At 65.1% G+C, this 54272-nt stretch carries 54 protein-coding genes; 38 read left to right on the top strand and 16 right to left on the bottom strand.

What is annotated here, in order from left to right:
- Positions 1-40 precede the first annotated feature (40 nt).
- Positions 41-895: an adenosylcobinamide-GDP ribazoletransferase gene (locus tag VW23_RS05135; RefSeq protein WP_176730329.1), complete on the bottom strand. Its 855-nt coding sequence runs from the start codon at positions 893-895 to the stop codon at positions 41-43.
- A 61-nt stretch (positions 896-956) separates the two neighbouring features.
- Here VW23_RS05135 and VW23_RS05130 point away from each other — a divergent pair, with 61 nt between their 5' ends.
- The 3 genes from VW23_RS05130 to VW23_RS05120 all read left to right on the top strand — a co-directional run bounded on the left by VW23_RS05130 (position 957) and on the right by VW23_RS05120 (position 3454).
- The gene (locus tag VW23_RS05130) at positions 957-1421 is read left to right on the top strand and encodes an SRPBCC family protein (protein ID WP_069908507.1); all 465 of its coding nucleotides are present in this window, start codon (positions 957-959) and stop codon (positions 1419-1421) included.
- A 158-nt stretch (positions 1422-1579) separates the two neighbouring features.
- The gene (gene cobT, locus VW23_RS05125; RefSeq protein ID WP_069908506.1) at positions 1580-2590 is read left to right on the top strand and encodes a nicotinate-nucleotide--dimethylbenzimidazole phosphoribosyltransferase; all 1011 of its coding nucleotides are present in this window, start codon (positions 1580-1582) and stop codon (positions 2588-2590) included.
- A gap of 81 nt (positions 2591-2671) precedes the next feature.
- Complete coding sequence (locus VW23_RS05120) at positions 2672-3454, top strand: aminoglycoside adenylyltransferase domain-containing protein (RefSeq protein ID WP_084645575.1); 783 nt, start codon at positions 2672-2674, stop codon at positions 3452-3454.
- Positions 3455-3509: 55 nt separating this feature from the next.
- Here VW23_RS05120 and VW23_RS05115 read toward each other — a convergent pair whose 3' ends face one another.
- Entirely contained in the window at positions 3510-5024 is a 1515-nt protein-coding gene (locus VW23_RS05115) for a sensor histidine kinase (RefSeq protein ID WP_244513390.1), read from the bottom strand.
- 127 nt (positions 5025-5151) lie between these two features.
- On the opposite strand from VW23_RS05115, the gene VW23_RS05110 reads away from it, so the two are divergent.
- The 3 genes from VW23_RS05110 (at position 5152) to VW23_RS05100 (ending at position 7298) form a co-directional block, all read left to right on the top strand.
- On the top strand, positions 5152-5826 hold the full coding sequence (locus VW23_RS05110) for a thermonuclease family protein (RefSeq protein WP_084645572.1): 675 nt from the start codon (positions 5152-5154) through the stop codon (positions 5824-5826).
- A 109-nt stretch (positions 5827-5935) separates the two neighbouring features.
- A complete protein-coding gene (locus VW23_RS05105; RefSeq protein WP_055048427.1) occupies positions 5936-6415 on the top strand; it encodes an Lrp/AsnC family transcriptional regulator in 480 nt (159 codons plus the stop codon).
- 1 nt (position 6416) lies between these two features.
- On the top strand, positions 6417-7298 hold the full coding sequence (locus VW23_RS05100) for an alpha/beta hydrolase family protein (protein WP_069908505.1): 882 nt from the start codon (positions 6417-6419) through the stop codon (positions 7296-7298).
- Here the strand turns inward: VW23_RS05100 and VW23_RS05095 are convergent.
- Positions 7295-7576: a helix-turn-helix domain-containing protein gene (locus VW23_RS05095; protein ID WP_084645570.1), complete on the bottom strand. Its 282-nt coding sequence runs from the start codon at positions 7574-7576 to the stop codon at positions 7295-7297. The genes VW23_RS05100 and VW23_RS05095 overlap by 4 nt on opposite strands.
- Before the next feature lie 548 nt (positions 7577-8124).
- Here VW23_RS05095 and VW23_RS05090 point away from each other — a divergent pair.
- Positions 8125-9771, top strand: a complete 1647-nt coding sequence (locus tag VW23_RS05090; protein ID WP_069908504.1) for a GMC family oxidoreductase — start codon at positions 8125-8127, stop codon at positions 9769-9771.
- Positions 9772-9781: 10 nt separating this feature from the next.
- Entirely contained in the window at positions 9782-10549 is a 768-nt protein-coding gene (locus tag VW23_RS05085; protein WP_069908503.1) for an SDR family NAD(P)-dependent oxidoreductase, read from the top strand.
- A 182-nt stretch (positions 10550-10731) separates the two neighbouring features.
- On the opposite strand, the gene moaA is transcribed toward VW23_RS05085, so the two are convergent.
- Positions 10732-11814: a GTP 3',8-cyclase MoaA gene (moaA, locus tag VW23_RS05080; RefSeq protein ID WP_084645568.1), complete on the bottom strand. Its 1083-nt coding sequence runs from the start codon at positions 11812-11814 to the stop codon at positions 10732-10734.
- A 92-nt stretch (positions 11815-11906) separates the two neighbouring features.
- A complete protein-coding gene (locus VW23_RS05075) occupies positions 11907-12503 on the bottom strand; it encodes a L,D-transpeptidase (protein WP_425285194.1) in 597 nt (198 codons plus the stop codon).
- 238 nt (positions 12504-12741) lie between these two features.
- Between VW23_RS05075 and rpiA the strand changes: the two genes are divergently transcribed.
- The 4 genes from rpiA to VW23_RS05055 all read left to right on the top strand — a co-directional run bounded on the left by rpiA (position 12742) and on the right by VW23_RS05055 (position 16904).
- Positions 12742-13434, top strand: a complete 693-nt coding sequence (gene rpiA / locus VW23_RS05070) for a ribose-5-phosphate isomerase RpiA (protein ID WP_069908502.1) — start codon at positions 12742-12744, stop codon at positions 13432-13434.
- Between the two features lie 41 nt (positions 13435-13475).
- On the top strand, positions 13476-14015 hold the full coding sequence (locus VW23_RS05065; protein ID WP_069908501.1) for a DUF2059 domain-containing protein: 540 nt from the start codon (positions 13476-13478) through the stop codon (positions 14013-14015).
- A gap of 67 nt (positions 14016-14082) precedes the next feature.
- A complete protein-coding gene (gene gorA, locus VW23_RS05060) occupies positions 14083-15456 on the top strand; it encodes a glutathione-disulfide reductase (RefSeq protein ID WP_069908500.1) in 1374 nt (457 codons plus the stop codon).
- Between the two features lie 65 nt (positions 15457-15521).
- On the top strand, positions 15522-16904 hold the full coding sequence (locus tag VW23_RS05055) for a class II 3-deoxy-7-phosphoheptulonate synthase (protein ID WP_069908499.1): 1383 nt from the start codon (positions 15522-15524) through the stop codon (positions 16902-16904).
- Positions 16905-16906: 2 nt separating this feature from the next.
- Here the strand turns inward: VW23_RS05055 and VW23_RS05050 are convergent, their stop codons facing one another.
- Positions 16907-17335 carry a response regulator gene (locus VW23_RS05050; protein ID WP_069908498.1) on the bottom strand — a complete coding sequence of 143 codons (429 nt, stop codon included), beginning with the start codon at positions 17333-17335 and terminating at the stop codon, positions 16907-16909.
- A 236-nt stretch (positions 17336-17571) separates the two neighbouring features.
- Here VW23_RS05050 and VW23_RS05045 point away from each other — a divergent pair, with 236 nt between their 5' ends.
- From VW23_RS05045 to gltX, 3 genes are all read left to right on the top strand, one after another.
- Complete coding sequence (locus VW23_RS05045; protein WP_069908497.1) at positions 17572-18711, top strand: hypothetical protein; 1140 nt, start codon at positions 17572-17574, stop codon at positions 18709-18711.
- A 91-nt stretch (positions 18712-18802) separates the two neighbouring features.
- On the top strand, positions 18803-20518 hold the full coding sequence (locus VW23_RS05040; RefSeq protein WP_069908496.1) for an NAD+ synthase: 1716 nt from the start codon (positions 18803-18805) through the stop codon (positions 20516-20518).
- A 109-nt stretch (positions 20519-20627) separates the two neighbouring features.
- A complete protein-coding gene (gene gltX / locus VW23_RS05035; RefSeq protein WP_069908495.1) occupies positions 20628-21953 on the top strand; it encodes a glutamate--tRNA ligase in 1326 nt (441 codons plus the stop codon).
- Here the strand turns inward: gltX and VW23_RS05030 are convergent.
- Positions 21898-23058, bottom strand: coding sequence for a DUF2865 domain-containing protein (locus VW23_RS05030; protein WP_069908494.1), 1161 nt, complete (start codon positions 23056-23058; stop codon positions 21898-21900). The genes gltX and VW23_RS05030 overlap by 56 nt on opposite strands.
- 408 nt (positions 23059-23466) lie before the next feature.
- Here VW23_RS05030 and VW23_RS05025 point away from each other — a divergent pair, with 408 nt between their 5' ends.
- From VW23_RS05025 to VW23_RS04950, 16 genes are all read left to right on the top strand, one after another.
- Positions 23467-23940, top strand: coding sequence for a c-type cytochrome (locus VW23_RS05025; protein ID WP_084645564.1), 474 nt, complete (start codon positions 23467-23469; stop codon positions 23938-23940).
- Positions 23941-24061: 121 nt separating this feature from the next.
- Positions 24062-24508, top strand: a complete 447-nt coding sequence (locus VW23_RS05020) for a hypothetical protein (RefSeq protein ID WP_069908493.1) — start codon at positions 24062-24064, stop codon at positions 24506-24508.
- A 293-nt stretch (positions 24509-24801) separates the two neighbouring features.
- The gene (gene cysS, locus VW23_RS05015) at positions 24802-26202 is read left to right on the top strand and encodes a cysteine--tRNA ligase (RefSeq protein WP_069908492.1); all 1401 of its coding nucleotides are present in this window, start codon (positions 24802-24804) and stop codon (positions 26200-26202) included.
- A 182-nt stretch (positions 26203-26384) separates the two neighbouring features.
- Complete coding sequence (locus VW23_RS05010) at positions 26385-26804, top strand: endonuclease domain-containing protein (protein WP_244513388.1); 420 nt, start codon at positions 26385-26387, stop codon at positions 26802-26804.
- 5 nt (positions 26805-26809) lie between these two features.
- A complete protein-coding gene (locus VW23_RS05005; RefSeq protein WP_069908509.1) occupies positions 26810-27199 on the top strand; it encodes a VOC family protein in 390 nt (129 codons plus the stop codon).
- Entirely contained in the window at positions 27196-27579 is a 384-nt protein-coding gene (locus tag VW23_RS05000; protein ID WP_069908490.1) for a VOC family protein, read from the top strand. Before VW23_RS05005 ends, VW23_RS05000 begins: the two co-directional genes overlap by 4 nt.
- The gene (locus tag VW23_RS04995; RefSeq protein ID WP_069908489.1) at positions 27566-28063 is read left to right on the top strand and encodes a GFA family protein; all 498 of its coding nucleotides are present in this window, start codon (positions 27566-27568) and stop codon (positions 28061-28063) included. Before VW23_RS05000 ends, VW23_RS04995 begins: the two co-directional genes overlap by 14 nt.
- Positions 28060-29016, top strand: coding sequence for a prolyl aminopeptidase (pip, locus tag VW23_RS04990; protein ID WP_069908488.1), 957 nt, complete (start codon positions 28060-28062; stop codon positions 29014-29016). The genes VW23_RS04995 and pip overlap by 4 nt, the downstream gene beginning before the upstream one ends.
- Entirely contained in the window at positions 29013-29525 is a 513-nt protein-coding gene (locus tag VW23_RS04985) for a GFA family protein (RefSeq protein WP_069908487.1), read from the top strand. Before pip ends, VW23_RS04985 begins: the two co-directional genes overlap by 4 nt.
- Positions 29518-30006, top strand: coding sequence for a GFA family protein (locus VW23_RS04980; protein ID WP_069908486.1), 489 nt, complete (start codon positions 29518-29520; stop codon positions 30004-30006). The genes VW23_RS04985 and VW23_RS04980 overlap by 8 nt, the downstream gene beginning before the upstream one ends.
- Entirely contained in the window at positions 29999-30487 is a 489-nt protein-coding gene (locus VW23_RS04975; RefSeq protein WP_069908485.1) for a GFA family protein, read from the top strand. Before VW23_RS04980 ends, VW23_RS04975 begins: the two co-directional genes overlap by 8 nt.
- Before the next feature lie 11 nt (positions 30488-30498).
- Entirely contained in the window at positions 30499-32112 is a 1614-nt protein-coding gene (gene cimA / locus VW23_RS04970) for a citramalate synthase (RefSeq protein WP_069908484.1), read from the top strand.
- A gap of 14 nt (positions 32113-32126) precedes the next feature.
- Positions 32127-33974, top strand: a complete 1848-nt coding sequence (locus VW23_RS04965; protein WP_069908483.1) for a LysM peptidoglycan-binding domain-containing protein — start codon at positions 32127-32129, stop codon at positions 33972-33974.
- 112 nt (positions 33975-34086) lie between these two features.
- A complete protein-coding gene (locus tag VW23_RS04960) occupies positions 34087-34398 on the top strand; it encodes an ArsR/SmtB family transcription factor (RefSeq protein WP_244488434.1) in 312 nt (103 codons plus the stop codon).
- The gene (locus tag VW23_RS04955) at positions 34398-36296 is read left to right on the top strand and encodes an ABCB family ABC transporter ATP-binding protein/permease (protein WP_069908481.1); all 1899 of its coding nucleotides are present in this window, start codon (positions 34398-34400) and stop codon (positions 36294-36296) included. The genes VW23_RS04960 and VW23_RS04955 overlap by 1 nt, the downstream gene beginning before the upstream one ends.
- A gap of 4 nt (positions 36297-36300) precedes the next feature.
- Entirely contained in the window at positions 36301-36771 is a 471-nt protein-coding gene (locus VW23_RS04950) for a GNAT family N-acetyltransferase (RefSeq protein ID WP_069908480.1), read from the top strand.
- A 119-nt stretch (positions 36772-36890) separates the two neighbouring features.
- On the opposite strand, the gene VW23_RS04945 is transcribed toward VW23_RS04950, so the two are convergent.
- Positions 36891-37292 (bottom strand): hypothetical protein, encoded by a 402-nt coding sequence (locus VW23_RS04945; protein ID WP_141728227.1) that lies wholly within the window; start codon positions 37290-37292, stop codon positions 36891-36893.
- Between the two features lie 227 nt (positions 37293-37519).
- On the opposite strand from VW23_RS04945, the gene VW23_RS04940 reads away from it, so the two are divergent.
- Positions 37520-38506, top strand: a complete 987-nt coding sequence (locus VW23_RS04940; RefSeq protein ID WP_069908478.1) for an acyltransferase family protein — start codon at positions 37520-37522, stop codon at positions 38504-38506.
- Here the strand turns inward: VW23_RS04940 and VW23_RS04935 are convergent.
- From VW23_RS04935 to nadC, 7 genes are all read right to left on the bottom strand, one after another.
- The gene (locus VW23_RS04935) at positions 38503-38889 is read right to left on the bottom strand and encodes a type II toxin-antitoxin system death-on-curing family toxin (protein ID WP_069908477.1); all 387 of its coding nucleotides are present in this window, start codon (positions 38887-38889) and stop codon (positions 38503-38505) included. The genes VW23_RS04940 and VW23_RS04935 overlap by 4 nt on opposite strands.
- Positions 38890-38895: 6 nt before the next feature.
- Positions 38896-39135, bottom strand: a complete 240-nt coding sequence (locus VW23_RS04930; protein WP_069908476.1) for a type II toxin-antitoxin system prevent-host-death family antitoxin — start codon at positions 39133-39135, stop codon at positions 38896-38898.
- 122 nt (positions 39136-39257) lie between these two features.
- Positions 39258-42611: an efflux RND transporter permease subunit gene (locus VW23_RS04925; protein ID WP_084645562.1), complete on the bottom strand. Its 3354-nt coding sequence runs from the start codon at positions 42609-42611 to the stop codon at positions 39258-39260.
- A complete protein-coding gene (locus VW23_RS04920; RefSeq protein WP_069908474.1) occupies positions 42608-43834 on the bottom strand; it encodes an efflux RND transporter periplasmic adaptor subunit in 1227 nt (408 codons plus the stop codon). The genes VW23_RS04925 and VW23_RS04920 overlap by 4 nt, the downstream gene beginning before the upstream one ends.
- 11 nt (positions 43835-43845) lie before the next feature.
- Positions 43846-44394 (bottom strand): PadR family transcriptional regulator, encoded by a 549-nt coding sequence (locus tag VW23_RS04915; protein ID WP_069908473.1) that lies wholly within the window; start codon positions 44392-44394, stop codon positions 43846-43848.
- A 142-nt stretch (positions 44395-44536) separates the two neighbouring features.
- Positions 44537-45349, bottom strand: a complete 813-nt coding sequence (gene cysQ, locus VW23_RS04910) for a 3'(2'),5'-bisphosphate nucleotidase CysQ (RefSeq protein ID WP_084645560.1) — start codon at positions 45347-45349, stop codon at positions 44537-44539.
- Positions 45346-46209, bottom strand: a complete 864-nt coding sequence (gene nadC / locus VW23_RS04905) for a carboxylating nicotinate-nucleotide diphosphorylase (RefSeq protein ID WP_069908472.1) — start codon at positions 46207-46209, stop codon at positions 45346-45348. The genes cysQ and nadC overlap by 4 nt, the downstream gene beginning before the upstream one ends.
- Positions 46210-46385: 176 nt before the next feature.
- Here nadC and VW23_RS04900 point away from each other — a divergent pair, with 176 nt between their 5' ends.
- The 4 genes from VW23_RS04900 (at position 46386) to VW23_RS04885 (ending at position 50609) form a co-directional block, all read left to right on the top strand.
- Positions 46386-48245: an OmpA family protein gene (locus tag VW23_RS04900; protein WP_069908471.1), complete on the top strand. Its 1860-nt coding sequence runs from the start codon at positions 46386-46388 to the stop codon at positions 48243-48245.
- Between the two features lie 257 nt (positions 48246-48502).
- A complete protein-coding gene (locus tag VW23_RS04895; protein WP_069908470.1) occupies positions 48503-49108 on the top strand; it encodes a TetR/AcrR family transcriptional regulator in 606 nt (201 codons plus the stop codon).
- A gap of 517 nt (positions 49109-49625) precedes the next feature.
- Complete coding sequence (locus VW23_RS04890; RefSeq protein WP_069908469.1) at positions 49626-50306, top strand: PspA/IM30 family protein; 681 nt, start codon at positions 49626-49628, stop codon at positions 50304-50306.
- Positions 50307-50342: 36 nt separating this feature from the next.
- Positions 50343-50609 (top strand): YiaA/YiaB family inner membrane protein, encoded by a 267-nt coding sequence (locus tag VW23_RS04885; protein WP_069908468.1) that lies wholly within the window; start codon positions 50343-50345, stop codon positions 50607-50609.
- A 160-nt stretch (positions 50610-50769) separates the two neighbouring features.
- On the opposite strand, the gene VW23_RS04880 is transcribed toward VW23_RS04885, so the two are convergent.
- Entirely contained in the window at positions 50770-52176 is a 1407-nt protein-coding gene (locus tag VW23_RS04880; protein ID WP_069908467.1) for a helix-turn-helix domain-containing protein, read from the bottom strand.
- A gap of 119 nt (positions 52177-52295) precedes the next feature.
- Between VW23_RS04880 and VW23_RS04875 the strand changes: the two genes are divergently transcribed.
- Both VW23_RS04875 and VW23_RS04870 read left to right on the top strand, forming a co-directional pair.
- Positions 52296-53828 carry an acyl-CoA carboxylase subunit beta gene (locus tag VW23_RS04875; protein ID WP_069908466.1) on the top strand — a complete coding sequence of 511 codons (1533 nt, stop codon included), beginning with the start codon at positions 52296-52298 and terminating at the stop codon, positions 53826-53828.
- A 109-nt stretch (positions 53829-53937) separates the two neighbouring features.
- Positions 53938-54272, top strand: a 335-nt coding sequence (locus VW23_RS04870; protein ID WP_069908465.1) for an endonuclease domain-containing protein, incomplete at its 3' end; no start/stop codon positions are given.

The raw sequence follows: 54272 nt of genomic DNA, 5'->3' as shown, positions 1-54272 counted from the left end.
GGTGTTCGTCTAGCTCCCCTCCCCTCAAGGGGGAGGGGAGCTAGACGACCACCAGCAGCCCGGTCAGCCCGGCGACCTCGATCAGCGCCTGCAGCGCTCCGATCAGGTCGCCGGTCTGTCCGCCGATCAGCTTGCGGCAGGTCCACACCCACACCGCCGCGACGCCCGCCGCCGCGGCGAGCGACAGGATCACTGCCACCACACTGGTGAACGGCGCCGCCAGCACGAATGCCAGCAGCACGGCAAAACCCATGCCGCCGAAGAACGCCCGCCGCGACACCCGTCCGACCGAGGCCGAGGCGCCGCCTTCACGGGCATTGGGCAGCGCGACGCTGACCCAGAGCGAAGCCGAGCGGCCGATCACCGTCGAGGCCAGCCAGATCGCCGCGGCGGCCAGCGGGTTGTACGCCGCCACTGCGCCGATCGCCGTCACCCGCAGCAGCAAATAGAGCCCGATCGCTGCCACCCCATAGGTGCCGTGACGGCTGTCCTTCATGATCTCGAGCCGCCGCTCGATCGTCGCTCCGCCAATCAACCCATCGGCGCTGTCGGCCAATGCATCATCCGCCATGGCGCCGGTGGCCACCAGCATCGCGGCGACACCCAGCGCTGCCGCGAAATAGCTCGGCACGCCGAGCCAGGCGGCAAGCATCATCAGCAGGGCCGGCAGGAAGCCGATGGCGACGCTGGTAAAGCTCAGGCCCACGGCGATCCGGTTGAGGTTCGGCTGCTCGAACGGGCTATCGCCGGTGGGCAGCCGCGAGAAGAACCTGAGCCCCATGATCAGGTCGTCCGCCAGGCGCCAGCCAAACGCCTCGGGCTGCGGCGGTTGAGGCTCCGCCCCGGGGCGGAAGTTATCCTGCCGCGGAGGCGTGCGGGGCGTGTCGTCGCTCACTTGCGGTTCCCGTGCCATGGGTCGATGCTCGCTTGTCCTTCAGCCGAGGGGGCATTGCAAGATGAGTGTCACGCAGTTCGAACTGGTGTCGCATTGGCGGATCGCCGCACCGCTGGATCGCGTCTGGCCTGAGATCGTCGACGTCGACGCCTGGCCCTCCTGGTGGCGTGCCGTGCGCAACGTCGAGCGGATTCGCGACGGCGATGCGGGTGGGGTCGGGGCGCTCCGCCGTCTCACCTGGGCCACGGCGCTGCCCTACACCATTACCTTCGAGGTGGTTTCGACCCGGATCGAGCCGATGCAGCTGATCGAGGGGCACGCCAGTGGCGAGCTCAGCGGCGTGGGGCTCTGGACCCTCGAGCCAGACGGCAGCGGAACTTCAGTGCGATACGACTGGCGGGTCGATCTCGGTAAGCCCTGGATGCGAACCCTGGTGCCGTTGCTCCGCCCGGCCTTCGCCTGGAACCACAACGTCCTGATGGGCTGGGGCGAGGCCGATCTCAAGGCCCGGCTGGGCATCGGCTGATCCCCGGGTCTGCCTTTGCTGATCCCCGGGTCAGCCTTTGCTGATCCCCCGGGTCAGCCTTTGCTGATCCCCGGGTCAGCCTTTGCTGATCCCCGATCGCGCTGGACTCTTGGGGCCGGACTCGCCCATGAGTGGCGACCCCTGAGCCGGAGCCGAAATTGCCGTCCCCCTTCGCCGATATCATCGACCTGTTGCACATCGCGCCCTCCGGAGATGAAAGCGCCGTCGCTGCCATCCGCCAGCGCGATCGCCAGCTCACCAAGCCGCCCGGCTCGCTCGGCGAACTTGAGCACCTGGTCGAGTTTCTCGGCCGCTGGCAGGGGAAGGCCAAGCCCACCCTCGATAACCCGATGGTCGCGATCTTCGCCGCCAATCACGGCGTCACCGACCAGGGCGTCTCCGCTTTCCCGCGCGAAGTGACGGCGCAGATGGTCGCCAACTTCACCGCCGGCGGCGCCGCCGTCAGCCAGATCTGCGCACTGCACGAGCTGAACCTGCGCGTCTTCGAACTGGCGCTGGAGCTACCCACCGGCGATATCACCCGCACCGCCGCGATGGACGATCGCATGTGCGCCGCCACTGTCGCCTATGGCATGGAAGCAGTGGCCGGTAAGCCCGATCTGCTCGCCATCGGCGAGATGGGCATCGGCAACACCACCGTCGCCGCCGCCATCTACGCTGCGCTGTTTGGCGGCAGCGGCGCCGACTGGGTCGGCCGCGGCACCGGGGTCGACGACGCCGGGCTCGCCCGAAAGGCCGATGCCGTCGATCGTGCGCTGGCGCTGCATAGGGATGCACTGGGCGACCCGCTCGCCATCCTCGCCCGCCTCGGCGGCCGCGAGATCGCCGCCATGCTCGGCGCCATCATCTCGACGCGCCAGCAGAAGATCCCGGTGATCGTCGATGGTTTTGTCGCCACCGCCGCTGCGGCCATCGCGCAGGCGGTGAACCCCGACGCGATCGACCATTGCATCTTCGGCCACCTCTCGGGCGAGCATGCCCATGCCCGGGCCCTCGAGGCGATGGGCAAGCGCCCGTTGCTCAACCTCGGCATGCGGCTGGGGGAGGGGAGCGGCGCCGCGCTCGCTGCCGTGCTTGCCAAGACGGCGCTCCACCTCCACAACAACATGGCCACCTTCGGCAGCGCCGGGGTCAGCGACAAAAACTGACCCCGCGGGTCAGCGGCAAAAACTGACCCGGGGGTCAGCGGCAATAGCTGACCCGGGGTCAGCGACAGGGAGGCCCAGGCGATGATCGCGGCCGGTGCAGAGGCAACCATTGACCTCGCCACTGGCCATCGCGTCAGCCTGCTGCAGCGCAATACCGGCGACCTGATCACCGGCCTCCACCTCATCGGCTCTGTCGCCGACGGCGATTTCCGCCCGGCCATGAGCGATCTCGATTTCGTCGCCGTGCTGTCCCGCCCGCTCGACGACGAGGACGCCGAGGCACTGGTGCTGGTGCACCGCAGCTACCGCACCGATCCGACCCTGCCGCGTCTCGACGGCATCTGGCTTACCGAGGCCGAGCTACGCGCCGGCCCTGACGCCATCGCCGACGGCCCCACCTCGCAGCAGGGGGATTTCGTTATTGAGGCGCGCGGCAACCGCAACCCGGTCACCTGGCACGCGTTGCCGGACGCCGTGTCGCTGATCGGCGCACTTGATCGCGCAGCGCTGTGGCAGGATGCCGAGCGCCTCACCGGGTGGGTCGGTGACAATGCGGCCACCTACTGGCGCAACTGGCTATCCCGCTCCTCAGGCATCTCGCCCGGCATGCTTGGCCGCGCCGCTCCGATGTGGGGTGTCCTCGGCATCAGTCGGCTGGCCTACACCAAGGCCACCTGCGCGATCGCGTCGAAGTCGGCGGCAGGCCAGTGGGCGCTGACGGCGTTCAACCCACGTTGGCGGCCGATCCTTGAGGAGGCGCTGGCCTATCGGCGCGGCGAACCATCGAAATACGGCAATCCGCTCGCGCGGCGGCGGGATGCGCTGGCCTTTGTCGAGATGGCGATAGCTGAGGTCGTCGGCTGACGGGCAAGCTCGCAAAAGGGGGGCGTGGGATGACACCGCGGCCGCAATCAGCGCCTCAGCTCGCCTCGGAGTAGATCTGCAGCCGCGGCTTCTTTTCCACCACCGGGGCCAGCGCATCCATGACGCGGGCTCGCGGGAAGGTGGCGATCACCTCGGTGCCGAAGCGGAGTTTCGAGAACAGATCGAACCGGCCCTGGTGCAGCTCCATGATCTTCTGCACGATCGGCAGGCCAAGGCCCGCGCCCTGTTCCGCGGTTTTCTGCGCCAGCGAGCCCTGGCCGAACGAGCTCAGCACCGTCTCGATTTCGTTCTCCGGGATGCCCGGGCCGTTGTCGCGCACGCTGAGCAACTGGCCGCCATCGCCAGAGCGGGTCACCATCAGGTGCACCTTGCCCGATTGCGGGGTGAACTTGATGGCGTTGGAGAGCAGGTTCAATACCACCTGGCGGATCGCCCGCTCGTCGCCCCAGAGCTTGGGCAGGTTGTGCGCATAGCTGACGCTGAGCTCGATCCCCTTGCCCTTGGCGCGGATTTCCACCATGCGGCGGCAATCCTCGGCGATATCGATCAGCGATATGGCTTCCTCGTTGAGGTCGTATTTGCCCGCCTCGATGCGGCTGAGATCCAGGAGTTCGTTGATCAGGTTGAGCAGGTGCTGGCCGGATGAGTGGATGTCCCCGGCATACTCCTTGTATTGCGGCACGTTGTGCGCCCCGAGCAGCTCGGACTGCAGCACTTCGGAAAAGCCGATAATGGCGTTGAGCGGGGTACGCAGCTCATGGCTCATCGTGGCGAGGAACTGCGATTTAGCGATATTCGCCTGCTCGGCGTGCCGCCGCGCCTCGTCGCTCATCTCGCGCGCTTCCTCGAGCTCGTTGATCAGCGCGTCCTTTTCCGCCTGATGCTCGATGGTTTCGAGTTCCGAGGCGTAGAGTTGCTTGGCGAGGTAGACGAAGAACATCTCGCCGCCCACCACCACCGCGGCCAGCGCCCAGTTGAGCGTGTCGCCGGCCAGCAGCAGCGTGATGGTGACGGTGGCGGCCGCGGGCAGGGTGCTCATCAGCGTGGCCGCAGGCAAAGTACGCGTCGACACCGCGTTGGCGGCAATCCCCACCAGCGTGATGGCGAACATCGCCACCAGCAGCGCCATGCTGTCCTCGGCTACCAGCGTGAACAGCGCCAGCAGGGCCCAGGCGATGCCGTTGACCAATTCGGCGCCGATGAACGTTGCGGTCCAGCGCCCGGCGTTAAACTTGGACGGGTCCTCGGTCTTCAAGCGGCGGCACAGCCAGGCCACCACCAGGTTGGCGACGATCACCAGCGCCGCCCATCCGGCGGCCGCCAGCGGAGAGACCCAGAGGCTCGAGAACAGCGCCAGGATCAGCACCAGCGCCGGTACGGCCAGCAGCCCGCCGAGCCGCGAGCTGGCATACTCGTCGAGCAGTTCGAAATCGAAGGAAGCGCGGGTGCCGGAGCTGGAGGTGAGGCGCTGGCGCGCGTCGAACACCGTCCGCTGCGAGTTGCGGCGAAGCTCGCGGCCCATCTGGGCGCGCACGTCCTGATCGTGCATCGCAGGCTTCAACGACATTTTACGCAGTACTCGACTAAACACTACGAACAGGAAACGCGTTCGTTACGCTTGTGCAAAAACCCTTAGCCTCGCATGGTTAAGTTTGGGTGAAAGGCGAGGCCTCGGAATGGGAAAAGCCCGTGGCGAGAAGCAGTTGCAGCCGACCCTGCACCGGGCCATGCCGGCCTGGGCCAATGGCCGTCGCAACCCGCTGCCGCGCCGCCACAAGTTCCGCTGGCGCAGCTGGCTGGTTATCCTCGTGGGGTTGGGGATCATCGCCTATCTATGGCTCCCCGACGCGCCATTTTCGCTCGACGGCCCACCGCTCACCGGGAGTGTCGAACGCGTCAGCGACGGCGACACCATCGACGTCGCCGGCCAGCGCATCCGCCTGCCGGGGATCGACGCGCCTGAGTGGAACCAGACCTGCCGGACGGCCGCTGGCGGCTCGTGGGATTGCGGCAAGGCCGCGGCCACCCGCATGCGCGAGCTGACTCGCAACCGCACCCTGTCCTGTCGTCCGGAAGGCCACGACCGCTATGGCCGGCTCCTGGCCGTCTGCCGCGACGGCAAGCTCGATATCGCCGAAGCCCTGGTCGCCGACGGGCTCGCCGTTGCGACGGACGGCTATCTGGGAGCCGAGAGTCAGGCGAGACGAGCCAAACGCGGGGTGTGGCAGGGGCAATTCGAGATGCCGGCCGACTGGCGCCGGCGTGAGGCCGAGGGAGGCGTCGCCGAGGCCGGGAATCCCAGCCGCTTCGAGCGTTTTGTCGCCTGGCTCTGGAGCCTTCTGCCCAGTTGACAGGCGCAAGATATTTGCGTTGTATGGCCACCTTATCCGACCATCTTTGCGTTATCGCGTTGATTTCCTCACAGTCACGCAATCTGATTTCTAGGGGGCTGCCATAGCTTTGGACAAGATCGACCGCAAGATTCTGGCGCTCCTGCAGAAGGACGCGACGACTCCGGTTGCCGAAATCGGCCGCAAGGTAGGGTTGTCTACGACGCCGTGCTGGCGGCGCATCCAGAAGATGGAAGAGGACGGGATCATCAAGGGCCGCGTCGCGGTGCTCGACCCCGCCAAGATCAATGCCGGCGTCACGGTGTTCGTGTCGATCCGCACCAACGAGCACAATGACGCGTGGATGCGGAAGTTCGCCGGCGTGGTCGAGGACTTCACCGAGGTGGTCGAGTTCTACCGCATGAGCGGCGAGGTGGATTACCTGCTGCGCGTCGTCGTACCCGATATCGCGGCCTATGACTCGTTCTACAAGAAGCTGATTTCGAAGATCAATCTGACCGACGTCAGCTCGTCCTTCGCCATGGGGCAGATCAAGTACACCACGGCCCTGCCGCTTGAGTTCGCCATCGTCTCCGACGACGACAAGTAACATGGCCATTACCCGTGAGAGACTGCGCCAGCTGGTCGGGCTGGTGGAACCGGCTGTGTCGCTCAGTGCTGCCCGCATCGAACAGCGCGACGGCTACGAAGTCGAGCACCTGACCTTGACGCTCGGTGACACCGAGGTGCGGGGCATTCTCACCCGGCCGCTGCAGGTCGAGGGCAGGCTGCCCGCCATCCTCTACGGTCACTCGCATGGCGGTCGTTACGATATCGGCGCCGACGAGCTGCTCGATGGCCGCGAATACCTGCTCGATCCGCTTGGCCCGGTCTTCGCCCGCGCCGGTTACGTGACGCTCTCGATCGACATGCCGGTGTTCGGCAAGCGCTCCACCGTCACCGAGAGCGCGGCGGCCAAGGCGTTGCTCTGGTACGGCAAGGGCCTGTTCGGCCAGATGCTCGGCGATCACTCGGCGGCGCTCACCTATCTCGCCTCGCGCCCGGACGTCGATCCGGCCCGCATTGGCGCCTTCGGCATCTCCATGGGTTGCACGCTGAGCTACTGGCTCGCCGCCATGGACGAGCGCATCAAGGCGGTCGCCCACCTCTGCTGCTTCGCCGACCTGCGCAAGATGATCGAGCTCGGCAACCATGACGGCCACGGCGTCTATCTGATCGTCCCCGGCTTGCTCAACGAGGCCGATGCCGGCGCCATCGGCGCACTGGTGGCACCCAGGCCGCAGCTCATCTGCATCGGCGAGGCCGATTCCCTGACCCCGCCCGCCGCCGTGGCGCTGGCGTGGGGGGAAACCAGCGCCGCCTATGCCAACCACCCCGGTCGGTTGCAGCTGGTGTCGGAACCTCATGTGAAGCACCAGGAGACGCCGCGCATGCGCGAAGCCGCCCTCAGCTTCTTTGCCGCAAATCTTTAGCCGCGTCCGGCGATCCCCAGGCTCCCATCGGCATAGCTGACGAAGCGGACGCCGTGGCGGGTGAAGGCCGCACGGATCGCCGTGACATTCTCGTCGCGCACGGCGCGGGGGCCCGGCATTTCGACGCGGCGCACGGTGGAGAACGACACGCCGGACTCCTCGGCGAGTTCGAGCGCCGTCCAGCCCAGATAGGCGCGTGCGGCGCGAATCTGCGCGTGGGACAGCGTATCTGTCGGGGTTTCCGTCAGCCCCTGCTGCACATGCGAATGCTGGTTCACGAGCGGGGTGCCTCCCGCCGTAGATTCGTCCGGTCCTTCGTGTCGCAGTCGCTATGCCCAGTAATGCCTGGTTGTGTATCTATTATTGTCATTTCCCCCACATCAGAACGCTGGTTTGTTGCCCCCCAACGTCTGAAGTCACGCCAATGCCTTCGTCTCGCACCTTATGCGGCAAAATTTGGCTGGGACAGTACCGACCGCAATCACATTTTGCCGCCGAGCAAAAACCGCTCAGTCGATGCAGTATGTTGGTCCAAAAAGAACAAAAACTGCTCTGGATGTATAGTTGCAGTAACTGGACACAATCGGCAGTCCAGTGCGCGGCGACAGAAAATGTAACTTGAGCCCGACTGTCAATGATCAATCGATCACATGCGCGCCAGGGCCGACGGTTTCCGTGTATCGACGCGCCGGAAGCTGGCGGCGGGCGCAGACAGTTCAGCGCATGATGGTTCGACTTTTCCGGCGCGCCGTCTATTGTGCGCTTCGGAGAGGGCGAAAACGTCCATCCGGTGCCGGTTGGCGCGAGGTCCTGGAGGGGGCGTGAGATGCGGGAGGAATTCGATCACATCGTGATCGGAGGCGGAGCGTCGGGCTGCGTTGCGGCGGCTCGGCTGGTGACCGATGGCGGCCGGCGGGTGCTGCTGCTCGAGGCCGGCTATTCGCATCATCACCCGCTGCTCGACATGCCGCCCGGCATCTTCAAGCTGATCAACGGCTCGAAATACATGACCTACCACCACACGGTGCCGCAGCAGCACCTGAATGGTCGGGTCCACGATATCCCGCAGGGTAACGTACTGGGCGGCGGCACCTCGGTGAATGCCCAGGTCTACATGCGCGGCCGCCCCTCGGACTATGACGAGTGGGACCAGATCCTGCGCACCAGCAATGATGGCGCCGCCTGGGACTGGTCGACCGTGCTGCAGCATTTCCGGCGCATCGAGGGCAACAACCGGCTGAGCAACGACTTCCACGGTAATGACGGCCCGCTGCTGGTCTCCGACCCCGGTCATGTCGACGACGTGTCGCGCTGGTTCGTGCAGAGCGTGCAGCAGAAAGGAGAGCCGTTCACCAGTGATTTCAATGGCGTGACCCAGCGCGGCGTCGGCTTCTACCAGTTCATGAACCGGAAGGGGAAACGCTCCAGCGCCGCCTATGCCTATGTCGAGCCGCTGAAGAACGACCCGCGCCTGACCGTCCGGCTGCGGGCCGCGGTGCAGAAGATCAACATCGAGAACGGCCGCGCCGTCAGCGTCACCTATCGCGATGGCAGAGGGGTGGAGCACACCGTCCATTCATCGGGCGACATCGTGCTGAGCTCCGGCGCTTTGGTGACGCCCAAGCTGCTGATGCTCTCCGGCCTCGGTCCCGCCGAGCAACTCGACAGCCACGGCATCAAAACGGTCGTCGATCTGCCCGGCGTCGGCCGCAACCTGATCGACCACCCGGAAGTCCCGGTGATCTCCGTCGCCAACGGCCCTTACGGCTATTTCAGGCAGGGCGTCGGCTGGCGCATGCTGAAGAACGGCCTCAACTTCAAGCTGTTCGGCAACGGCCCGATCCTCTCGGCTGGCTTCGAGGCAGGGGCCTTCATCAACCCGGTCGACCGCGACGCGCCGCCCTCTATTCAGGCCTTCTGCGTGCCGATCGTTTATCTTGATCGCGACCTGCTGAAAGTCTTCGACGACACCTATGGGGTGACCATCACCACCGTCCTGGTGAAGCCCAAGTCGCGGGGCTTCGTCGAGCTCCGCTCCGCCAACCCGGCCGATATGCCGCTGGTTTCGCCGCACCTGCTGCAGCACCCCGACGACATGCAGATGATGGTCGAGGGGCAGCGCTTCTTCCGCGACGTGCTGCTGACAGGAGCGCTCGGTAAGCGCATCGACAAGGTCATCGCGCCGCCCGGTCCAGATCTCAGCGACGAGGCCATGGCCGAGCATTGCCGCCGCTTCGTCAAGACCAACTATCACCCGGCCAGCACCGCCAGAATGGGGGCCGACGGCGATCCGATGGCGGTGCTTGACGCGCGCCTGCGCGTCCGCGGCGTCGATAACCTCAGGGTCTCCGACATGTCGGCGGTGCCCAACATCAATGCCGGCAATACCACGGCGCCCGCCATGATGCTGGGCGACCGCTGTGCCGATTTCATCCTCGGCCTCGATCGGCCGGCCGCTGCCAAAGTGAACTGAGGGAAATACGATGATCTTCGATCTGTTTCGTCTGGACGGCAAAGTCGCGCTGGTCACCGGCGCCACCCGCGGCATCGGCCTCGGCATCGTCGAAGCGCTCAGCGATGCCGGCGCCCATGTCATTCTCTCCTCCAGGGTGCCTAAACCAGAGGTGGTGCAGCACTTCAAGGACCTGGGCCGCCAGGTCGACTACCTGCAGGGCGACGTGCAGGATCCGGCCGTGCCGGCGCGCCTGGTCGCCGAAGCAGTGAAGCTCGGCGGCGGCAAGCTCGATATCCTCGTCAACAACGCCGGCGTGGCGCAGCACGGCGACACCCACAGCTTCCCTGAAGCGCAGTATCGGCGGCTGATGGATATCAACGTCGACAGCGTCTTCCGCGCCTGCCAGGCGGCGCTCGGCCCGATGCGGGCCCAGAAGAGCGGGGTGATGCTGAATATCGGCTCGATCTCGGGCCTGATCTCTAACATCCCGCAGCCACAGGCCGCCTACAACGCCTCGAAGGCCGCAGTGCACATGCTGACCAAGAGCCTCGCCTCCGACTATGCCGAGGACGGCATCCGCGTGAACGCCATCGCCCCCGGCTACATCACCACTGACATGACCAATGGCGGTCTCGCCGACCCGGTCTGGGGTCCGGTCTGGCGCGACATGACCCCGATGAAGCGCCCCGGCTCGGCCATCGATATCGGCGCCGCGGCGCTCTACCTGTGCTCGCCGGCATCAGGGTATGTGACGGGGGAAGTGCTGGTGGTGGATGGCGGGTATACGGTTCGGTAGGGCAGGGCTGACTGACTGAAGCAGACGACCCCCTCCCATCCTCCCCCATGAAGGGGGAGGTGCCTGCCGGTGTGCTTGGCACGATCGAAGACAGGACCTCGACTCTTCACCTCCCCCTTCATGGGGGAGGCCGGGAGGGGGCCGTCTCTATCAGTAGGGCACTACTTCCGAGAGCGGAGGCGTCAGCCCCCCGTCACACTCATGTGCCGGCTCAAGGCTGGCGCCGTGTGATCGCGATCCAGCACGAAATCGTGGCCCTTGGGCTTGAGCAGCATCGCCCGGTCCAGCGCCACATCCAGCGCGTCCGGGCCGCCCTCGCGGATCGCCGCCCGCAGGTCGACCATGTCGTCCTGCCCCAGGCACATGTAGAGCTGCCCGGTCGCTGTGAGCCGGACTCGGTTGCAGCTCTCGCAGAAATTGTGGCTCATCGGCGTGATGAAGCCGACCAGCCCGTTGGTCTCGGCCACGTAATCGTAGCGCGCCGGCCCGCCGGTGCGGTGCCCGCTCGGCTCCAAGGTATATTTCGCCTTGAGCCGCTCGCGCATCTCCTTGAGCGGCAGGTAGGTGTCGACCCGGTCGATGCCGACCTCGCCCAGCGGCATGCCCTCGATCAGCGTCAGCCCGAAACCGCGGCCATGCGCCCAATGCAGCATCGGCTCGATCTCGTCCTCGTTGACGCCGCGCATTGCCACCATGTTGATCTTGATCTTCAGCCCGGCATCAGCTGCCGCGTCGATCCCATCGAGCACATCGGCGATCCGGCCGCGCCGGGTGATCTCCGCGAAGCGTTGCTCGTCGAGCGTATCGAGCGACACGTTGAGCCGCTTCACTCCTGATTGGACGAGGCCCTCGGCGTAGCGTCGCAACTGGCTGCCATTGGTGGTGAGCGTCAGCTCCTCGAGCCCGTGCCCGATGTGACCCCCGATCTTCTCCACCAGCTCCATGATGTCACGGCGTACCAGCGGCTCGCCGCCGGTCAGCCGTACCTTCCTGACCCCGCGGGCGACGAAGGCGTTCACGATGGTGTCGATCTCTTCGAAGCTCAGCACGTCCTTCTTGGGCAGGAAGGTCATGTGCTCCGACATGCAATAGACGCAGCGGAAGTCGCAGCGATCGGTCACCGATACCCTGAGGTAGCTGATGCGCCGGCCGTAGCGATCGATGAGCGGGCGCGCCGCACCAGAGAGCACTGGGTTCGCGCCCGAGGGCACTGGATTCGCGCCCGTGGGAGCGAGGTTCGGCTGTTCGAGAAGCGTCAGGGACATTCCCCTTTTTACCGCACACTGGCGCGGACCGCAAAACAAGAAAGGGCCGGCTCGGTGGAGCCAGCCCTTCCCAATTCTGGAGTGCTCAGGCGCTACTGGTGGACGACCACCAGGGCGCCGACCCGCACGCGTTCGTAGAGATCGGTGACGTCTTCGTTGGTCAGCCGGATGCAACCCGAAGAAACCGCCTGGCCGATCGTCCACGGCTCAGAGGTCCCGTGGATACGATAGAGCGTCGAACCGATATAGAGCGCACGAGCCCCGAGCGGATTGTCCGGACCGCCGGGCATGTAAGCCGGCAGATCGGGAACGCGCTTGCGCATCTGTGCCGGCGGCGTCCAACCCGGCCACTCGGCCACTCGGGTGATGCGGTGCTGGCCCGACCAGCGGAAGCCGTCACGGCCAACGCCGATGCCGTACTTCATCGCCTTGCCGTCATCGAGCACCAGGTAGAGGCGCCGCTCCGACGTCTCGACGATGATCGTGCCCGGCTTGTACTTGCTGTCGTAGTCGACGATCTGCTTGGCAATGGCGCTGCCACGCCTGGAGCCGGCCTTGACCGCGCCCGCTTCCGACCAGGTGTCGGTGGCAGGATCGTAGACTCGCTTGGCTGCCGCGGCCGGAGCGGCCAGTGACAGCGACAGGATCGCCGACAAAAAAGCGGCGACCACTATCTTGGTCTTGGAGATTTTCTTCAAACTGCGCCTCTTGACGTAATCGACCCGGATTCTGAGCCAGTTTCGGATGGTTGATAAACTGTTCCTAGCAAGCAGTGAACCGGCCATGCCACGATTCGGACAAACTCAGAACACCACAGCCACAATGTGTTGCCTCGATGTGACATTTCCATTCACCTCTGCGTGAAAAGGCGAGGTTGACAGGTCTCTTCACCTCTCCTAGGTCCGCCGGACGGGGAGAACTTGCACCATGACCGACGATCAGAAGTACCGGGCTGCCGAGGCGGCGATGGCCGAAGTCACCAGCGGCATGCGGTTGGGACTGGGGACCGGTTCAACCGCGAAGCACTTTGTCGACATTGTCGGCCGGGCGGTCCAGAACGGGCTCGATGTGATCTGTATTCCGACTTCGGAAGTCACCGCGGCGCAGGCGCGCGGCCTCGGCATCCCGCTCACCGATCTTGAAACGACACCCGAACTCGACCTCACCGTAGATGGTGCCGATGAACTCGGCCCCGGCCTGGCGCTGATCAAAGGCGGCGGCGGCGCGCTGCTGCGCGAAAAGATCGTCGCAGCGGCCTCGAAGCGGATGATCGTCATCGCCGACCAGAGCAAGCGGGTCGAGGTGCTCGGCCGCTACCCCCTGCCGATCGAGGTCAATCATTTTGGGCTCGGCGCCACCACCGCGGCCATCGGCGCCGTGATGGCCGACTTCAACGCCGAGGGCGAGCTGCGTCGCCGCCTGAAGGCCGATGGAACCCCCTTCGTCACCGATGGCGGGCACGCCATCCTCGACGCTTTTTTTGGCCGTATTCCTCAGCCAGAAGCGCTGGCGAAAGCCTTGGTCGACATCCCGGGCGTGGTCGAGCACGGCCTGTTCATCGGGCTCTGCCAGCGGGCCTATGTGGCCGGACCTGCCGGTGTCGACGTTCTGGACGGCTAGGAGCCGCTCGGATAGAGGCTAATAGGGGAAACAAGAACCAGATGGGCACCAAGCTGATGACGTCCACCTTCAAACGCGCACCAATGCTTGTCGCTGCATTGCTGTCGCTAGTCCTGTCGAGCTTCGTGGCGCTGCCCGCGATGAGCCAGCAGGCCTCGGAAATTGCGCCCGAGCACCTGGCGCTGGCGCGTAAATATGTCGACCTGACCGACACCGGCGGCCTCTACGAGGCCACCATCGTGCAGGCGGGCATCAACACCTACAAGCAGTTGCTGCCGCAGAACCCCGAGATCGCCGAGCCGCTGAACACGGCGATCGAAACGGTGATCGCCACCTACAAGGGACGCAAGGGCGAGCTGTTCGACCAGTTCGCCCGCGTCTATGCGCTCTCCTTTACCCAGGAAGAGCTGCAGCAGATCGTCGATTTCTATTCGACCCCGACCGGCATCAAGCTGGCCAAGTCGAACGCGGCGATGAGCGGCACCATCAACCGCATCATGGACGTTTTCTCCGGCAACCTGAACACCGAGTTCTTCACCGCCGTACGCGCCCAGCTGAAGGCCAAGGGTATCGACACCTGAGCTTTCGCACCCTATCTGATTTGAGGCCCCGCCACCGCGCGGGGCCTTTTTACGTTCGGGGTAGGAAATGAGCGACAGTTACGATCTCGTGGTGATCGGTGCCGGTTCGGGCGGCGTCAGGGCGGCGCGGATCGCCGCGACCTATGGCGCCAAGGTCGCCATCATCGAGGAATATCGGGTTGGCGGCACCTGCGTGATCCGCGGTTGCGTGCCCAAGAAGCTGTTCGTCTACGCCTCGCGCTACAAGGACCTGTTCGAGATCGCGCCGAGCTTCGGCTGGGATGTCGGCACCCCGAGCTTCGACTGGGCCACCCTCGTTGCCAATAAGGACAAGGAAATCGCCCGGCTCGAGGCGGCCTATGTGGCGGGGCTCGAAAAGCCCGGCGCCGAGATCATCCGCGACCGCGCCACGGTGACCGGTCCGAACAGCGTGAAGCTGAGGTCGGGTCGTGAACTGACCGCCAAGACTATCCTGATCGCCACCGGCGCCCACCCCTTCATCCCGGATATCCCGGGCAAGGAACTCGCCATCACCTCAAACGAGGCCTTCCACCTCGCGCAACTGCCGCATTCCATCCTCATCGAGGGCGGCGGTTTCATCTCGGTCGAGTTCGCGACGATCTTTTCGGGTCTCGGCGTTCACACCACCATCGTCTATCGCGGCGATCGGTTGCTGCGCGGCTTCGACGAGGATCTGCGGGTCGGGCTGGAGGCCGGGTTGGTGGCGCGCGGCGTCAAGATCATCCACCAGACCAACGTGCTCGGCCTGCGCCAGACCGGCAAGGACATCACCGTCAGCTTCTCCGATGGGGTCGATGCGCCGTTCGGCGCGGTGATGTTCGCCACCGGCCGTTCGCCCAACACCGCCGGTCTCGGGCTCGATGCTGCCGGGGTCGAACTCGCCTGGGATGGCGCGGTGGTGGTCGACCCCTATTCGCGCTCCAGTGTGCCTTCGATCTACGCCGTCGGCGATGTCACCAACCGCGCCCAGCTCACCCCGGTTGCCATCCGCGAAGGCCACGCCTTCGCCGATACGGTTTTCGGCGACAAGCCGACCGCCGTCGATCACTCGCTCATTGGCGAAGCGGTGTTCGCCGAGCCCGAAGTCGGCACCGTCGGGCTCCCTGAGCACGAGGCCGCCACGCATGGCGACATCGACGTTTACGTCACTCGCTTCCGGCCGATGATCAACACGCTGTCGCTGAAATCCGACCGCATGATGATGAAGCTGATCACCAGGCCCGGTGGCGGCGAGGTGCTGGGTGTACACATCCTTGGCCCGGGTGCCGCCGAGATCATCCAGATGGCGGCGATCCCGCTCGGCATGAAGGCGACGAAGGCCGATTTCGATCGCGCCATGGCCATGCACCCGACCGCCGCCGAAGAGCTCGTGACCTTCAAGAAGCCGAGCTACGTCTACCGCGGCGGCCAAAAGCAGTAGAGGGCGGCGGCTTCACAGCGCCGCAATCCCCTGCTATTCCGCCCGCCGACTGGGAGATACGCGTGATGCCGACGACTTGGACGCCGCAGAGCTGGAGACAGAAGCCGATTTCGCAGGTGCCGGTCTATCCGGATCAGGCGAAGCTGGAAGCGGCCGAAGCGCAACTGCGCAAGTTCCCGCCGCTGGTCTTCGCCGGCGAGGCTCGTGACCTGAAGCATCAACTGGCCGAAGTCGCCGAGGGCAGGGCCTTCCTGCTGCAGGGCGGCGATTGTGCCGAGAGCTTTGCCGAGCATGGCGCCGACCACATCCGCGATTTCTTCCGCGTCTTCCTGCAGATGGCGGTGGTGCTGACCCACGGCGCTTCGAAGCCCGTCGTGAAGGTCGGCCGCATCGCCGGCCAGTTCGCCAAGCCCCGCTCGTCCGATACCGAGACCATCGATGGGGTGACGCTGCCGAGCTACCGCGGCGATATCATCAACGATATCGGCTTTACCGAGGTCGCCCGCATCCCCGATCCGGAACGCCTGCTGCTGGCCTACCGTCAGTCGGCGGCGACGCTCAACCTGCTGCGCGCCTTCGCCTCGGGCGGCTATGCCGACCTGACCCGCGTGCATGAATGGACTATGGGCTTCATGAAGGACTCGAACGCCTATCCGCGTTTCGAGGAGCTGGCCCAGAAGATCGACGACGCCATCGACTTCATGCGCGCCCTCGGCCTCACCCCGGACAATACCCCGTCGCTGCGCGAGACCAAGTTCTACACCTCGCATGAGGCATTGCTGCTCGGCTTCGAGGAAGCGCTGACCCGTCGGGACTCGATCACCGGCGACTATTACGCCACCTCCGGGCACATGCTGTGGATCGGCGACCGCACCCGCCAGGCCGATGCGGCGCATGTCGAGTATTTCTCAGGCATCCGCAACCCGGTTGGCGTCAAGTGTGGCCCCAGCCTCGTCGCCGATGACCTGCTGCGCATCATCGACAAGCTGAACCCCTCCAACGAGGCCGGCCGCATCACCCTGATCGGCCGCTTCGGTTCGGACAAGATCGCCGATCACCTGCCGCGCCTCGTCGAAGCGGTGAAGGCCGAGGGCAAGGTGGTGGTCTGGTGCTCCGATCCGATGCACGGCAACACCGTCAAGGCGTCCAATGGCTACAAGACCCGGCCGTTCGAGCGCGTGCTGAGCGAAGTGAAGAGCTTCTTCGAGATCCACCGCTCCATCGGCACCTATGCCGGCGGCATCCATATCGAGATGACCGGCGACGACGTGACCGAGTGCACGGGCGGCGGCGTCGCCGCGATCACTGAAGCGGGGCTGCAGGATCGCTATCACACCTATTGCGACCCGCGGCTCAACGCCAGCCAGGCGCTGGAGCTTGCCTTCCTCGTCGCCGAGGAGCTGCGCCTGCAGCGTCCGGCGCGCGAGCGGATCGTCGCCGCCGAGTAGGGTCAGGCGACGGCCGGGTTCCTGCCCAGCGCGCTGAACAGCTTCAGCCGGCGCGGCGGCTGCGCCGTGGCTTCGGCGTTGCGACGCACGGCGATTGCATAGTCGACCGCCTGGCGTAGCTCGGTGTTGTCCGCCGGCTTGGCAATTACCCCGATGGTTCCAGCGACGCCCTTGCCGAGCTGCTCCGGATTGGCCGTCATGTAGACCACCGTAACCCCGCGGCCGGCCAGGGCCCGCCCGAGTTCCACCCCCGTCGGCCCGTCAACCAGGTTGAGATCGACGAACGCCACTTCTGCCTCATTGGCGAGCGCCAGCGCCTGCCGGCTGTCCGCCGCGATGCCGACCGGCTGGTGGCCCAGGTCGTACAGCAGGTTCTCGAACTCGATGGCGACGAGAATCTCGTCTTCCACCACGAGGATTTTGCAGCTCATGGGTAATGCCCCGAAAGTGGCTATTCTGGCCAGCGGAACTGATCTGCCGCCGCAATGGTTGCAGTCTCGCCGCGCATGGCCGCCCTGTAGCAGGCGAAAGGCTCGCCATGCTTACTAAACCGTGCAGGTCCAACAGCTTGTGTTGCGCTCGCTTGCATTCTGCCAGTTCATTTAGCGGAACATTAACCCTAACCGGGCATGAATAGCTCACGTACGCGTTTGTTGCGGAGCATCCGATGTCCATCCGTCTGGCAACCAGTCTCGCCGTTCTTGCTGCCGCTATCGGCAGCTCGGCCTTGGCCGCCGATTGGGGGGAGGACTGGTCGCCTGAGGAGGTCTATCGCGGCGCCTACTCGACCGAGCCCAAGGACTGGACCGAGATGGGCGACGAGAGCGACGGCATCCATATCGAGACCGGCCTACGCTACTGGTATTCGTGGGGCAGCCAGAATTTCGAACTGGGCGGCGAGACGTTCTCGGAGTCCGACAATGCACATTCGGTCGAAGCCCATATCCGGGTCGAGGAAGATTCCACCAGTACCTACGCCAAGGGCTGGGTCGGTTATTCCGCGGCCATCAACGGCGAGTTCACCGATCCCTATTCCAGCGCTCCGGTGACCGATGGCCAGCTCGGCTATGGCGGTGCGGATTTCGGCTGGAACGCCTTCAGCGATGGTCAGGGGACCGGCGCCGGCGTCTTCGTCGGCTACAACTACTGGAACAACTCGCCTCGCACTTCGCGTGCCAACTACACCACGGCGACGAGTGCAGGCGACATCGCCTATAGCGAGGACACCGGCGTCTGGTCGCTCCCCGGTGACAGCGTCGACGACAAGCTCGAGTTGCACATGTTGCGCCTGGGTCTGAGCGGCAAGGCGGAAGTCAGCGACTTCTTCGACATCAGCGCCGAAGTCGCTGCTGTGCCGTTTGCCACGATCAACGGCGTCCTGGGTGGCCACGCCGGAAGCAGTGACGGCACGCTTGGACCGTACACCGGATGTCCGGTGCTCGCGCCGGACGCCTGCGCTCCACTGTTCTTCAAGGCCTCGGCAACCGAAATCACCGGCTGGGGCTACGGCGGCATGGCAGAGCTCATGGCTGGCTTCCATCCGACCGAGAACATCACGCTGAGGCTTGGCGGCCGTGCCTGGTATGTGCAGGGCACCTACGACGCAACCTATACCGGCGCTCTGGTGACGGCACCGCAAATCCAGCCCGAAGTCGACGACCCCGATTCCGACGATCCAGCGGACACGATCCCGGCTGATCCGCTTTATTCGGCGCCCACCCTGGAGCTGGACGACTACATCCAGACCGAAAACCCCTTCCAGCTGTTCCGCTATGGCCTGCTCGCCGAGCTGACCTACCGGTTCTGATCTCAGATTCTCCATGACCGGCTGTCCGCTTGCCCCGACCGGGGTGAGCGGATAAGTCTTGCCGCGTTTTCAAACGGCTCGGATTTTCCACGTGACCGATCGTCTCCGTATCGCCCTCGCGCAACTCAATCCGACGGTCGGCGCCATCGCGCAGAATCTGGCGCTGGCCAAAGCGACGCTGGCCGACGCGGCCGGGCAGGGCGCCGACATCCTGCTGTTCTCCGAACTGTTCCTCACCGGCTACTTCCCCGACGACCTGCTGTTCAAGCCGCGTTTCATCGCCGACGCGATGGCTGCCGCCGAGGATTTTGCCCGCGCCACCGCGGGCACCAGCGTCACCGCCATCATGCCAACGATCTGGCGCGAGGGCGGCAAGCTGTTCAACGCCGTGGTGGTCTGCGAAGCCGGCGCCATCACCGCCCGGCGCTACAAGCGCGAGCTGCCCAACGACGACATCTTCTACGAGAAGCGTTATTTCGAGCGCGCCGACCTGCAGGAGCCGGTGACCATCAAGGGGGTCTCGATCGGCATTCCGATCTGCGAGGATATCTGGCATCCGGAAGTCTGTGCTCACCTCGTCGATCACGGGGCACGCATCCTGCTCTGCCCCAACGGCTCGCCCTATTGGCGCAACAAGCAGGCCACCCGCTACAAGCTGGTCACCGATCGCGTCGCCGAAGACAACGTGCCGCTGCTCTATCTCAACCAGGTCGGCGGTCAGGACGAGCTGGTCTATGACGGCGCCAGCTTCGGCATCGAGCCGGGCGGCCGCCTCGTCGTCCAGGCCAAGAGCTTCGAGCCCGAAATCCTGATGTCGAACTGGGCCCGCACCGAGGATGGCTGGCGCTGCACCGACCCGCACGTCACTCCGCTGTCGAGCGTCGACGAAGCGCCCTGGCGCGCCTGCGTGCTCGGCCTGCGTGACTACGTCAAGAAGAACGGCTTCAAGTCCGTCGTGCTCGGCCTTTCCGGCGGCATCGACAGCGCCATTGTCGCCGCCATGGCGGTCGATGCCATCGGCGCCGACAACGTTCACTGCCTGATGCTGCCCTATCGCTATACCTCCGAGGAGAGCCTCGCCGACGCGCGCGACTGCGCCGAGCGGCTTGGCGTGCGCTACGACGTCGTGTCGATCGGCGATCCGGTCGAAGCCGCGCTCAGCGAGCTGCAGCCAGTCTTCGGCAACCGCCCTGAGGACCTCACCGAGGAAAACATCCAGTCGCGCATGCGCGGCGTCTACCTGATGGCGGTCTCCAACAAGCTCGGCTCGCTCCTGCTCACCACCGGCAACAAGTCCGAGATGGCGGTTGGTTACGCCACCATCTATGGCGACATGAACGGCGGCTTCAATCCGATCAAGGACATGCTGAAGATGCGTGTCTATGAGCTGGCCGACTGGCGCAACAAGCACCGGCCGGCCGATTGCCTCGGCCCGGATGGGTTGGTGATCACCCAGAACATCATCGACAAGGCGCCTTCGGCGGAACTCCGTCCCAACCAGACCGACCAGGACTCGCTGCCGCCATACCCGATCCTCGACGAAATCCTCGTCGGCCTGGTCGAGCTCGAGCTCAGCGTCGCCGAAGTGGTGCAGCGCGGCGAAGGCCGCTTCGACCGCGCCCTGGTCAAGCGCATCGAGAAACTGCTGAACATCGCCGAATACAAGCGTCGTCAGTCCGCTCCCGGCGTGAAGATCTCCCGCAAGGCTTTTGGCTTGGGCCGCCGCTACCCGATCACCAACGGTTATCGCGACGAGAACCTGATCGCCGAACCGATCGGCCGGCTGGACAGCAAGGGTCTGGAATGAGCCGTCGAGCACACGCTCGGGCAGTCGGCAATCGGCAGTCGGCAGTCGAACTTGCTGCTGTTGCGACTGCCGATTGCCGACTGCCGATTGCCGAAAGTGTTGCCACCCCATGACCACCGTCCGCTACGCCCCGTCCCCTACCGGCCGCCTGCACCTCGGCAATGCCCGCCCGGCGCTGATGAACTGGCTGTTCGCCAAATCGACCGGCGGCCGCTACATCCTGCGTCTCGACGACACCGACGCCGCCCGCTCCACGGAAGCCTTCGCCGAGGGCATTCACACTGACCTGAGCTGGCTGGGCATCGTTCCTGACCTGAAAGTCCGCCAGTCCGACCGCACTGCGCTCTATGGCGCGGCGCGCGACAAGCTGATCGCCGCCGGCCGCCTCTACCCGGCCTACGAGACCGAGGAGGAGCTGGACAGCAAGCGCGCCCGCGCCCGCCTGCTCGGCCGTCCGCCGGTCTATGACCGCGCTGCGTTGCAGCTCACGCCCGAGCAGCGGGCGAAGTACGAGGCAGAGGGCAGAAAGCCCCACTGGCGCTTCAAGCTCGATGGTCGCCCGGTCGCCTTCAACGACCTGATCAAGGGCCCGCAGATCGTCAATACCGCCTCGATGTCCGATCCGGTGCTGGTGCGCGCCGATGGCTCCTATCTCTACACGCTGCCCTCGGTGGTCGACGACATTGAGCTCAGCATCACCCACGTGATCCGTGGCGAAGACCACGTCAGCAACACCGGCACGCAGATCGAGATCTTCGAGGCCCTGGGTGGCCAGGTCCCGAACTTCGCTCACCATAACCTGCTGACCGGGGCTGATGGCGAGGGGCTCTCCAAGCGCCTCGGTTCGCTGTCACTTCAGGAGTTGCGCGAGGCCGGTTACGAGCCGATGGCCGTCGCCATGGCCGCCGTGCTCACCGGCACCAGCCTGCCGCTCGAGCCCTATCCGGATTTGTCGGCACTCGGCCAGGTGTTCACGCTCGAAGCCGTGTCGCACGGCTCCGCCCGCTTCGATCCGGCGGAGCTCTCGAGCCTCAACGCCCGCATCCTGCACCAGATGCCCTACGACGCGGCGAGACCGCGCCTCGAAGCGCTCGGCTTCGCCTCCGAGCCGCTGTGGCTGGCGCTGCGCGGCAACCTCGCGGTGTTCGCCGATATCGTCGATCTCGCGACGCTGGTTTCCGGCCCGGTCACGCCGGTGGTCGCCGACGAGGATCGCGACTTCCTGCGCGCGGCGCGCGAACTGTTGCCGGCCGAGCCGTGGGACGAAACCACCTGGTCGAAATGGACCGAAGCCGTGAAGACCGCCACCGGCCGCAAGGGCAGGGCGCTGTTCCACCCGCTGCGCCTGGCCGTCACCGGCCGGGAGCAGGGGCCCGAACTCAAGTCCCTGCTGCCACTTGTGGGGCGTACGGAGTGTCTGGCCCGACTACCCTGACCCGCTTGTCGCCGAACTGAACGATCCGCCCGGGCTGGTCGGGCGCCGCCGGCGCCACCACGGCGACCACCGGCTTGGGGGTTTCGCCCGGCGCGGCCGGACGCGGGCGCGGCAGCGGCACGTCGACGAACTGCGTCAGCTCGGCCACCTGGGTCACCGTCGCGACAGTAGGAGAAATCCGGCGCCCGTCCCGTAGTGGTAGCGGGAAGGTCGCGCCACGGAACGTCACCATGGCGCGTGTCCCGCCACCGGCAAGCTCCGCCAGCGTGATGGCGCCCTGGTCCTGCGTCGAGGTGCATTTGTTGGTGGTGTCGAACTCGGTACGGAACTTGAAGGCGTTGGGCAGCGACGAATAGGGCTCGCCCCACTCGTTGATCATCTGCTCCGGTTCCTGCCCGGGGTTGTCGTAATAATAGAGATCGACATCCAGTCCCGGACACATCGCCCGGCATTGCTGCGCGTCGTTGGCGACATAATCCACCAGCGTCGAATAGCTGATCGGCCACCAGAACCCGTCGGTCTTGCGCACGCACAGCGTCCGTACCGTGTGATAATCGCCATACGGGTTGAACTCTTCGCCCCGGATGCCGCCGGCGCCGTCATCGCCATCGGTGAACACGCCGAACAGCCGCTCGAACAGGTTGCCGCGGTCGCCGCGCTGCACCTGCACACGGGATCGGCCATCGCAATCGAAGCGCGCCATCTCCTGCAGGATCGCTTCGCGCTGCTGTGCCACTGCCTCACCGGTGCTGACGCTCTGCGACAGCTGCTGCACTTCCTCGCGGCCGCGCAGCACGTCGCGCGCCAACGACCGGCATTCGGGCGTGAGTCTCCTGCCGGCCTTGGCATCGTCGTTGCAGCCCTGGCGCACATAGGCGCTTTCGGAACGCTGCACTTCGCGCTGCAGCCGCTTCAGCGCGCCGCCTTGCGAATTCTGGAAGTCCGAGTTCCGGTCGAGTGAGCGCAGCGTCGCCTGCAGGCGCGCGCAGCTGTCGGCCTGCGCGTAGGCAGTCGACACATCGATCACGAGGCCCGCCCATGCCACGAACAACAGCAGGGCAAAGCGGACCAGAAGGGCGGAGGCGCGTAAGTGGGCGCGGGTCATCAGTTCGAACCGGATCGTGTGGCCCTCCGCCAGAGCGCTTTCAGGAAAAGTTGCAGGCTTTTCCGGTTCGAAAGCGCGAAAACCCAAAGACTTGGAGCATTTCGGCGCTTCATAGAAGCGGCAAATGCTCTACTCGGCCAATACGCCTAAAGCGAGACAGCGCCGCGAGATTCGTAGCTAGCAATAGCACAGCACGAGCGCCGGTTAACGTCTCGTGACCGCCCTCGCAACGTTGCTTTGCGACGGTAACGCAGCCGTGACCAGGGTCGCCGGAGTTTGTGAAAATCGGCGGGCTGTCAATGGCGAAATTCGCAGCTAGGCTCCTCTGTGGATTCTGCCAAGCAGCCGTGACTGCTTCACAATCCAGCGTCACCAGGCCCGTTCCCAGGACCTCCAGGAGTTGCCGATATGCCGTCGAATAGGCTCACAGCGTTCGCGCTGACGATTGTCGTGGCTGCCGTCACTACCCTTTCATTCGCCCAGGACATCACCATCACCACCGATCCGGCGCTTGCAGCGCTGAGCCCCGAAGAGATGGTGGCCAAGCGCCAGGCTATCATGAAGGAGGATGGGGGCATCCTGAAGGGCGCTGGCGCCCTCAGCGGCGCCGAGGCGGTCACCGCCGCCGATCACCTGATCGCCAACCTCTCCAACCTGACCGTGCTGTTCCCGGAAGGGTCGGCGGTAGGGGATACCGGGGCGCTGCCGGTCATCTGGGAGAAGAACGCCGACTTCCAGGCCATCCTCGTCACCGCTGTTACCGCCGCCACTGCCATGAAGACTGCGGCCACTGCGGGCGATGCCACTGCCTATGCCGACGCCATCAAGGCGGTCGGGGCCACCTGCGGCCAGTGTCACCAGACGTTCCGCCAGAAGAGCTGAGTCTCGGCGAATTGGGCGACAGAAGGGCCGTTCGCGGCCCTTTCTCTGCTTTTCTGGAGTGGCCGGGCAGAGGTTCTGTGCTTAGGTGCAGAGCATCGCGCCTTGTCGCTGGAGTACCACTTTGCAAGTTCGCATCGCTTTCGCCGCTCTCGCCGGCCTGATCGCTGTTTCCCTCACCCCTGCCGTGCAGGCGCAGACCCCCGCCGACTTCACCGGGTTCAACCAGACCTGCCTTGCGGCAGAAGCCTTCCTGCTTGGCGAAGTGCCTGAGGGGGTCGATTCATCGCTGATCCTCACGCCGCTCTGCGGTTGCCTGACCGGCGCCTTCAAGGACATGCCGCAGAAGGATGTCGATATTCTCGCCGCCGACCTCCGGGGCGAAGGCACCGACGAAGCTCATACCGCCCATGGCAGCTACGAACAGGTCACTGAGCTCGCCCGCGAGGGCCTGACCACCTGCTTCGCCAGCCCCGAGGTCACCGCCGCCATGCAGGCCGTTACCCCGCCTGCCGCCGATCCGGCAGCACCGGCGCCGGCCGATCCCGCGGCTCCGGCAACGCCGCAATAACCCATCGATCAAGGGGCGCTGCGGCGCCCCTTGCTTTTTGGCGGCGCTGCGGTCACATTGCGCGCCATGAAAACCGGCACCGCGAACTGCATTACCGGCTGCATTATTATCCGCTAAGCATTGCTGGCGGCGCGGTTTTCTTCATCCTCTGATCTCTAGTCCGAAGAACCCGTCCGCGAGCGCGTGGAGCGTTGTCAGGAACAAGCCTGTCCCCGCGAAGGCGGGGATCGCAGGCCTTTCCACCTCGACAGCGCGACCATTCAAGAACCGATCGTGCGCGAGGAACTGTAACTTTGGGCCAAACCACACTGAAGCTCCACAACACGCTGACCCGGGCGAAGGAGGACTTTGTCCCCATCGATCCCAACAATGTCCGCATGTATGTGTGCGGGCCGACGGTCTACGACTACGCCCATATCGGCAACGCCCGCCCGGTGATCGTCTTCGATCTGCTGTACCGGCTGCTGCGCCATGTCTACGGCGCCGATCACGTCACCTATGCCCGCAACATCACGGACGTCGATGACAAGATCAACGCCCGCGCTGTCCGCGATTACCCCGGTCTGCCGCTCAACGAGGCGATCCGCAAGGTCACCGAGAAGACCGCCGACCAGTACTTCAAGGATGTCGCGGCGCTCGGCACGCTCGAGCCCGACCATCAGCCGCGCGCCACCGACTTCATCCCCGAGATGCAGTCGCTGATCTCAACCCTGATCGGCAGCCGTCACGCCTATGAGGCCGCCGGCGAAGTCTTGTTCGACGTCGGCTCCATGCCCGACTACGGCAAGCTCAGTGGCCGCAACCTCGAGGACAATCTCGCCGGCGCCCGCATCGCGGTCGACGCGCACAAGAAGAACCCCGCCGATTTCGTGCTGTGGAAGCAGTCCAGCGCCGAGGAACCCGGTTGGGATAGTCCGTGGGGCAGGGGGCGCCCTGGCTGGCATATCGAGTGCTCGGCGATGAGCGAGCGCTATCTTGGCCAGGTCTTCGACATCCACGCCGGCGGTCTCGACCTGATCTTCCCGCACCACGAGAACGAGATCGCCCAGTCGCGCTGCGCCCACGGCACGCCGGTCATGGCCAACTACTGGCTGCATAACGGCTTCCTGCAGGTCGAAGGCCAGAAGATGTCGAAATCGCTCGGCAACTTCATCACCATGCATGAGCTGTTGGAGACCGACACGTTCGGCGGCCGTAAGTGGCCGGGCGAAGTGCTGCGCCTCGCCATGCTGATGACCCATTACCGCGAGCCGATCGACTTCTCAGTCAAGCGCCTGGAGGAAGCCGAGCAAAAGCTGCGCGACTGGCAGCGCGCTGCCAAGCCCAGGCCCGGCACCCCGCCCGAGCCCTCGGTTGTCGCCGAACTCACCGATGACCTCAACTTCCACCGCGCCTCGGTGGCGCTGGACGTCGTCGCCCGCAAGGCCAATCGCGGCACCGAAACCGCCGCCAATTGCCTCGCCGCCACGCTGGAATTCCTCGGCTTCACCACTGACGGTCTGCTGACCGCTGCTGCCGCCGACGCCCCCGAAGGCGTCGAACAAGCCGTCGCCGCTCGTCTCGCCGCCCTCAACGCCAAGGATTTCGCAAAGGCTGACACCATCCGGGCTGAATTGCTGACACAGGGTGTCCAACTGATGGACTACAAAGACGAAGCCGGCCAACGCCAGACCAAGTGGGAGGTGGTGAGGTGAGTGCAGATCGTGACACACGCCCCAACCTTCCCTCTCCCCTTGAGGGAGAGGGTGCCTCGCGCAGCGAGGCGGGTGAGGGGCAGTACCATCGCCGTCACGACGAATGGCGCACCAGCTTGACACCCACGTTGCGCCTCCGCGCCAAGTCGATGCGAACCAATGCCACTGAGGCAGAAGCGCAGATGTGGAAGCTGCTTCGCGATCGGCGCTTTCTTGGCTTCAAGTTTCGCAGGCAGTTACCGATCGGGCGGTTCATCGTGGATTTCGTCTGCCCGTCCGCCATGCTCATCGTCGAGCTCGACGGTAGTCAGCACGCCGAGGACAAGCGTGACTTGATACGTGACGCATGGCTGACGTCACGCGGGTATCGCGTGCTCCGCGTGTGGAACAACGAGCTCGTCACCGATCGTACTAGCGTGCTTGACGCGATCTGGCATGCCTTGCATCCGGCCCCTCACCCGCCCTTCGGGCACCCTCTCCCTCAAGGGGAGAGGGGCGATGTGGCGCGATCTCGCCCCAGCCCTCCCTCTCCCCTTGAGGGAGAAGGTGCCTCGCGCAGCGAGGCGGGTGAGGGGCAGTTCAGCCGGGAGAACCACCCATGACCGTCATCATCGACCATGTCGGCCTCAAGGTCACCGACTTCGTCCTGTCGCGGGACTTTTACACTGCCACGCTCGGCGCCCTCGGCATCAAGCTGCTTGCCGAGTTCGAGTATGACGGCGTGAAGTCGGCCGGTTACGGCATCGATCGTCCGACTTTCTGGCTCGGCACCGGCAAGACGCTGCGCGGTGGCGACACCCATGTCGCCTTCGTCGCTTCGAGCCGTTCTGCGGTCGAGGCTTTCTACACCGTGGCGCTTGCTGCGGGCGGCCGCGACAACGGCCCGCCGGGCCTTCGCCTGCATTATTCGCCTGATTACTACGCCGCCTTTGTACTCGACCCGGATGGAAACAATATCGAGGCCGTCTATGTCGGCCCACAGGGAGGACGCCCATGAGCGCTTTGGATCACGTAGCCATTTCGACTGCCGATTACCCCACCTCGCTGGCCTTCTACGAGAAGGCGCTGGCGCCGCTCGGTATCAAGACGCACATGAAGTTCGAGGGCGAGGAAGGGAACGTCGCCGGTCTCGGCTCCGAGCAGCCGTTCCTGTGGATCGGCGACGGCGGCAAGCTCACAGGTGGCCGGGTGCATCTCGCCTTCAGCGCTCCAAATCGGGCCGCTGTCGATGCGTTTTACGCCGCAGCGATCGCCGCTGGCGGCAAGGATAACGGCCCGCCGGGCCTCCGCCCGCACTATCACGCCACCTACTACGCCGCCTTCGTCTACGATCCGGACGGGCACAATATCGAAGCCGTCTGTCATGCCCCCGAGTGAGGCCCCGTTCACCGGCGGCTGCCAATGCGGCGCGGTGCGCTTTGCCGTCGGCCGGCTCGGCCGCGGCTCGATCTGCCATTGCCGCATGTGCCAGAAGGCCTTTGGCGCCTTCTTCGGGCCGCTGGTCACCTCGTTCGACGTCACCTGGACCCGCGGCGGGCCGAGATACTTCGAGAGCTCGGACAAGATCAAACGCGGTTTCTGCGCCGAGTGCGGCACGCCATTGACCTATGAGGAGATCGGCCGACCGCCCGACCAGCAGGTCGAGATCGCCATCGGCGCCTTCGATGATCCGACCGTCGCCGCGCCGGTGATCCAGGTCAATCTGGCCGACAAGCTGCCGTTCTTCGATGGCCTTGCTGCCCTGCCGGTGCGCACCGAGTATTCGGCCGGGTGGCACGAGTTCATGGCGAGCCTCGTCAGCCATCAGCATCCCGACCACGACACGGCCGAGTGGCCGCCGAAACAAGGTTTCCCGGCGTGACCCTGCGCACCTACTATCCAGAGATCGAGCCCTACGCCTCCGGCCATCTCGAGGTCGGCAACGGCCATCAGGTTTACTGGGAGCGCGTCGGCACGCCCGGCGCCAAGCCTGCCGTGTTCCTGCATGGCGGCCCTGGCGGCGGCCTCAGCCCCAATCAGCGCCGCGTCTTTGACCCCGCCCGCTACGACGTGCTGCTGTTCGATCAGCGGGGCTGCGGCAAATCGCAACCCTTCGCCGAACTCGAACACAACACCACCTGGGATCTCGTCGCCGATATCGAACGGCTCCGCGAGATGGTCGGTGCCGACCAGTGGCTGGTCTTTGGCGGTTCCTGGGGCTCCTCGCTGGCGCTGGCCTACGCGCAAAAGCATCCCGAGCGCGTCACCGAACTGGTACTGCGCGGCATCTTCACCCTGCGCCGCTGGGAGCTGCTCTGGTACTACCAGCACGGCGCCTCGCTGCTCTTCCCCGACAAATGGCAGCGCTTCATCGCACCGATCCCGCCAGCCGAGCGCGGCGACATGATCGCTGCCTATCGCCGGCGCCTCACCAGCGCCGACCGCGACATCCGGCTCGGCGCAGCGCGCGAATGGGCGCGCTGGGAAGGCGAAACCATCACCCTGCTGCCTGATCCGCAGGTCAGCGACGCGTTCTATGGCGAGGAATATGCGCTCGCCTTCGCTCGCATCGAGAACCACTATTTCGTCCATGCCGGCTGGATGGACGAGGGCCAGCTGATCCGCGATGCCGGCAAGCTTCGCGATATCCCTGGCGTCATCGTCCAGGGCCGCTACGACATCGCCTGTCCGCCACAGACCGCCTGGGACCTGCATCAGGCGTGGCCAGAGGCGGAGTTCATCATGGTCGAAGGGCAGGGGCACGCGCTGAGCCAGCCCGGCATCCTCAATCATCTGATCGAAGCGACGGATCGCTTCGCAGGAGGTGGAATGTGAGTGACGACAGCTATCGCTTTCGCGAGTACTCCGGCGGCTGCCAGTGTGGCGCAGTGCGCTTCCACGCCACCGAACTGCGCGACAACCCGCATTTCTGTCACTGCCGCATGTGCCAGAAGGCCAGCGGCAACGTCTTCGTCGACCTCGTCGGCATCCGCCACGAGCACCTGACCTGGACCCGCGGCAAGCCCAGCGAGTTCAACAGCTCCGATGTGGCGGCCCGCGGCTTCTGCAGCAATTGCGGCACGCCGCTCTACTACCGCTCGCTGGGCGGGCCGCATGTCTCGATGACCATCGGTTCGTTCGACCAGCCGCACCTGATCCCCATCCTTTACGAGATGGGCCTCGAGGGCCGCCATCCGAGCCTGCTCCCCCTACCCGGTGCCGAGCAGATCGGCACCACCGAGGAAGGCGACGGGGTCGAGGCAGTGGCCCGCGTCCGCGCCTCCAACCACCAGCACCCCGATCACGACACCGAGGTGTGGGTCCCGGGGGGCTCGCATGGATAACACAGTCGCAAGCGGCGGCTGCCAGTGCGGCGCCATCCGCTACCGATTCACTGCACCATTCAACGATGTGAGCCTTTGCCATTGCCGCATGTGCCAGAAGGCGACCGGTGGGCTGTTTGGCGCCTTCGCCGGCGCGCCGGCTCAAAACTTCGAGCTCACCCGGGGGAGCCTCGGCATTTTCCGTTCGTCCGATACGGTCGAACGCGGCTTCTGCGCCGCCTGCGGGACGCCGCTGACGTTCCGTCGCCCCGGCGGCAGCTATGTCAGCGTCACCATCGGCTCGCTCGATCACCCTGAGGCGGTGACCCCCACCGAGCAGACTTGCACGAACGGTCGTCTCGACTATGTGGGCGCCCTCGCCGACGTGCCCGATCTCCCGCCGATCGAGGAGGTCGCCCCCGATCTGGCGCGCCGCATCCGCGCGACCAACCATCAGCACCCCGACCACGACACCACCGACTGGGTTCCGCGCTATGTCTGAAGTCCACCTCTCCGGCGGTTGCCAGTGCGGCGCAGTCCGTTTCCGGGTCGACCAGCAGCCCGACAACGTCCATGTCTGCCATTGCCGCATGTGCCAGAAGGCGGTAGGCGGGCCGTTCGCGGTGATCTGCCCGGTCGAAAAGGTAAACTTCCACGTCACCCGCGGCGCGATCAGCTGGTTCAAGAGCTCCGAACTTGCCAATCGCGGCTTCTGCCGCGAGTGCGGCACGCCGCTGATCTTCGACTATCCGTGGGCGCCCGATATCGGGGTGCTCTCCGGCGCCTTTGACCAGCCCGACCGCGTGCCGCCTGTCGTGCAATATGGCAACGAGAGCCGCGTCAGCTGGTATGCTCATCTCGGCGAGTTGCCCGGCGACACGCCGACCTATTCGGTCGATCCGGAGGGCCGCCTCGGGCGAATTAGTAGCTCCAACCGGCAACACCCCGACCACGACACGGCCGAATGGCCACCCCGTAACTGAGTATTTCGCCAATGACTGCCCAAACTGCTGCCCAAGCCAAGGAACGCCTCTACCTCTTCGACACCACGCTGCGTGACGGCGCGCAGACGGCCGGCATCGAATTCTCGCTCGAGGACAAGATCTCGGTCACCGCGCTGCTCGAGCGCCTCGGCGTCGACTACGTCGAGGGCGGCTACCCCGGCGCCAATGTCATCGACGACCAGTTCTTCACCGAGTGCCGTACCCGCGACGCCGTCTTCACCGCCTTCGGCATGACCAAGCGGGCAGGGCGCTCGGTCGGCAACGATCCGGGTGTGCAGGCAACGCTCAACGCCGTGTCCGACGCCGCCTGCTTCGTCGGCAAGTCCTCGTCGCATCAGGTAAAGGTGGCGCTCGGCATCTCGCTCGAGGAGAATCTCGAGAACCTCCGCGAAACCGTGGAGGCCACCGTCGCCGCCGGCAAGGAAGCGCTGGTCGATTGCGAGCATTTCTTCGATGGCTACAAGTCCGACCCGGACTATGCCCTCAGCTTCGTTCGCACCGCGCTTGATGCCGGTGCCCGCTGGGTCGTGCTCTGCGACACCAATGGCGGCACCATGCCGTCGGAAGTTGCGGCGATCGTCGGCGAGGTCAGCAAGGTCGTCCCCGGCGATCACCTCGGCATCCACGCCCATGACGATACCGGCCAGGCCGTCGCCAATACGCTTGCCGCCGTCGCCGCCGGCGTCCGCCAGATCCAGGGCACGCTCAACGGCATCGGCGAGCGTTGCGGCAACGCCAACCTGATCACCCTGATCCCGACGCTGGCGCTGAAGCCCGGCTTCGCCGACCGCTTCGAGATCGGCGTCAGCAGCGAGCAACTGGCCGATCTCACCTCGATCTCGCGCGCTTTCGACGACCTCCTCAACCGCGCTCCGGCCCGGCAGTCGCCCTATGTCGGCACCTCGGCCTTCGCCACCAAGGCCGGCATTCATGCCTCCGCCCTGGCCAAGGACTTCTCGACCTATGAGCACGTGCCGCCCGAGCTGGTCGGCAACGAGCGCAACATCATGGTCAGCCAGCAGGCCGGCAAATCCAACCTGCTCGCGGCGCTGAAACGCCATGGCATCGAGCTCGGCAAGGATGATCCGCGTCTCGAGCGGCTGCTGCGTACCGTCAAGGAACGCGAAGCCCGCGGCTACTCTTACGATGGGGCCGATGCCTCGTTCTTTATTCTCGCGCACGGCGTGCTCGGCACCCTGCCGGAGTTCTTCGACGTCGAGAGCTACCGGACCAGCGTCGAGCGCCGCCACAACGCGCGCGGCGAACAGGTCGTCGTCACCGAGGCGGTGGTGAAGATCCGCATCGGCGACCAGTTGCTGATGTCGGTCGCCGAAGGTAACGGCCCGGTCAACGCCCTCGACCTCGCCATGCGCAAGGACCTCGGCGTGTTCTCGACCCGCATCGCCGACCTCGAACTGGTGGACTTCAAGGTGCGTATCCTCGACGGCGGCACGGGCGCGGTCACCCGTGTGCTGGTCGAAAGCCGCGACGGGACCGGCGAGCGCTGGTACACCATCGGGGTCAACACCAACATCATCGACGCCTCATTTGAGGCGCTTTACGAGTCGATTACCTATAAGTTGATGAAATCAGAGGCAGCCTGAGACGCCGGAACGGTATGGGCAGGTTGCCCTCGTTCCCGGAGGCCCCGCTGAGCCGGACCGACGACCGCCGTACTTTGCTGCTCGCCCTCGGCGCCGCCGGGGTGACGCTGGCTGTCGCCCTCGGCGTCATCGGCTTGCCGGCAGTCAACGCCTGCTCCACCGATCCGCGCGGCATCGTCACCTGCCTCCGCGACATGGCCGACCGCAAGTTCGATCTCCCCGGCACCATCCCGGGGCAGGTTGCCGAGACGGTGCCCACCGACGTTGCAGATCCACCCGTAGCGGTCGTGGCCGAGCCCGAGGCTCCTGCCGCGGCAGGGGGGCCGCTGGAAGCGCCGGCGGTCGAACCTGCGATCGTCTCTCTCGAACCCAGGGCGGTGCCAGCGCCGGCGGCCAAACCTGCCGAGCCGCAGCCCGTCGCAGCGGCCCCCGCCGAATCTGCTCCGAGCGTACTGCCGCAACCTGCTGCCGGCGCTCCTGCGGCTGTCAAAGTGGCGACAGCTCCGGAACTGCAACCCACCGAGCCGAAGCCGCTGGCGCCGGAAGTTCCCGCAGTGGAGCCCAAGCCCACGCTCGACGATACGGCCTTGAGCTGGAGCGTCGCCTCTGAGCCGCAGGACACCGAGAAGCGTTCGGTCGAGGCTGAGACGTCGGCAGCTCAGGCTGAGCCTCCGCAGAGCGATGAACCCGCGGTTGAGGCCGCCAAGCCCCTGGCTCAGGTAGAGCCGCCGCCAGTGGTGCCCGCGCTGCCCGAACCGGCGACGCCGCCAGTTGCTGCTCAGCCTGAAACGGCAGCGCCTCCCCTGACCACCGCAGAGGCGCCTCTCGTGGTCGCCAACGCTGAGCCGGCCGCCTCGCAGCCCCCGGCGCCAACCGTTGCCGCTCCCGTCATCCTCGCCCCCACCATCGACGCGATCGAGCTCGATGGCACGAGGAGCTTCGTTTCCGGCTCCGGCCCGGCCGGCGCGCTGATGCGCCTCTACGCCGATGGCGAGCTGATCGGCGAGAGCCCGGTCGAAGAGGGCAGGTGGCTCGTCGAAGGCAGCAACCTGCTCGACAGTCCCCGCCGTGAGTTGCGCATCGAAGCCATTGAGCCCGATACGGGCAAGCTCCTCGGCGTTGCCGCCATCACCGTCGAGATCGAACTGCCGGATGGCGGTGCCCCACCTGACGAGCGCTCGGAGGAAGCGCCCGAGCCTGGCAGTGGCGTCGCGCCGACGCCGCAACCCGAGTCCGCGCCGGCCATCGCCAATGGAGCGCCCGCTCCTGAGCTCGCCGACAACGAGCCGCCGGTGACCGCTGCCGTTCCGGACGCCGCGCCCGTCGAACAGCCGGACCCGGCGATCGAGCCGTCGCCCGCCAGGCCCGAACCAGTCGCGGAGCCCGAGCTTGCTGCGGGCGAACGGAGGCGCGAGTTCGGGCCGCTCCCGCCGCTGGCCACGGTGGTCCCTGAGCGAGAGTCCGCTTCCGTCGAAATTCTCGCGCCTTCGACCTTGCAGCCGACCACTCTGCCACCGGTCGAGGCGGGCGGCGCCGACCCGTCGACGATCACCCTCCCAACGCCCGACGCGCCGGCACTGATGGCCGAGTTCGAGGTGCGTTCACCTGAGCCACCTCAGCCTCCGGGCCAGCCCATCACCATGCTCCGCCTGCTGCCCTTCGGCGATCCGGACGGGGGCCGCTACAATGTCGGCAAGGCCATCATCCGCCACGGCGATACGCTGTGGAGCATCGCCCGCCGCTACTACGGCCACGGCATCCACTACCGCACCATCTTTCATGCCAATCGCGAGCTGATCCGTCGCCCCTCGCGGATCTTTCCTGGCCAGATCTTCGATCTGCCCCTGGTCACCGACGACTGACCATAGCCTGACAGGGTATTGCCGCGAATCCCGTTCAACTGCCCAGTCAGGCAGGTGGTTTCGCCTTGCCTTGGCGAGGCCGATCTTTTATCGCTGAATAACGATGAACCCGATGCATGACGACGACATCGCCAATGTGATGCGGGCCCTCGGACACCCTGTCCGGCTCAACATCCTGCGCATCCTCGCCGCCCAGCGTGCGGGCGATTGCTGCTGCACCGATGTCACGCAGAACCTGTCGCTGGCCCAGTCCACCGTCAGCCAGCACATCAAGGTGCTGCTGGACGCTGGTCTGGTCGAGCGTCACCCCAAGGGCACGCGCAACTGCTACTCGCTGCGCGCCGATCGCCTCGCTGATTTCGGCATCGCCTGCACCGGCTTGTTCACCGGCCTAACCGATCACCCGGTCAAAGAGCTCGCCTGATGTCATCCGCCGATGAGGCAACCAAGCGCCCCACCGTTAGCGCGGAGGAGGGTGGCCTGCTTGCCACCGTACGAAACCTCTGGGGCTACATGTGGCCCGAGGGCCGTCCCGACCTGAAATGGCGCGTTATCCTCGCCATCGGCGCCCTGCTGGTATCGAAGGTCGCGACCACGCTGATCCCGTTCGTCTATAAGTGGATCATCGACAGCCTCGATGGCACGACGCCCGATACGGCGCTGGTCATGGGCGTTGCCATCCCCATCGTGCTGGTCATTGCGTTCGGCGTCGGCAACATCATCGATGCCGGCTTCCAGCAGTTGCGCGACGTGCTGTTCGCCTCGGTCGGCCAGCACGCCGTGCGTAAGCTGGCGCTGCAGACCTTCGAGCATCTGCACAGGCTGTCATTGCGCTTCCACCTCGCCCGCCGTACCGGCGGTCTGAGCCGGGTCATCGAGCGCGGCACCAAGGGCATCGAAACCATCGTGCGCTTCACGATGCTCAACACTGCCCCGACGCTGGTCGAGTTCATCATCACCGGCGTCATCTTCATCGTCATGTTCGGTGTCAGCTATCTCAGCGTGCTGGTGGTCACCGTCTGGCTCTACCTGTGGTTCACCATCAAGGCCTCGAACTGGCGCATCGCCATTCGCCGCGACATGAATGACAGCGACACCGACGCCAACGGCAAGGCCATCGACAGCCTGCTCAACTTCGAGACGGTGAAGTATTTCGCCAACGAGAAGATGGAGGCCCAGCGCTTCGATGCCTCGATGGAAAAGTACGAGCGCTCCGCCGTCCGCATCTGGACCTCGCTCGGCTTCCTCAACTTCGGCCAGGCGCTGATCTTCTACGCCGGCACGGTGATCATCCTGATCATGGCGGTGCTCGGCGTGATGAACCGCACGCTGACGCTGGGCGATTTCGTGCTGCTCAACACCTTCCTGATGCAGATCTACCGGCCGCTCAACTTCATCGGCTTCGTCTATCGCGAAATCCGCCAGGGTCTTACCGACATCGAAGAGATGTTCAAGCTGCTCGATCGCGCCCCCGAGATTCAGGACAAGCCGGGCGCCAAGCCGCTGAGTGTCACCGGCCCGGTGGTGAAGTTCGATGACGTAAAATTCCACTACGACGCCGATCGCCCGATTTTGAAGGGCATCAGCTTCGAAGTGCCGGCCGGCAAGACCATTGCGGTGGTCGGCCCCTCGGGCGCCGGCAAATCCACCATCTCGCGGCTGCTCTATCGCTTCTACGATGTCATCGAGGGCAAGATCACCATCGACGGGCAGGACCTGCGCGATGTCACGCAGGAGAGCCTGCGCGCCGCCATCGGCATGGTTCCGCAGGATACCGTGCTGTTCAACGACACCATCGCCTACAACATCCGCTACGGCCGCCCCGGTGCGACCGACGAAGAGGTAAGGAAGGCGGCCGAACTGGCGCAGATCGGCCATTTCATCGAGAGCCTGCCCAAGGGTTACGACACCCCGGTCGGCGAACGCGGCCTGAAGCTTTCGGGTGGCGAGAAGCAGCGCGTCGCCATTGCCCGCACCATCCTGAAGGGGCCGCCGATCCTCATCCTCGACGAGGCGACCTCGGCGCTCGATTCAAAAACCGAGGAAGACATCAAGTCCGCCCTCGATGTGGTCTCGGCCAACCGCACCACGCTGGTCATCGCTCACCGGCTCTCGACCGTCGTCAACGCCGATGAGATCATCGTGTTGCGCGACGGCCAGATCGCCGAGCGCGGCACGCACCACCGCCTGCTGGTCAAGCAGGGGCTCTACGCCCAAATGTGGAACCGCCAGCGCGAAGCGTCGGAAGCCGAAGAGCGCATGCAGCGCGTCGCCAACGACCCCGAAGGCTTCGTCAAGCGCGGCCTGCCCGCGGCGGAGTAGAGGAGTGGCGCTCGAGGTCCGCAGGGCAGCCGACACCGAGCGCCTCACCATCGAGCGGCTGATCCAGCTCTATCTCTACGACATGGCGTCCGAGCATCCCTGGCCGCTCGAGCCCGATGGCCGCTACGCCTACGATTTCCTCGATCGCTTCTGGCAGCACCCGTACCTGATCTATGCGAGCGGAGAACTTGCCGGCTTTGCTCTCGTCGTCCGCGGTTGCCCGATCACCGGCCGCGGCGATTGCTGGTTCATGGCCGAGTTCTTCGTGCTCCGCTCCTACCGCCGACAGGGTATCGGCGTAGCCACAGCGCACCAACTAATCGCCCGCCATCCCGGGTCATGGCACGTGGCGGTCCTTCAATCTAACCAGCCCGCGCTGGCGTTCTGGGGCAGGGCGTTAGGCGCCAACCGGCCAACGCTGTCGCCGACAAGGTTCGATGGCGATGACTGGCTGGTGCACGCTTTCCATACGTGACCGCTCGATCGCGGCTGTGGTCACCCCACGCCTGATCCCTCCCCACGGGGGAGGCAGACGGCAAACCTCCAGCATCGAAGGCGCCCCCGAGATTGAGGACCTGCCCCGCGCCGGAGCGATCAGCGGGCGCGAGGCCCGGAAAACCGGCAGCCGGCGATCTTCGGGTCGGTGTTCTTATAGCTGCCCTTGATGTAGTTGCCGTTCCGGCTGAGCGTCGCCTTCCACTTCTCCGTCTGGCGCCTGCCGTCCCAGATGAACTTGTTGGTGAACGTGGCGTTCACCCCGTCGAAGCTTCCTCCGACGATGGTGCCGTACCCATCATCGACATTCGTCGTGCCGTCGACGACGGAGGCGCTGGCCGCAGAGATACGGACAATCTGGGCCGGCGCGCAGTTCTGGCCCTGCACGGTAATCTTCCAGGTGCCGACCAATGTCCATTTTGCCTCCGCCGCAACGCCCCAACTGCTCAGGCTTGCCACAAGTACCGATGCGGTCAGCAGTACCGAAATTGAATGACGCATTGTGCTCTCCCTTATCCTGGCCAGAACCTACGCTCTGAGGGGCAAGTTGCCAGTACCGAGGGCTCCTATCGGTTTGGAGACCTCCTCCGCCCTATGACGGCAACTGAGCGGGTCGTTGTGTGGGGACCGGGATCGTGACGCAACAGGGCGGGACCGCCTTGCGTTGGCGCTGTTGCGGAACCCACCCCTTGACCTATCCGTTGCGTCCGACCAAACAGCGTCGGCCAATGACCTCAGAATCCTCACGCAACGCCTCGCTCGACGCCCTGCGCGTCCTCAGCCTGTTCGGCATCGTGACGCTGCACGTCGCCGGTGGCGGCTTCGCCGACAACAAGCCGTTCGGTTTCGTGGTGGATGAGCTCAGCCGTTTCGCCGTGCCGGTGTTCTTCCTGATGTCGGCCTATTTCTGGAAGGACGCCGACCTCGTCGCGCCGCTGCGCCTCGCCGGCAAGGTGGCCATGCGGGTCATGCCGGCCTTCGCCATCATCCTCGCCCTTACCATAGGGCTTCGCCTGCTGGAGGGCGGCCGCCCCGGCTTCGAGCCGACCCCCGGTGGTCTGCTGCTGCTGTTGTGGTCCGGCGGTCCAGCGTTCCACCTGTGGTTCCTGCCTGCCCTGGTGCTCGGCAGCGCCGTCGTCGCGACCCTGATGAAGTTCACCGGCCTGCGCTGGACCCTGGCCATCGCGCTCGCACTCTACGCCATCGGCACCATTATCGGCGCTTACTCAAAACCACTGTTCGGCCACGGCTTCCCGTTCTGGATGGATCGCAACGGGCTGTTCTTTGCCCCGGTCTTCCTCGTCGCCGGCATTGTCCTTCGCCGCCACCGCGGCGCGCTGGCCGACTGGCCGATCCCGGTCATCGTCGCTGCACTGGTCACCTTCGCGTCCCTCCATCTCGCCGAAGGTTACTTCGTCGTCGGCCGCTACGCCCTCGGCCACGACTACTCGCTCGCCACCCTCGGATATGGTCTCGCGGTCGCCGTCCTGTTCATGCGCATCGAACTGATGAACCCCATCTGGTCGACCCTCGGCCAGGCCACCTTCGGCGCCTACCTGATCCACCTGCTGGTGTTGAAAGTCCTCGCCTCCAACTTCGGCCTCGGCCGTCACTCGCTCCTGATGATCGCTCTCGGCTTCAGCATCAGCCTGGGCGTGGCTGTGGCGTGGAGGGCAGGGCGGGCTTTGTTAGCTGCGCGTGCTTCTCAGGCCTAAAGCTCGGGGTCGAATGGCACGACGTGCTTGTTGAGCCAGTTTTCCAACACATCCTTGCGGAACGTTCCAGCCTCGAGGTTGCTGTAGATAAACGTTTCCAGCTCGTCGTTTGTCGCGGATATGTCAGCGCCGCGGAGCTGCAGGAACATTTCGAGGCAGGCATAGGCGACGCGTTTGTTGCCGTCGACAAAGCCGTGATTCATTGCCAGGCTTTCCCACAGCGCCGCCGCTTCTTCGATGAGGTCGGCATAGTAGCCGGTCTGCGGCCGCAACAGTGCAGACTCGATAAGCCCCATATCGCGCACGCCGACTGCCCCACCGAACTCCTTGATGAGGAGTTCGTGGATGCGCAGAGCTTCATCGAGAGTGATGTAGAGCGTCACCGCTCGCTACTTGGCCAGAGCTTTGTAAAGCGAGCGGCGGCGCTCGATGCTGCGGGCCATCAACCTTTCGATGGCCGGGCGGACCTTGGGAGCTGCCCCCCTCTCCACCAGGGCATGGTACTGCTCGGCCGACACGACATAAGCCACGTCGCGACCGTTCTTCTGGATAGCCACCGGCTCTGCCTGTGCCATCTCCAGCACCTGCCCGAACTTGTTCTTGGCATCCGTCGCGGTCATCTCGGCCATGATGGTCTCCTAGGTTAGGTAGCTAAAATAGCTACTCTAGCTTTTGGCCGCAATAGCCAAAGCAGCTAAAAACGAAAAGGCCCGGATCGCTCCGGGCCTTTCAGTGCTTGTCTCTAGTTCAGTTACTCGGCGGCCTGGCGGCTCACCACCGTGACGCCGTCCTGCTCGGTTTCGACGAGGCCCGATCCTTCGGTCTTGATGAACCGCTTCGAGCTGTCGATGTCGGCCGGGATCTCGACGGTCTCGCCTTCCGGCGTGACGGCGGTGTGCTTGCGCCCACCGAAGATCGCCCGGAACGGCCATGCGATGGCGTTGCCGATCGCCGCGAACACGGCACCGAACAGCCGGCCGATCCAGCTGTGACGGATTACGGTCGGAGCGGTGATCATCACCGGCACCATCACCAGGGTGAGGGCAGTGGAGACGAACAGGCCCGAAACCAGCGCCGCCGACAGGTGGGTGAACCACGAACCGGCGAGGCCGCCCCAGACGATCTCGCGCCGGATGAAGTCGAACTCGACGTTCACCGCCATCGGGATCACGCCCAGCGCCGTCACCGTTGCGGTGAGCAGCACCGGCCGCACGCGCTGGGCCGCCGTGATCAGCATCGCCTTGGTCGGCTCCACTCCATCGCCACGGTTGTAGTGGTTGTAGGTGTCGATCAGCACGATACCGTTCTTCACCACGATGCCTGCCAGTGCCACGATGCCGAGACCGGTCATGATCGCCGAGAAGCTCATCCCGGTGATGGTCATGCCCAGCATCACGCCGGCGAGCGACATGACCACGGTCGAGAGCGTCACCAGCACCTGGTAGAAGCTGTTGTACTCGAGCAGCAGCACCAGGAAGATGATGAACAGGGCGGCCGCCAGTGCCTGCATGATGAAGGCATTGGTATCGCCGATCTGCTCGTCCGCGCCGCCGAAGGCGATCGTCGTCGTCGCGGGGATGTCCTGTGTCGCCACCCATTCCTTCAACTGGGCGATCTTGGCATCAGCCGCCACGCCCGGCGCCAGGTTCGCCGCCACGCCCATGACGTAGAGGCCGTTCTTGCGGCTGATATTGGCAACCTTCGGCACGGCTTCGCGCTTGATGAAGTTCGACACCGGCACCAGGCCCTGGGCCGTGACGATCCTCAGCGAGTCGAGGCTGTCGAAGCTGCGCTCGTCGAGCGGCAGGCGGACGCGGATATCGAGTTCGTCATCCGCGTCATCCGGCCGGTACGAGCCGAGCTTCACACCCGAGGTGACGAGCTGCACGTAGGGCGACAGTTCGCGCACGCCGATGCCGTACTTGGCCGCGGCCACGCGGTCGATCGTCACCTCCCAGTCGATACCGGGGGAGGGACGGCCGTCTTCCACGTCGATGGTGTCGCCGAGCTGGTTTTCTACATAGTCGCGCAGCTTGGTGACCACCGGCGTCAGGTCGGAATAGACAGTGCTTTCGACCGTCAGGTTGATCGCCTTGCCGGCCGGCGGGCCGTTTTCCTGCGCCGCGATCTGCACTTCGAGACCCGAGATGTTCTTCACCCGGTCACGGATGTTCTGGAAGATCTCAGTCGCCTTGATGCGCTCGTTCCACGGCTGCAACTGCAGGTTGAACTGCCCGATGGTGTCCGGTGGACCGCCGCTCGAGAAGCCGTCGCCGCCACCACCTGAGAAGGTCATGATCGAGTCCTGCACACCCTGCACCTGCAGGATCTGCGTCTCCACCTCGGCCAGCATGTCGCGGATCTCGACCGGCGAATAGTTACCGCGAGCGATCACGTTGACCGTGCCGAATTCGGCCTCGGAAGCCGGGAAGGCTTCCATGCCGGTCGGGTTGGCGATGTAGGCGTAGAACATGAAGCCGACGACGGTGAAGCCCGCCAGCAGCGACAGGATCGGATGCCGGATCAGGTGCTGCAGCGTGCGCACATAGATGCCCGTCGCGCCCTTGACCTTCTTCACGTCGAACTTGTCGGGGTACATGACGACGTCCGCGGCTTCCTTGGCCTTGGGGTCGACATGAGTCGAGGCGATGATCGCCCCGATCACCGGCATGAACACCAGCGCCGAAAGCAGCGAGGCGCACATCACCACGATCACGATGATCGGCAGGTAGCTCATGAACTTGCCGATGATGCCCGGCCAGAACAGCAGCGGCACGAACGCCCCCAGCGTCGTGAAGGTGGCCGAAACCACCGGCACGAACATCTTGCGCGCCGCGAGGATGAACGCTTCTTTCTTAGAAACGCCTTCCTGCAGCTTTCGTTCGGCGTACTCCACCACCACGATTGGATCGTCGACGAGCACACCCACCGCCAGCACCAGGCCGAACATGATCATCATGTTGATGGTCATGCCGAGCATCTGGACGATCAGGAACGCGATCATGAACGAGATCGGGATCGAAGTGCCGATCATCAGGGCAGGACGGACGCCGAGGGTGGCAACGCAGGTGACCATCACCAGCGCCACGGCGGTCAGCACCGCGGCTTCGAGCGAGCGGAACAGGTTCTTGGTGGTGTCGGCCTGGTCGATCAGGAAGCTGTGCTGGATGCCGGCCGGCCAGTCCTTGACGAACTCGGTCGTGACGGCACGCACCTGGTCGGAAACATCGATGACGTTGGTCCCGAGCTCCTTGATCACCCCCAGGGTGATCGCCGGCTGTCCGTTGACATGGGCGTACTGGGTCGCATCCTCGAAAGTGCGGGTAATCGTTGCCACATCGCCGAAAGTGACGACGTTGTCGCCATCCGCCTTGATCGGCAACGAGTAGACGTCCTGCGCGCTGGTGATGAGGCCCGGCACTTCGACATTGAACGAACCCCGGCCGGTGTCGAGCGTGCCGCCGGGCACCACCATGTTGTTCTTGGCCAGCGCATCCAGCAGTTCGCCGGCCGTAAGGTTATAGGCCTCGAGCCGGCTCATATCGATGGTCACCGCCAGCATCTCGTCGCGCGACCCGGAAATGGTCACGCTCTGCACGGTCGGGATTTCCTCGAGCCGATCCTGCAGGTCCTTGGCGCTCTGCACCAAGGCACGCTCCGGCACGTTGCCGTAGATTGCCACCGAGATCGAAGGCTGGTTGGTGAACGAGATTTCCGTTACCGACGGCTCGGTTGCGTCCTCGGGAAGTTCGGAGGCGAGGCCGTCGAGCTTGGCGCGGATGTCGGCCAGCGCCTTGTCGCTGTCGGCGTTCACGTCGAACTCGAGGAACACCGATGCGTGACCGGTCGTTGCGGTCGAGGTGTAGTTCTTGAGCCCGTCGATATCCTTGACGCGATCCTCGATCGGCTTGGCCAGCAGCCGCTCCGCGTCCCGGGGGGAAACGCCGGTCTGGCTGGTCGAGACGTAGAAATACGGGATGTCGATCGCCGGGAAGCTTTCCTTCGGCAACGACACATACGCGCTGAAGCCGGCGAACAGCAGCAAAGCCATCACCGTCAACACAACCCGCGGCATGCGCAGGATGCGTTCGAGGAAATTCATCATGAGTGCACCCCTTCAGCGGCGGCTTCGGCCTCAACCGATTCCGGCTTGCCCGTAACGTTGGTCGCGTTGACCTTCTGACCCGGCACGACATACTCCTGACCCATCGTGATCACATCGACCGTCGGGGGCAGGCCCGTGACCCAGACACCCTCGCGGGAGTCCGAGATGATCGTCACGGGGTAGAATTCGACGACGCCATCCTTGACTGAGCGCACCCCAAGCGTGCCCTCGTCATTCAGCGTCAGCACCGACTGCGGCAACAAATGCGCCGGTACTGTGCCCATAGTGACGGTGGCCGTCGCCGTCACGCCCGAGAGCACCTTGCCGTTGGCGTTCGGAATTTCGATCTCGACCGGGAACGAGCGGGTCGCTTCGTCGGCGAGCGAGGCGATGTAGCTCACCTTGCCCTCGACCTTTTGGCCGGTCACCGTCTCGACGCTTGCCGCTAGCCCGAGCTCGGCACGCGCGATGCGGGCCTCGGGCACATTGGCGACGAACAACATCGGGTCGAGCTCAACTACGGTGGCGCACGGCTGGCCGGGGCTCAGCACGCTGCCCACCGTCGCCACCGGATCCTGCACGACGCCGGCAACCTTGGTGGTCACCTTGGCGCGGTCGAATTCCTGTTTGGCCTGGTCGAACGCCGTCTGCGCCTGCCGCAGGGCAGCTTCGGCGACGATGCCCGTATTGTTGGCGGCGAGACCCTTTTCACGCAGCGCGCGATTGGAGTCGGCATTGGTCTGTGCCTGGGCGAGGGCGGCTTCCGCCTGGGCCACGGCAGCGGCTCGCGTCCCTTCCTCGAGCGTGCAGATGATGTCGCCGGCTTTTACCGTCTGACCCTTGGTGACGTTGACCGCCGTCACCACACCCGAAGTCTCGGGTGTGATAGTGGTTACGTTCTTCGCTTTGGTGCGGCCACGCAGCGGCACTTCCACCGGCATGGCCTGCATCGCGTAAGTTTCGGTACGCACCGACTGGGCCGGCGCCGAGGCACCGCTGCTCTCGGCTACGCGCTCGGCGATCGTCAGCGCCGGATCGACTGCGCCCTCGGCGACGTGATGCGTCGTCTCGGCGCCCTCGGCGTCCTTGCTGAAGAACGAGACAATCGGTTTTTCGCCATGACCGGGGCCATTGCCTCCGGCCACGAAAACACCGCTGCCGAGCCACAGGGCCCCGGCAATGACAATGGCGCCGGCAACGCCGTAGGAAACGATCGCTCGCATTCTGATACCCTCTATTCCGCTGCTGCAGCGTCGTCCCTGTCGGAACGGGCCAGCGCTATCAGTTCATCCCCGTGCGCCTCGATGTAGTCACGAGCCGCTTGCATACAAGTCCGCCCATAATCGATGACCCAGGCGTCTCCGGGGTGGTTGTGTTGTTGTTTGAGCCGGTCGAAGTCGGCGAGCGTCGCGTCGATTTCGACGATTCGCTCGTTCAGTCGCTGCTCGACCAGCGATTGCGGGAGTTCCGAGGCGAAGCGCAGGAACAGCAGAAACTCGCTGCGGAACTCGTCTTCGCCAAGCTTCTCGAACATTGACTGGATGAACGCAGCGCGACCGGCTGGCGTGATCGAATAGATCTTCTTGGCCGGCTTGCCATCCTGCTGTTCAACGCGCGCCGTAACCAGCTTTTCCTGTTCGAGGCGCGCCAGCGACGGATAGATCGCCCCATAGCTGGCGTCGATGAAATACGAATACTCCCCTTCAACGGAGAGCTTTCGGATCTCATATCCAGTCGCGTCGCCATCATAGAGAATGGCAAGGCAGATGGTTCTGACGTTCATTGGCTTCCTATCCGGCTGGTATATATCGAACCAGCATATGCCGGGCCTATATATGGAGCCGGAAAAAAGCGCAACAAGGGCTGAAGGAGGGGCTGCCATGCAATTTCTTCATGGCCAACCGTTTGAATACTAACGGTTTCCGTCAGGCGTCGACGAACCGCAGCATCTCGGCAAGGGCTCGCAAGGCCAGTTTCTGGCTGGCTGCGGCCACGAACCAGGCATTGAGGAACTTGTCGTCCCGGTGTCCGCAGGTGAGCGGCAACCCGTCCATTCCCAGTACCACACCACCTGCCGCCTGCAGCACCGCCTGGCCCGCCGCCGTGTCCCATTCCGAAGTTGGGGTAAACCGCGGGTAAAGCTGCGCGTCGCCCTTGGCGAGCAGGCAGAACTTCAGCGACGAGCCGACCGACACGTCCTCTGCCACCTCGAGCGTATCGCAAAGCTCTGCCAGGGCGGCGTGCCCATGCGAGCGGCTGGCGACGATGCGCAGCGGATGCTCGGCCTCGGCCACCTGCAGCGGCGCTACGCCCTCTATGGCGTCGCCAGCCAAGCGCCCTGCGAACGCGCCATCCGGCCCGCCCCAGTAAATCTCGCCGGTGGCCGGCGCCAGCACCACCCCGCTGACCGGATGCCCGTCCTCGCAATAGGCGATGTTCACGGTGAACTCGCCGTTGCGCTTCAGGAACTCCTTGGTGCCATCGAGCGGGTCGACCACGAAGTAGCGCGCCCCCAGCTCCGGAATCCGTCCCGCCGCGACGCTCTCCTCGGCCAACACCGGCAGGCCGGTCTCGGCCAGGTACTCGAGGATGATCGTCTCGGCCCGCTGGTCAGCCTCCGTCACCGGCGAACCATCAGCCTTCTCCATCGCCACCACCGGGCGTCGATAGACCTCGAGGATCACTTCGGCCGCGGCAATCGCGGCGCGGTTCATCATTTCGGCAAGCGGCGTGCTCATTGGATTTCGACATCCAGTCCGAGGTCGAGCGGTCTGGCGCCCATGGTAATCTGGCTCGACGAGATATAGTCGACCCCGGTCTCGGCTATGCCGCGCACCCGCTCCAGCGTCACCCCGCCGGAAGCCTCGAGCCGGGCCCGCCCGTCGTTCAGCTTCACCGCAGCCCGCAGCAGCTGGTTGTCCATATTGTCGAGCATGACGATCGTCGCGCCGGCATCCAGCACCTCAGCCAGCTCGTCGAGGCTGGTGACCTCGATCTCGATCGCCACCAGGTGCCCTGCCGCGGCGCGTGCCGCCCGATAGGCCTTGCCGGCGCCGCCGGCCACCGCGATGTGGTTGTCCTTGATCAGGATGGCGTCGCTCAATGCGTAGCGGTGGTTCGAGCCGCCGCCGCAGCGCACCGCATATTTCTCGAATGCCCGGAGCCCCGGCGTGGTCTTGCGCGTATCGCAGATGCGCGCCCCGGTCCCAGCCACGGCTTCTACAAACTTATGCGTATGTGCGGCGATGCCGCTGAGATGATTCAGGAAGTTGAGTGTCGTGCGTTCGCCGGCGAGGAGCTGCCGCGCATTGCCCGACACCACCGCGACGATGTCGCCCTTGGTGACCGGCGCGCCATCCGCCACCCGCGGATCGAACGACACGTCGCCACCCAGTTGCCGGAACACTTCGAGCGCCAGCGGCAGCCCGGCGATCACGCCGGCCTCCCGTGCCGACAGCGTCGCCGTCGCCACGGCCTCTGCCGGGATTGTCGCCTGTGAGGTGAGGTCGCCTGCCAAGCCCAGGTCTTCGGCAAGGGTGCGACGGACCGCATCCTCGACGAGAGCAGGGGGCAGGGCGCCGATAAGGGTGTCGCGCATATCTGTGGCTCGGGTGCTGGCGGCGAGCGGTTTACGCGACCGAGCCACCCCACGCAATGCTGCCGCGCATCGCCACCATTATCTCCGTATCCGGAACAAATGGCGCTCGCACCCGTTGGGTCCCTGCCAGTTCAGGGCGGGTTGGCTGTTGCATCACAAGAAGAATGGAGAAAGCCATGCAGCTCAAGCGCTTATTGCTTACCACCACGAGCCTATGCCTCCTCTCGCTGCTCCCTCTACCTGCCCTGGCGCAGGATGCGGGGCTGACGGCGGCCTACAATGCCTATGTCGAAGCCCAGAGCGGCGATGACCCCGATGCCAAGGCCGCGGCCGAGGCGGCCTTCCTTGCCGAGTGCCAGCGTCTTGGTACACCCGACCTGCAACAGTGCATCGCCATCGCCACCGGCGCCGCTACCGTCGAGCCGCCCGCTCCGCCAGCCGAGGAGGCCGCACCTCCTGCTGAAGAGCCAGCGCCCCCTGCTGAGGAACCAGCGCCCCCTGCTGAGGAGCCAGCGCCGCCCGCCGAACAGCCGGCCGCTCCCGCCGAGCAACCCGCCGCGCCAGCTGCGGAGGCCCCCGCTGCCGAGCAACCCGCCGCGCCAGCTGAGGAGGCCCCCGCTGCCGAACAGCCCGCAGAGCCGGCTCCGGCCGAGCAGCCTGCGGCTCCCGCCGAGCAGCCGTCCCCGGCCAGCGATCCGGCACTGATCGCCGCGTTCGAGGCCTATGTCTCTGCCGGTTCCGGTGGTGACGCCAACGCCAAGGCTGCCGCCGAGGCTGCTTTCCTCTCCGAATGCAACCGTCTCGGCATTCAGTCGCTCGACGAGTGCCTGGCGCTGATGGGTGGTGCCCCGGCTCCGGCTGCACCTGCCGAACCCGCAACCCCGACCGAACCCGCCCAGCCGGGTGAAGCTCCGCCGACCGACCAGTCGGGCCAGCCGCTCGAAGTGGTCCCCGATCAGGAAACGCCTGACGCCCCGGCCGCCCCGGTGCTCGACAGCGCCAAGGATGCGGAGGGTGCGGGCGCCGAACAGCCTGCTCCGGCCCAGCCGCCTGCCGCCGAGGTTCCGCCGCCGGCGACCGACGCCGAAGCTCAGACCCAGGCTCCGCCTCCGGCCGAGGAAGTCGAGGCAGCGGTAGCCACCGAAGGCACGCGCGTCGACCAGCTCCCGGCACCGGAAGCTCCTCCTGCCGCGCAGGAGGCCAAGAAGGACGGTGACCGGCTGATCATCAACATCGGCATCCAGATCAACATCTTCACGCCCTACAAGGATCGCGACCGCATCGGCCGCGGTGACGAGGTCTACTATGAAGAGCTCGACAACGGCCGCTATCGCCAGACCGTCATCCGGCCGGACGGCACGCGTGTGGTCACGGTGTGGAACCGCTACGGCGAAATCATCCGGCGGGTGAAGGTGCTGCCCGATGGCACCCGCATCATCCTGGTCTTCTCCCCCGACGATCGTCGGGACGATGACTGGCGCGATCCGGGCGACGATCTGCCGCCGTTCTACCTGCCGATCCCGGTGGACGACTATGTGCTCTACAGCGAGCGCTCCGACGAGGACGACATCGAACGCTTCCTCAGCGAACCGCCGCTGGAAAAGGCCGCCCGCGTCTATACCGTCGACGAGGTGAAACGCTCGGCGCGTATCCGTGACACCGTCCGCCGCGTCGAGATCGGTGACCTGACCTTCGAGACCGGCTCGGCCCAGCTCGGCCGCGACCAGGTCGGCTCGCTCGGCAAGGTGGCCGAGGCGATGAAGAAGATCCTCGCCCGCAACCCGGGCGAGACCTTCCTCATCGAGGGTCACACCGACGCGGTCGGCTCGGACGAATCCAATCTCGTCCTCTCCGACGAACGTGCCGGCACCATCGCGGACCTGTTGACCGAGTTCTACGACATCCCGCCGGAGAACCTCACCACGCAGGGCTATGGCGAGCGCTACCTCAAGGTCGAGACCGACGGCGCCGAACGCGCCAACCGCCGCGCCACCGTCCGCCGCATCACCTCCCTGGTCTCCGGCGGCCAGAGCTGATCGAAGCAGTGATGTGACGACAAATTTGGAACCCGCGCTACGGCGCGGGTTCTTCTTTGCAGCGAAGCACGGTGCCGCAGTGATCCTCCCCCGCGTGGCCGAGCGGATGAGGGCCCAAGGCCCTCACCGCGGGGGGACCACCCCTAGGGTGGTGGAGGGGGCGGCTAAACCCTCAGTCGCCCTCGCAAAGTCACCTGCCATAGACAAGCCAAACTCCCCGGTCTAATTGAACGTCGTTTAGTGCTGGAGGTTGTGCCATGGCCCGTCGTGCCGACCATTCGAAGGAAGAGCTCGCGAGCCTCGTCGTCAACACGGCCGAGGAGCTGATTGCCGAGGAGGGGATCGATGCCTTCTCCGCCCGCTCGCTGAGCCGGGCCATCGGCTACACCGCCGGCACGCTCTATCACCACTTCAAGGATCTCGACGACATCGTCACCCAGGTGAACACCCGCACCCTGGTCGGCCTTGCCCGCGCCTTCGCCGACGCCACGCCCTCCAGCGACCCGCGGCAGATGCTGCACAACTACGCTGATGCCTTCCTGGGTTACATCGCGCTGAAGCGGAACCTGTGGAACGCCCTGTTCGAGTTCCGCCGCAAGCCCGACCAACTGGTGCCGCCCTGGTACATCGAGGCCATCGCCTCGCTGATCCGCATCATCGCCCAGTGCTTCCAGGACATTCGCCCCGACCTCGATGACAAAGTGGCCCGCCAGTCCGGCCAACTGGTCTTTGCCTCGATCCACTCCGTCGTCTCGCTCGACAGCTCCGGCCGACTCAACCTGATCATGGATCGCGACATCGGCAAGGTCGTGCACGAGCTGGTCGACATGCACATCCTCGCCTACGCCCATCGCGCGAAGTAGGCAGGACTGCACCAATGCCAGCGTCACCTCGGCGAAGGCCTATGTGCAGGGCCTATCGGCGAACTGGCCACCAGACTGCGTGACGCTGGGTATGCGAACCGAGACTCTACAAGTCCCCCAAACTCGGTGTCATCCCCGCGAAAGCGGGGAACTCCGTTTGCGATCGTGCAGCAGGGACAAAACAGAGGTTCCCGCTTTCGCGGGAATGACCCGGGGGGGGGGCGCGACCCAGGCCCATCCTGCGATGGTTCGGTAGGCGCTGGGGGTAGCGGAAGTATCAGGGCGGATCCCGCCTCGCCGGGACGACATCGAGTCGAGGCAGAGACAAAAGCCCACTCAGCGATCCCGCTGATTCCACACCAGAAGCCGGCCACAACCCATTGAATCCATTCAGCCCAAACTCCAATCTAAACGGCGTTCAATTTTTCTCTTGAACGCCGTTTAAAACCCGGTATGTTGGTCGTTGTGAACAGCGTCCAATTAAACGCCGACACCAACCGAAGGGAGACGTACTGCGATGTTGAACGTTCTGAAGACCCTGTTCCGGGGCGCCTCGGCCCGCGCCGAAGAGCAGCTTATCGATCATTTCGCCATCGACCTGATCGAGCAGAAGATCCGTGAGTCCGAGGCGGCGCTGTCGCTCGCCAAGTCAACCCTCGCCGCCCTGATCATCCGGCAGCGCAACGAGACCCAGACCCTGAGCCGTCTCGACACCCAGATTGCAGATCTCGAGACCCGGGCGCGTCAGGCGCTGGCCGCCGGCCGTGAGGACCTGGCCGCCGATACCGCCACCGCCATTGCCAATCTGGAGAACGAGCGGGCTGTGCGCCGCGATACCCTCGATCAACTCGCCAACCGCGTCGCCCGCACCCAGGCCTCGGTCGAGAAAGCCAACCGCCGCATCATCGACCTGCGGCAGGGCATGATCTCGGCCCGCGCCGCCGATGCCGAGCGCAAGGCGCAGAAATCGCTCAACCGCTCGATCGGCGCCACCAGCTCGATCCGCGAGGCCGAGGACCTGATCGCCCGCGTCGTCAACGGCCCCGATCCGTTCGCCGAGAGCGAGGTGCTCGACGAGATCGATGCTGGCCTCAGCGAGAAGGGCATCCGCGATCGCCTCGGCGAAGCCGGCTTCGGCGACAAGACCAAGGTCCGCGCCGACGACGTGCTCGCCCGCCTCAAGTCCACGAACCTCTAAGCCGCAACCGCATTCGAACCAAAGGGAACCACCGAAATGAACGCCGACAACAACCAAGTCTACATCATGTTCAACGCCGCCGGCGTCGCCGCCGCGCTGTTCCTGCTCTCGCTGTCGCTCTGGCTCGCGCCGGTCGACCTGTCAACCAAGGGGTATTGGGGCATGGGCATCGTGCTGCTGATGGGGAGCCTGGTGAATCTCGTCAAATACCGCACCGATGACCGCAACGCGCGCGATGTGGTGCGCCAGCTCGAGCAGGCCAAGAACGAAAAGATCCTCAAGGACTACGTCGGCAACCAGTGATCTCAGGGTCACCGCACGTGCGGTGATCCCCCCAGGGTCGTTGCGCTAGCAATGATCCCCGAGTGACTGTGTTTGCAGTCATCTCTAGGGGCACTGTAGTGATCCCAGTCACCGCCGATGTTTGGAAGCCCCGGGCCCGAGCCCGGGGCTTCTTGCTATCTCACCCCAGCCGATACGGCACCACTTCGCGCCGATCGACATCGATCTCCAGCCGCGCGTCCATCGGCGGCACCGAGCGCTGGATGCAGTTGGTGCGCGGACAGATCCGGCAACTGATGCCGATCGGCTCGAACCCGCGCGTCAGGTCGAGGTCAGCCGCATAGGTCAGCTTGCTCGCATGCGTCACCTCGCAGCCCAGCGCGTAGGCATAGCGCCGCACCGGTCCGCGAAATCCGCCGGTGTGCTTCTCCTCCGACCAGGCGAGGCAAAGATAGCGGTTGCCGTCCGGCGTCTCTGCCAGTTGCCGCGCGATCCGCCCGTTATGCTCGCCGAACACCCAGTGCACGTTCCAGAGCGGGCACGCACCGCCAAAGCGCGGGAACTGCAGCGGCGTTGCCGAGTGCCGCTTGGTGATCGTCCCCGCCGCATCCACCCGCGCAAAAAAGAACGGCACGCCGCGCGCCCTGGGCCGCTGCATAGTCGACAGCCGGTGCCCGACTTGTTCCATCGACGCTCCGAACTCGAACGCCAGCTCTTCGACGTCGTAGCCAGTGCGATCCGCTGCCGTGAGGAACGCCCCATACGGCATCTGCAATGCCCCGGCGAAATAGTTGGCCAGTCCCAGCCGGCAGATATCAGCCGCCTGCCGGGTCTTGAACTCCGCCCCGGCGACGATCTCGTCGATCAGTTCCGCCTGCTCGATCAGCGCCAGCTGCACGCCGAGCTGGAAATACTGCGTCGCCGGCGCCAGCCGTCCGTTCAGCACGATGGTGCGCGAGGCCCGATCGAACCGCCGCAACTGATCCGGTGAGTTCGGCTCCTCGAACATCACCGAAATCCGATGCCGTGCCGTGAGATGATTGGCCAGCCGCTCGAGCCGTCCATGCAGGGCGAAGCCGATACTCGCCGCCAAGGTCTCGGCAGCGAGATCAAGCGGATCGATGTAGTTGTTGGCGTAGTGGAAGAAGTCGCGCACTTCTTCGTAGCTCGTCTGCGGTCCCGGGCCACCGACCATCGCCGCGTCCGCCCCCATCAGCCGCTCGTTCGCCTTGCGATAGGCCTCATAGAGCCGCAGCATCGCCCGTGCCGTATCGGGCGCGCTCGCTGCCACCGACTTGAGCTCGATCAGTCCTGGCGCGGCCTCACCGAACAGCGGGTCGGCCATCGCCTCGCGCAGATCGGCCAGCACCCGGTCGGCCCCTTCCGAGGTCAGCTCCACGAGGTCGAGCCCGAAATTCTCGGCCAGCGTCAGCATCAGCGAAGCCGTCAGCGGCCGCTGGTTGTTCTCGATCTGGTTGAGATACGACACCGAGATTTCGAGCCGCCGCGCCAGCTCGCGCTGCGTCAGCCCCACCTTGGTGCGCGCCGCCCGCACCCGGGCCCCGGCGAAGATCTTACGGTCAGCCATTCGCAAGTTCGCAATTTCACAGTTTGCAACTTTGCAGAATTAGCAGGTCCACACATTCCTGTCTCTCACGGCGAGTGCCAAGCATGTATGCTTGCCTCGGCACAAGGGCAGGGGACTCCATGCAGAAGATCATCGCCGCACTCGATCAGCGGCGCGATGAGGCCCGTCTCGGCGGTGGCCAGAAGCGGATCGACGCCCAGCACGGCAAGGGCAAACTCACCGCCCGCGAGCGTCTCGAGGTGCTGCTCGATCCCGGTTCATTCGAGGAATACGACATGTTCGTCACCCACCGGGCGGTGGATTTCGGCATGGAGCAGAACATCATCCCCGGCGACGGCGTGGTCACCGGCTGGGGCACCATCAATGGCCGCCTCACCTATGTGTTCAGCCAGGACTTCACGGTGTTCGGCGGCTCGCTCAGCGAGACGCACGCCCAGAAGATCTGCAAGATCATGGATCTCGCCGTGCAGAACGGCGCGCCGGTCATCGGCCTCAACGATTCCGGCGGCGCCCGCATCCAGGAAGGTGTGGCGGCACTTGGCGGTTATGCCGAAGTATTCTGGCGCAACGTCCAGGCTTCCGGCGCCATCCCGCAGATCTCGGTGGTGATGGGCCCCACTGCCGGCGGCGCAGTCTATTCGCCCGCCATGACCGACTTCATCTACATGGTGAAGGACACCTCCTACATGTACGTGACCGGCCCGGACGTGGTGAAGACCGTCACCTCCGAGATCGTCACCCACGAGGAACTCGGCGGCGCCTCGACCCACACCAAGGTGTCGTCGGTCGCCGACGCCGCCTTCGACAACGACATCGAAACCCTGCTCGAAGTCCGCCGCCTGTTCGATTTCCTGCCCCTGAACGCCGCCGACAAGCCGCCCGTCGTCGCCGTCAACGACACCATCGACCGCGCCGAGCCCAGCCTCGATACGCTGATCCCCGACAGCGCTCAAAAACCCTACGACATGCGCGAGGTGATCCTCAAAATCGCCGACGAAGGCGATTTCCTCGAGATCCAGCAGGACCACGCCGGCAACATCCTCGTCGGCTTCGTCCGCCTCAACGGCGGCACCGTGGGCGTCGTCGCCAACCAGCCTTTGGTTCTCGCCGGCTGTCTCGACATCAACTCGTCGAAAAAGGCCGCGCGGTTCATCCGCTTCTGCGACGCCTTCTCGATCCCCATCCTGACGCTGGTCGATGTCCCCGGCTTTCTCCCCGGCGTCGCCCAGGAATATGGTGGCATCATCAAGCACGGCGCCAAGCTCCTCTTCGCCTACGCCGAAGTCACCGTCCCCAAGGTCACTGTCATCACCCGCAAGGCCTATGGCGGCGCCTATGACGTGATGGCGTCAAAGCACATCCGCGCCGACGTCAATTACGCCTGGCCGACCGCCGAGATCGCCGTGATGGGCGCCAAGGGCGCCACGGAAATTCTCTACCGGTCCGAACTCAGCGACAAAGACAAGATCGCCAAGCGTACCGCCGACTATGAGGCCCGCTTCGCCAACCCGTTCGTCGCCGCCGAACGCGGCTTCATCGACGACGTGATCATGCCGAACGGGACGAGGCGGCGTGTGGCACGGGCGTTCGAAACGCTGAAGAACAAGAAGCAGGCCGTGCCGCTGAAAAAGCACGGGAACATCCCGCTGTGAGAGGTTCAGCGCCAACCACCGGCCGCGCCCCTCGCGTCTCCCTCCCCCGTTGCGGGGAGGGATCAAGGGTGGGGGGAGCCGCACCCTCGACGGTAGAGGCAAGGCACCCATGAGCACCGAGCTCGCCCGAAAGCTCCGCCGCAACCCTCCCGAACCCGAGCGCCGTATGTGGGCAATCCTCTTCCCGCTGCGACGCCAGGGTTACAACTTCCGCCGTCAGGCCCAGATCGGCGCCTACTATGCCGACTTCGCCTGCCGCCATCCGGCAATAGTGATCGAAGTCGATGGCGAAACGCATACGGCCGACCTCGCCCAGTCCAACGATGCTACCCGCGACGATTACTTCGCCGGGCGCGGCTATCGCGTGTTGAGGTTCTGGAACAACGAGGTCATGGAAAACGCCGAGGGTGTCTATCTGACCATCGCAGCAGCACTGGCCGAAAT

The sequence above is a fragment of the Devosia insulae DS-56 genome (assembly GCF_000970465.2).
In the GTDB taxonomy this organism is placed as follows: domain Bacteria; phylum Pseudomonadota; class Alphaproteobacteria; order Rhizobiales; family Devosiaceae; genus Devosia_A; species Devosia_A insulae.
The sequence above is the reverse complement of the archived record's forward strand: the minus strand, read 5'-3'. Positions and strand labels throughout refer to the sequence as shown.

Excerpts from the sequence above, each read along its gene's own strand:
- VW23_RS05130 (WP_069908507.1), top strand. The coding sequence starts at position 957 with ATGAGTGTCACGCAGTTCGAACTGGTGTCGCATTGGCGGATCGCCGCA.
- VW23_RS05120 (WP_084645575.1), top strand. The coding sequence starts at position 2,672 with ATGATCGCGGCCGGTGCAGAGGCAACCATTGACCTCGCCACTGGCCAT.
- VW23_RS05115 (WP_244513390.1), bottom strand. The coding sequence starts at position 5,024 with ATGCACGATCAGGACGTGCGCGCCCAGATGGGCCGCGAGCTTCGCCGC.
- VW23_RS05110 (WP_084645572.1), top strand. The coding sequence starts at position 5,152 with ATGGGAAAAGCCCGTGGCGAGAAGCAGTTGCAGCCGACCCTGCACCGG.
- VW23_RS05100 (WP_069908505.1), top strand. The coding sequence starts at position 6,417 with ATGGCCATTACCCGTGAGAGACTGCGCCAGCTGGTCGGGCTGGTGGAA.
- VW23_RS05090 (WP_069908504.1), top strand. The coding sequence starts at position 8,125 with ATGCGGGAGGAATTCGATCACATCGTGATCGGAGGCGGAGCGTCGGGC.
- VW23_RS05085 (WP_069908503.1), top strand. The coding sequence starts at position 9,782 with ATGATCTTCGATCTGTTTCGTCTGGACGGCAAAGTCGCGCTGGTCACC.
- moaA (WP_084645568.1), bottom strand. The coding sequence starts at position 11,814 with ATGTCCCTGACGCTTCTCGAACAGCCGAACCTCGCTCCCACGGGCGCG.
- rpiA (WP_069908502.1), top strand. The coding sequence starts at position 12,742 with ATGACCGACGATCAGAAGTACCGGGCTGCCGAGGCGGCGATGGCCGAA.
- VW23_RS05065 (WP_069908501.1), top strand. The coding sequence starts at position 13,476 with ATGGGCACCAAGCTGATGACGTCCACCTTCAAACGCGCACCAATGCTT.
- gorA (WP_069908500.1), top strand. The coding sequence starts at position 14,083 with ATGAGCGACAGTTACGATCTCGTGGTGATCGGTGCCGGTTCGGGCGGC.
- VW23_RS05055 (WP_069908499.1), top strand. The coding sequence starts at position 15,522 with ATGCCGACGACTTGGACGCCGCAGAGCTGGAGACAGAAGCCGATTTCG.
- VW23_RS05050 (WP_069908498.1), bottom strand. The coding sequence starts at position 17,335 with ATGAGCTGCAAAATCCTCGTGGTGGAAGACGAGATTCTCGTCGCCATC.
- VW23_RS05045 (WP_069908497.1), top strand. The coding sequence starts at position 17,572 with ATGTCCATCCGTCTGGCAACCAGTCTCGCCGTTCTTGCTGCCGCTATC.
- gltX (WP_069908495.1), top strand. The coding sequence starts at position 20,628 with ATGACCACCGTCCGCTACGCCCCGTCCCCTACCGGCCGCCTGCACCTC.
- VW23_RS05030 (WP_069908494.1), bottom strand. The coding sequence starts at position 23,058 with ATGACCCGCGCCCACTTACGCGCCTCCGCCCTTCTGGTCCGCTTTGCC.
- VW23_RS05025 (WP_084645564.1), top strand. The coding sequence starts at position 23,467 with ATGCCGTCGAATAGGCTCACAGCGTTCGCGCTGACGATTGTCGTGGCT.
- VW23_RS05010 (WP_244513388.1), top strand. The coding sequence starts at position 26,385 with ATGTGGAAGCTGCTTCGCGATCGGCGCTTTCTTGGCTTCAAGTTTCGC.
- VW23_RS05000 (WP_069908490.1), top strand. The coding sequence starts at position 27,196 with ATGAGCGCTTTGGATCACGTAGCCATTTCGACTGCCGATTACCCCACC.
- VW23_RS04995 (WP_069908489.1), top strand. The coding sequence starts at position 27,566 with ATGCCCCCGAGTGAGGCCCCGTTCACCGGCGGCTGCCAATGCGGCGCG.
- VW23_RS04980 (WP_069908486.1), top strand. The coding sequence starts at position 29,518 with ATGGATAACACAGTCGCAAGCGGCGGCTGCCAGTGCGGCGCCATCCGC.
- VW23_RS04975 (WP_069908485.1), top strand. The coding sequence starts at position 29,999 with ATGTCTGAAGTCCACCTCTCCGGCGGTTGCCAGTGCGGCGCAGTCCGT.
- cimA (WP_069908484.1), top strand. The coding sequence starts at position 30,499 with ATGACTGCCCAAACTGCTGCCCAAGCCAAGGAACGCCTCTACCTCTTC.
- VW23_RS04965 (WP_069908483.1), top strand. The coding sequence starts at position 32,127 with ATGGGCAGGTTGCCCTCGTTCCCGGAGGCCCCGCTGAGCCGGACCGAC.
- VW23_RS04960 (WP_244488434.1), top strand. The coding sequence starts at position 34,087 with ATGCATGACGACGACATCGCCAATGTGATGCGGGCCCTCGGACACCCT.
- VW23_RS04955 (WP_069908481.1), top strand. The coding sequence starts at position 34,398 with ATGTCATCCGCCGATGAGGCAACCAAGCGCCCCACCGTTAGCGCGGAG.
- VW23_RS04945 (WP_141728227.1), bottom strand. The coding sequence starts at position 37,292 with ATGCGTCATTCAATTTCGGTACTGCTGACCGCATCGGTACTTGTGGCA.
- VW23_RS04940 (WP_069908478.1), top strand. The coding sequence starts at position 37,520 with ATGACCTCAGAATCCTCACGCAACGCCTCGCTCGACGCCCTGCGCGTC.
- VW23_RS04930 (WP_069908476.1), bottom strand. The coding sequence starts at position 39,135 with ATGGCCGAGATGACCGCGACGGATGCCAAGAACAAGTTCGGGCAGGTG.
- VW23_RS04925 (WP_084645562.1), bottom strand. The coding sequence starts at position 42,611 with ATGATGAATTTCCTCGAACGCATCCTGCGCATGCCGCGGGTTGTGTTG.
- VW23_RS04920 (WP_069908474.1), bottom strand. The coding sequence starts at position 43,834 with ATGCGAGCGATCGTTTCCTACGGCGTTGCCGGCGCCATTGTCATTGCC.
- VW23_RS04915 (WP_069908473.1), bottom strand. The coding sequence starts at position 44,394 with ATGAACGTCAGAACCATCTGCCTTGCCATTCTCTATGATGGCGACGCG.
- cysQ (WP_084645560.1), bottom strand. The coding sequence starts at position 45,349 with ATGAGCACGCCGCTTGCCGAAATGATGAACCGCGCCGCGATTGCCGCG.
- nadC (WP_069908472.1), bottom strand. The coding sequence starts at position 46,209 with ATGCGCGACACCCTTATCGGCGCCCTGCCCCCTGCTCTCGTCGAGGAT.
- VW23_RS04900 (WP_069908471.1), top strand. The coding sequence starts at position 46,386 with ATGCAGCTCAAGCGCTTATTGCTTACCACCACGAGCCTATGCCTCCTC.
- VW23_RS04895 (WP_069908470.1), top strand. The coding sequence starts at position 48,503 with ATGGCCCGTCGTGCCGACCATTCGAAGGAAGAGCTCGCGAGCCTCGTC.
- VW23_RS04890 (WP_069908469.1), top strand. The coding sequence starts at position 49,626 with ATGTTGAACGTTCTGAAGACCCTGTTCCGGGGCGCCTCGGCCCGCGCC.
- VW23_RS04885 (WP_069908468.1), top strand. The coding sequence starts at position 50,343 with ATGAACGCCGACAACAACCAAGTCTACATCATGTTCAACGCCGCCGGC.
- VW23_RS04880 (WP_069908467.1), bottom strand. The coding sequence starts at position 52,176 with ATGGCTGACCGTAAGATCTTCGCCGGGGCCCGGGTGCGGGCGGCGCGC.
- VW23_RS04875 (WP_069908466.1), top strand. The coding sequence starts at position 52,296 with ATGCAGAAGATCATCGCCGCACTCGATCAGCGGCGCGATGAGGCCCGT.